The organism is Phaeospirillum tilakii, assembly GCF_042683125.1.
Taxonomy (GTDB): domain Bacteria; phylum Pseudomonadota; class Alphaproteobacteria; order Rhodospirillales; family Magnetospirillaceae; genus Phaeospirillum; species Phaeospirillum tilakii.
Map to the genome: position 1 here is coordinate 57,672 of NZ_JBHUIY010000010.1, position 48,564 is coordinate 106,235.

37 protein-coding genes and 1 pseudogene (1 of these 38 cut by a window edge) are annotated in these 48,564 nt (G+C 67.7%); 21 read left to right on the forward strand and 17 right to left on the reverse strand.

All coding sequences use genetic code 11. The features are described from left to right. Positions 1 to 3,201, forward strand: the 3' portion of a protein-coding gene (locus ACFSNB_RS06930; RefSeq protein ID WP_377315311.1) for a bifunctional diguanylate cyclase/phosphodiesterase. The gene continues 153 nt to the left of window position 1, outside the view; only the last 3,201 of its 3,354 coding nucleotides appear in the window; its start codon lies off the left edge, out of view; the stop codon is at positions 3,199 to 3,201. Between the two features lie 14 nt (positions 3,202 to 3,215). Here the strand turns inward: ACFSNB_RS06930 and ACFSNB_RS06935 are convergent, their stop codons facing one another. The 3 genes from ACFSNB_RS06935 to ACFSNB_RS06945 all read right to left on the reverse strand — a co-directional run bounded on the left by ACFSNB_RS06935 (position 3,216) and on the right by ACFSNB_RS06945 (position 6,317). Further along, entirely contained in the window at positions 3,216 to 4,625 is a 1,410-nt protein-coding gene (locus tag ACFSNB_RS06935; protein ID WP_377315312.1) for an FAD-binding oxidoreductase, read from the reverse strand. A 127-nt stretch (positions 4,626 to 4,752) separates the two neighbouring features. Continuing rightward, positions 4,753 to 5,688, reverse strand: a complete 936-nt coding sequence (locus ACFSNB_RS06940) for an L-threonylcarbamoyladenylate synthase (RefSeq protein ID WP_377315313.1) — start codon at positions 5,686 to 5,688, stop codon at positions 4,753 to 4,755. Positions 5,689 to 5,723: 35 nt separating this feature from the next. Continuing rightward, positions 5,724 to 6,317 carry a GNAT family N-acetyltransferase gene (locus ACFSNB_RS06945; protein ID WP_377315315.1) on the reverse strand — a complete coding sequence of 198 codons (594 nt, stop codon included), beginning with the start codon at positions 6,315 to 6,317 and terminating at the stop codon, positions 5,724 to 5,726. Positions 6,318 to 6,813: 496 nt separating this feature from the next. Between ACFSNB_RS06945 and ACFSNB_RS06950 the strand changes: the two genes are divergently transcribed. From ACFSNB_RS06950 to ACFSNB_RS06960, 3 genes are read left to right on the forward strand one after another with little or no spacing between them, the layout of a single operon-like run. Then, positions 6,814 to 10,116 carry a hypothetical protein gene (locus ACFSNB_RS06950; RefSeq protein ID WP_377315316.1) on the forward strand — a complete coding sequence of 1,101 codons (3,303 nt, stop codon included), beginning with the start codon at positions 6,814 to 6,816 and terminating at the stop codon, positions 10,114 to 10,116. Continuing rightward, entirely contained in the window at positions 10,097 to 10,546 is a 450-nt protein-coding gene (locus ACFSNB_RS06955; RefSeq protein ID WP_377315317.1) for a response regulator, read from the forward strand. Before ACFSNB_RS06950 ends, ACFSNB_RS06955 begins: the two co-directional genes overlap by 20 nt. Before the next feature lie 4 nt (positions 10,547 to 10,550). Beyond that, on the forward strand, positions 10,551 to 12,188 hold the full coding sequence (locus tag ACFSNB_RS06960) for a glycosyltransferase (protein ID WP_377315318.1): 1,638 nt from the start codon (positions 10,551 to 10,553) through the stop codon (positions 12,186 to 12,188). 87 nt (positions 12,189 to 12,275) lie between these two features. On the opposite strand, the pseudogene ACFSNB_RS06965 reads toward ACFSNB_RS06960, so the two are convergent. From ACFSNB_RS06965 to ACFSNB_RS06990, 6 genes and pseudogenes are all read right to left on the reverse strand, one after another. Then, a pseudogene (locus ACFSNB_RS06965) lies at positions 12,276 to 12,707 on the reverse strand (transposase); the annotation flags it as partial. Positions 12,708 to 12,865: 158 nt separating this feature from the next. After that, complete coding sequence (locus ACFSNB_RS06970; protein ID WP_377315320.1) at positions 12,866 to 13,189, reverse strand: ArsR/SmtB family transcription factor; 324 nt, start codon at positions 13,187 to 13,189, stop codon at positions 12,866 to 12,868. Between the two features lie 211 nt (positions 13,190 to 13,400). Continuing rightward, the gene (gene dxs, locus ACFSNB_RS06975; RefSeq protein WP_377315321.1) at positions 13,401 to 15,332 is read right to left on the reverse strand and encodes a 1-deoxy-D-xylulose-5-phosphate synthase; all 1,932 of its coding nucleotides are present in this window, start codon (positions 15,330 to 15,332) and stop codon (positions 13,401 to 13,403) included. Between the two features lie 13 nt (positions 15,333 to 15,345). Further along, on the reverse strand, positions 15,346 to 16,251 hold the full coding sequence (locus ACFSNB_RS06980; protein ID WP_377315323.1) for a polyprenyl synthetase family protein: 906 nt from the start codon (positions 16,249 to 16,251) through the stop codon (positions 15,346 to 15,348). Between the two features lie 19 nt (positions 16,252 to 16,270). After that, complete coding sequence (locus ACFSNB_RS06985; protein WP_377315325.1) at positions 16,271 to 16,516, reverse strand: exodeoxyribonuclease VII small subunit; 246 nt, start codon at positions 16,514 to 16,516, stop codon at positions 16,271 to 16,273. 173 nt (positions 16,517 to 16,689) lie between these two features. After that, entirely contained in the window at positions 16,690 to 17,622 is a 933-nt protein-coding gene (locus tag ACFSNB_RS06990) for a histone deacetylase family protein (protein ID WP_377315327.1), read from the reverse strand. A gap of 198 nt (positions 17,623 to 17,820) precedes the next feature. Here ACFSNB_RS06990 and ACFSNB_RS06995 point away from each other — a divergent pair, with 198 nt between their 5' ends. The 4 genes from ACFSNB_RS06995 to ACFSNB_RS07010 all read left to right on the forward strand — a co-directional run bounded on the left by ACFSNB_RS06995 (position 17,821) and on the right by ACFSNB_RS07010 (position 23,099). Then, positions 17,821 to 18,666 (forward strand): TlyA family RNA methyltransferase, encoded by an 846-nt coding sequence (locus tag ACFSNB_RS06995; RefSeq protein WP_377315328.1) that lies wholly within the window; start codon positions 17,821 to 17,823, stop codon positions 18,664 to 18,666. A gap of 735 nt (positions 18,667 to 19,401) precedes the next feature. Next, positions 19,402 to 20,079 carry a winged helix-turn-helix domain-containing protein gene (locus tag ACFSNB_RS07000; protein WP_377315330.1) on the forward strand — a complete coding sequence of 226 codons (678 nt, stop codon included), beginning with the start codon at positions 19,402 to 19,404 and terminating at the stop codon, positions 20,077 to 20,079. Next, the gene (locus ACFSNB_RS07005) at positions 20,066 to 21,451 is read left to right on the forward strand and encodes a sensor histidine kinase (RefSeq protein ID WP_377315332.1); all 1,386 of its coding nucleotides are present in this window, start codon (positions 20,066 to 20,068) and stop codon (positions 21,449 to 21,451) included. Before ACFSNB_RS07000 ends, ACFSNB_RS07005 begins: the two co-directional genes overlap by 14 nt. A 223-nt stretch (positions 21,452 to 21,674) precedes the next feature. Next, the gene (locus ACFSNB_RS07010) at positions 21,675 to 23,099 is read left to right on the forward strand and encodes a phospholipase D-like domain-containing protein (protein WP_377315334.1); all 1,425 of its coding nucleotides are present in this window, start codon (positions 21,675 to 21,677) and stop codon (positions 23,097 to 23,099) included. 141 nt (positions 23,100 to 23,240) lie between these two features. On the opposite strand, the gene ACFSNB_RS07015 is transcribed toward ACFSNB_RS07010, so the two are convergent. Genes ACFSNB_RS07015 through argC form a run of 3 tightly spaced genes read right to left on the reverse strand, consistent with a single transcriptional unit; the run spans position 23,241 to position 26,671 of the window. Beyond that, a complete protein-coding gene (locus ACFSNB_RS07015; RefSeq protein WP_377315336.1) occupies positions 23,241 to 25,064 on the reverse strand; it encodes a hypothetical protein in 1,824 nt (607 codons plus the stop codon). 31 nt (positions 25,065 to 25,095) lie between these two features. Continuing rightward, on the reverse strand, positions 25,096 to 25,620 hold the full coding sequence (locus ACFSNB_RS07020; RefSeq protein ID WP_377315338.1) for a gamma carbonic anhydrase family protein: 525 nt from the start codon (positions 25,618 to 25,620) through the stop codon (positions 25,096 to 25,098). 7 nt (positions 25,621 to 25,627) lie between these two features. After that, positions 25,628 to 26,671 (reverse strand): N-acetyl-gamma-glutamyl-phosphate reductase, encoded by a 1,044-nt coding sequence (gene argC / locus ACFSNB_RS07025; protein WP_377315340.1) that lies wholly within the window; start codon positions 26,669 to 26,671, stop codon positions 25,628 to 25,630. A gap of 219 nt (positions 26,672 to 26,890) precedes the next feature. Here argC and ACFSNB_RS07030 point away from each other — a divergent pair, with 219 nt between their 5' ends. The 9 genes from ACFSNB_RS07030 (at position 26,891) to ACFSNB_RS07070 (ending at position 37,418) form a co-directional block, all read left to right on the forward strand. Then, a complete protein-coding gene (locus tag ACFSNB_RS07030; protein ID WP_377315342.1) occupies positions 26,891 to 30,793 on the forward strand; it encodes a hypothetical protein in 3,903 nt (1,300 codons plus the stop codon). Positions 30,794 to 30,997: 204 nt separating this feature from the next. Then, positions 30,998 to 32,152 (forward strand): GGDEF domain-containing protein, encoded by a 1,155-nt coding sequence (locus tag ACFSNB_RS07035; RefSeq protein ID WP_377315343.1) that lies wholly within the window; start codon positions 30,998 to 31,000, stop codon positions 32,150 to 32,152. 148 nt (positions 32,153 to 32,300) lie between these two features. Then, entirely contained in the window at positions 32,301 to 33,485 is a 1,185-nt protein-coding gene (locus ACFSNB_RS07040) for a GGDEF domain-containing protein (RefSeq protein WP_377315345.1), read from the forward strand. A gap of 11 nt (positions 33,486 to 33,496) precedes the next feature. Further along, a complete protein-coding gene (locus ACFSNB_RS07045; RefSeq protein WP_377315346.1) occupies positions 33,497 to 34,705 on the forward strand; it encodes a deoxyguanosinetriphosphate triphosphohydrolase in 1,209 nt (402 codons plus the stop codon). 179 nt (positions 34,706 to 34,884) lie between these two features. Beyond that, entirely contained in the window at positions 34,885 to 35,454 is a 570-nt protein-coding gene (locus tag ACFSNB_RS07050) for a hypothetical protein (protein ID WP_377315348.1), read from the forward strand. Next, entirely contained in the window at positions 35,451 to 35,951 is a 501-nt protein-coding gene (locus ACFSNB_RS07055; protein ID WP_377315350.1) for a hypothetical protein, read from the forward strand. The genes ACFSNB_RS07050 and ACFSNB_RS07055 overlap by 4 nt, the downstream gene beginning before the upstream one ends. Next, the gene (locus ACFSNB_RS07060) at positions 35,948 to 36,433 is read left to right on the forward strand and encodes a hypothetical protein (RefSeq protein ID WP_377315352.1); all 486 of its coding nucleotides are present in this window, start codon (positions 35,948 to 35,950) and stop codon (positions 36,431 to 36,433) included. The genes ACFSNB_RS07055 and ACFSNB_RS07060 overlap by 4 nt, the downstream gene beginning before the upstream one ends. A gap of 14 nt (positions 36,434 to 36,447) precedes the next feature. Beyond that, entirely contained in the window at positions 36,448 to 36,996 is a 549-nt protein-coding gene (locus tag ACFSNB_RS07065) for a hypothetical protein (RefSeq protein WP_377315354.1), read from the forward strand. Next, positions 36,993 to 37,418, forward strand: a complete 426-nt coding sequence (locus tag ACFSNB_RS07070) for a hypothetical protein (RefSeq protein ID WP_377315355.1) — start codon at positions 36,993 to 36,995, stop codon at positions 37,416 to 37,418. Before ACFSNB_RS07065 ends, ACFSNB_RS07070 begins: the two co-directional genes overlap by 4 nt. A gap of 153 nt (positions 37,419 to 37,571) precedes the next feature. Here ACFSNB_RS07070 and ACFSNB_RS07075 read toward each other — a convergent pair whose 3' ends face one another. Then, the gene (locus ACFSNB_RS07075; protein ID WP_377315357.1) at positions 37,572 to 38,027 is read right to left on the reverse strand and encodes a MarR family winged helix-turn-helix transcriptional regulator; all 456 of its coding nucleotides are present in this window, start codon (positions 38,025 to 38,027) and stop codon (positions 37,572 to 37,574) included. Between the two features lie 70 nt (positions 38,028 to 38,097). Between ACFSNB_RS07075 and ACFSNB_RS07080 the strand changes: the two genes are divergently transcribed. From ACFSNB_RS07080 to ACFSNB_RS07095, 4 genes are all read left to right on the forward strand, one after another. Beyond that, a complete protein-coding gene (locus ACFSNB_RS07080) occupies positions 38,098 to 38,544 on the forward strand; it encodes a hypothetical protein (RefSeq protein WP_377315358.1) in 447 nt (148 codons plus the stop codon). After that, complete coding sequence (locus tag ACFSNB_RS07085) at positions 38,541 to 38,984, forward strand: cytochrome c (RefSeq protein WP_377315359.1); 444 nt, start codon at positions 38,541 to 38,543, stop codon at positions 38,982 to 38,984. The genes ACFSNB_RS07080 and ACFSNB_RS07085 overlap by 4 nt, the downstream gene beginning before the upstream one ends. Before the next feature lie 127 nt (positions 38,985 to 39,111). Next, the gene (locus tag ACFSNB_RS07090) at positions 39,112 to 39,687 is read left to right on the forward strand and encodes a TetR/AcrR family transcriptional regulator (protein WP_377315360.1); all 576 of its coding nucleotides are present in this window, start codon (positions 39,112 to 39,114) and stop codon (positions 39,685 to 39,687) included. 48 nt (positions 39,688 to 39,735) lie between these two features. After that, positions 39,736 to 42,828 carry an efflux RND transporter permease subunit gene (locus ACFSNB_RS07095; protein ID WP_377315362.1) on the forward strand — a complete coding sequence of 1,031 codons (3,093 nt, stop codon included), beginning with the start codon at positions 39,736 to 39,738 and terminating at the stop codon, positions 42,826 to 42,828. A 260-nt stretch (positions 42,829 to 43,088) separates the two neighbouring features. Here the strand turns inward: ACFSNB_RS07095 and rsmA are convergent, their stop codons facing one another. From rsmA to ACFSNB_RS07115, 4 genes are all read right to left on the reverse strand, one after another. Beyond that, on the reverse strand, positions 43,089 to 43,907 hold the full coding sequence (rsmA, locus tag ACFSNB_RS07100; protein ID WP_377315364.1) for a 16S rRNA (adenine(1518)-N(6)/adenine(1519)-N(6))-dimethyltransferase RsmA: 819 nt from the start codon (positions 43,905 to 43,907) through the stop codon (positions 43,089 to 43,091). Then, on the reverse strand, positions 43,907 to 44,896 hold the full coding sequence (pdxA, locus tag ACFSNB_RS07105; protein WP_377315366.1) for a 4-hydroxythreonine-4-phosphate dehydrogenase PdxA: 990 nt from the start codon (positions 44,894 to 44,896) through the stop codon (positions 43,907 to 43,909). The genes rsmA and pdxA overlap by 1 nt, the downstream gene beginning before the upstream one ends. A gap of 83 nt (positions 44,897 to 44,979) precedes the next feature. Continuing rightward, complete coding sequence (locus tag ACFSNB_RS07110; RefSeq protein ID WP_377315368.1) at positions 44,980 to 46,236, reverse strand: peptidylprolyl isomerase; 1,257 nt, start codon at positions 46,234 to 46,236, stop codon at positions 44,980 to 44,982. A gap of 44 nt (positions 46,237 to 46,280) precedes the next feature. Then, positions 46,281 to 48,564: LPS-assembly protein LptD (locus tag ACFSNB_RS07115; protein ID WP_377315370.1), on the reverse strand; the 2,284-nt coding region annotated here is incomplete at its 5' end.

Here is a 48,564-nt window from a genome sequence, read left to right on the forward strand (position 1 = left end):
CAGCGTGATTATGACAAGACCGTCGCCGCCCTGGACAATCTGTCGCGTTCGATGGATGACACTCTGACCCGACGGGCCGACAAGATCGATCTGACCCTGCGGACCGCCGTTGACGAAGCCGAGCGCGAACTGGCGTCCGGTGGACTCGACCGGGCGACCCTTGACGCCTTCGGCGCCCGTCTTGACGAGCGGGTCCCCGAGGCGCTCGGGCTGGCGGTGTGGGACGCGCGGGGACAGCTCGTTCATGCCTCCCCCAAAGCGCGCGTCAACACCTTCAACGTCTCGAATCGCGAATTCTTCACCCGCCAGCGCGACGAACCGACGCTCGGGCTGTTCATTTCCGCGCCGTTCCAGGGGCGGATGTGGCCCAACCCGATCATCGTCCTGTCGCGTCGCTATCAGGCCCCTGACGGATCTTTCGCCGGGATCGTCAGCCACGCGGTGTCCGTCGATTCCCTGTCCTCGATCCTGTTCTCCGCCGAAGCCCTGGGGCCCGGGACTTCGGTGACGTTATGGGACCGCAAACTGGGGATGGTCAGCCAGTACACCCAGAGCCGGTTTCGTCTTGAAACGGGGACCAGGGCGTCGCCCCAACTGGCGGCGCTGATCGAACGCGATGCCGCGCCAACGGTTTACCATCATGTCCGGGCGGATTTCGGTCATGCGGAGCGGATCGCTTTTTTCCGCAAGGTCGGCAGTTGGCCCTTGTACCTGTCGCTGGGGGTGTTTCGAGACGACGCGCTGGCCAAATGGCGCCGGGAGGCGTTGACCCTGGGCGGCCTCGGCGTCCTGTTTCTGGCCGCGTCGATCTGGGGCCTCGTCCTCTACATGCGGTATCTCAACGCGCTGCGGGCGAGCGAACAGCGTTACAAGGGCCTGTTCGACCACATGCAGGTCGGGCTGTCGTTGCGGGAGGCCGTGTTCGACGAAGGGGGACGGCCGGTCGATTTCCGCTTCCTGGCCGCGAACGACGCCTATCTCCGCCTCTGCAAATTGTCTCAGGAGCAGGTCGTCGGCCGAACCTTGCGGGAGGTCTTCCCGTATCCGGAAGGCCGCCTGCCCGACTGGACCGCGGCATACGACCACGTCGTCATCAGCGGCGAGCCGGCCCATTTCGAGGCCTATGCCGAGCTGTCCGGACAGTGGCTGGATATCGTTGCCTACCGGACCGAACCGGGCCGGATCGCGGTCCTCTCGATCGACATCAGCGATCACAAGGCCGCCGAGGACCGGGCCCGGCGCCTCTCCCGGCTCTACGCCGCGCTCAGTCAATGCAATCAGGCCATCGTCCACAGCGCCAATCAGGAAGACCTGTTTCCGCAGGTGTGTCACGCCGCCGTTGAATTCGGCGGGATGACCGCCGCCTGGATCGGCTGGATCGACCAGGAAGCCCAATGCGTCAAGCCGGCGGCCACCTACGGGATCGGTCCGGCGGATCTGGAACAATTGCAGGTGTCGATCGCCGAATCCGGTCATTTCGGCCAAGGCCCGACCGGTTGCGCCATTCGGTTGGACCGGCCGGTCTGGTCCGACGACATCGTTCGCGACGGCGGCTTCGATCCCCGGTGGTGGGAGTGGCCAACCGGGATGGGGGTCGCGTCGGCGGCCGCTCTTCCCCTGCACCGGAGAGGGAACGTCGTCGGCAACCTGACCCTTTATTGCGATACCCCCAACGCCTTCGATAACGAAGCCAGGAAACTGATGGCGGAAATGGCGTCCGACATCAGTTTCGCCCTGGACAACTTTGCCCGGGAAGCCGAACGCCGACAAAGCGAGGCCCGGATCAACGATTTGGCTTTCTTCGATCAACTGACCGGGCTGGCCAATCGGGCCTTGCTGATCGACCATCTCAAACAGGCGATCGCGGGGTGCCTGCGCAGCGAAACGTTCAATGCCCTGTTCTTCATCGACCTCGACAACTTCAAGACCATCAACGACACCCTCGGCCATGACCGGGGCGATCTGCTGTTGCAGCAGGTCGCCCAGCGTCTGTCCTCGGTCGTCCGGGCGGTCGATACGCTCGCCCGCTTCGGCGGGGATGAATTCGTGCTGCTGGTGCAGGGGCTGTCCCGCGACGAAACCGAGGCGGCCGCCGATGCCGAGACGGTCTGCGGGAAGATTCTGGCCGCGCTCGACCGGCCTCTCCAACTCGACGATGCCTTCTACCGCTGCACCGCGAGCATCGGGGTGACCCTGTTCGGAAATCGGGTTCACTCCGTCGATGACCTGCTGAAGCAAGCCGACATGGCCATGTACAAGGCCAAGGGAGCCGGCCGGAACAACGCCCGCTTCTTCGATCCCGTCATGCAGTCGATCATCCTGAACCGCCTTGCCCTGGAACGGGATCTGGCCGAGGCGATCCGGCTCGAACAATTCACGCTGCATTACCAGCCGCAGATTTTTGGGACCGATCGGGTGGTTGGCGCCGAGGCGCTGATCCGCTGGCCGCATCCCACCCGGGGGATGGTTTCGCCCGCCGACTTCATCCCGCTGGCGGAGGAAAATGGTCAGATCCTGGCGATCGGCGAATGGGTGCTGAAGACGGCGTGCGCGCAACTGATCGCCTGGGCCGGCCGGCCCGAATTTGCCGATCTGTCGATCGCGGTCAATGTCAGCGCCCGCCAGTTCCGCGAACCAAACTTTGTCGAAACCGTCGTAAAAACCGTAAATGAAACGGGCGTCAATCCGAGAATGTTGAAGCTGGAGCTGACGGAAAGCCTGATGGTTGTCAGTGTTCAGGAGGTGATCGAAAAAATGACCCTCCTCAGGGAACGGGGGCTTCGCTTTTCCCTGGATGATTTCGGCACGGGATATTCCTCGATGGCCTATTTGAAGCGTCTGCCCCTGGAGCAGTTGAAGATCGATCAATCCTTCATCCGCGATCTGCTGACCGACCCGAACGACGCGGCCATCGCCCGAGCCATCGTGGATTTGGCGCACAGCCTGGGGCTGGAGGTCATCGCCGAGGGGGTCGAAACCCAGGAACAGCAGGATTTCCTGATCGGGCTCGGCTGCTACATGTTCCAGGGCTATCTGTTCAGCCGCCCGCTGACGGCGGACGCGTTCGAAGCCTTCGTCCTTGGCCGCTTTTTCGCCGGCGTTTCCCCCGGCGGCGAGGACAGCCCCCGGTTCCTGTCGGGCGAAACGACGGACGAGAGGAGAAGTCCCCTGATCGCAGCCATGCGGGATTCTGGGGGGTGAACCCCGGCGGTGTCCTAGCCGAGGTCGAGCACCGCCCCGGGATTCATCCGCCCGTCGGGATCGAGCGCCAGCTTGATCCGCCGCATCAGGTCGAGGTCGAGCGCCGGCTTGACCCGGGCCAGTTCGGCCACTTTCAGCCGGCCGATGCCGTGTTCGGCCGAGATCGAGCCGTCCATCTCCCCCACCACGTCATGGACCACCCGGTTGATCCGTTCCCACTCGGCGAGGAAGGCCTGTTTGTCGGCGCCCTCGGGCTGGGACAGGTTGAAATGGATGTTGCCGTCGCCGATATGGCCGAACGCCACCACCCGCACCCCGGGCAAGGCGGCGGTGACGGCTTCGGTGGCGCGTTCGATCAACTCCGGCACCCGCGAGGTGGCGACCGCGATGTCGTGCTTGATGCTGCCGCCCTCGTGCTTCTGCGCCTCGGGGATGGTTTCGCGCAGGCGCCACAGCGCGGCGCGCTGGGCCTCGCTTTCCGCCAGCACCGCGTCCAGGGCGGTGCCGTCCTCCAGCGCCGCCGCCAGCACCTCCTCCAGCGCCTCGCGCAACCCGCCCGGCCGGGACGAGGACAATTCGAGCAGCACCAGCCAGGGGGTGCGGGTTTCGACCGGCTCGCGCTGGCCGGGGATGTGGCGCAGGGTGAAATCGAGGGCGCGGCGGGAGATCAACTCGCAGGCGGTGACGGCGTCGCCGCTGGCCCGGCGGGCGCGGCCGAGCAGGGTCAGCGCCGCCTGGGGATCGGGGATCGCCACCAGCGCGGTCTGACGCTCGCGCGGCTGGGGGTAGAGCTTCAGCACCGCGGCGGTGATGATCCCGAGCGTTCCTTCCGAGCCGATGAACAACTGGGTCAGGGCGTAACCGGTATTGTCCTTGCGCAGCGCCTTCAGCCCGTTCCACACCCGGCCGTCGGCCAGCACCACTTCGAGCCCCAGCACCAGATCGCGGGTCGAGCCGTAGCGCAGCACGTTGGTGCCGCCGGCATTGGTGGCGATGTTGCCGCCGATCCGGCACGAGCCCTCGGCCGCCAGCGACAGCGGGAACAGGCAGCCCTCGGCCGCCGCCGCCGCCTGGAGGGTCGCCAGCACGCAGCCGGCCTCGACGGTGAGGGTGAAATCGACCGGGTCGAGGGCGCGGATCCGGTCCATCCGCTCGGTGCCGATCACCAGCGCCGGTTCCGGCGTCAGCGGCACCCCGCCGCCGCACAGCCCGGTGCGCCCGCCCTGCGGCACCACCGCGATCCCGGCCGCGCTGGCCGCCGTGACCAGCGCCGCCACCTCGGCGGTCGAGCCCGGCCGGGCCACCGCCAGCGCCCGCCCATGGAACAGCCCGCGCTCCTCGACCAGATAGGGAGCGAGATCCTCATCCCCGGTCAGCAGATGGCGCGCCCCGACGATGGCGGCGAAGGTTTCGAGCACGGACATCGGCATTCTCCCCCAGGGGGGACGCGGGCTCCGCCCGCACCCGCCAGGGGCCGGGGCCCCTGGACCCCGTTGGGGAGGTCCAGGAACCTCAGGTTCCTGGCGGGTGTGGGCGGAGCCCACATCCAGGCTAGCCTCGTGGCGCGGCGGCGCGGCGGAGGCGGTCGTTGATGGCGAGCCCGAGCCCGCTTTCCGGGATCGGCCTGACCGCGATGGCGGTGAACTCGGCCCGGTCGAGCGCGCGCAGCATGGCGAACAGATGGGCGGCGGCCTCGGTGGTGTCGCCGGCGGGCGACAGATTGAGGGTGGCCGGCCCCGGCCCGAACCCCAGCAGCGCCTCGCCCGGCCGGGCCTCTTCCGCGTCGAGCCGCACCGGCAGTCCGGGGGCGTAATGGCTGGCGAGCATGCCGGGGGCGCGCGGCGCGGTGCCGGGCAGCAGCTCCGGCCGCCCGGGTTTGCAGCCCAGCACGGCTTCGAGCGTCTCGACCGCCAGCCCGCCCGGCCGCAGCAGCAGCGGCACCGGTCCGCTGAGATCGAGCACGGTGGATTCGACCCCGACCCGGCACGGCCCGCCATCAAGGATCAGGGCGGCGTCGGGCCCGAGCGACTGGGCGACATGGGCGGCCTCGGTCGGGCTGACCGCGCCCGAGCGGTTGGCCGAGGGGGCGGCGAGCGGCTTGCCGTAGGCGGCGAGCAGGGCCTGGGCGACCGGATGGTCGGGCATCCGCACCGCGACGCTGTCGAGCCCGGCGCTGACCAGCAGCGACAGCGGCGAATCCGGCCGGCGCGGCAGCACCAGGGTCAGCGGTCCCGGCCAGAACCGCTCGGCCAGGGCGCAAGCGCGCTCGTCGAATTCGACCAGCGCGGCGGCGGCGGCGAGGCTGGCGACATGGGCGATCAGCGGGTTGAAGCGGGGACGGCCCTTGGCGGCGAAGATCGCGGCGACGGCGCCGTCGCTGGTGGCGTCGCCGCCCAGGCCGTAGACGGTCTCGGTGGGGAAGGCGACCAGGCCGCCGGCGGCGAGCCGGCGCACCGCCTGGTCGAGCAAGGCGGGGGGAAGGATCATGACGCCCAGGGTATAGCGCGTTCCGGCGGGGAGTCCTACCCCTTCGCGCCGCCGGGAGGGGGGGCCGCGCCTTGGGCGGCGGCGGCGATCAGGCCGTGATAACGCTCGATCAGGCCGGCCCAGTCCTCGAACACCGCGAACAGGCCGGTTGACATCTCCTGGCCGAGGGTCAGGGCGTCGGGCGGGTCGAGTTCGAGCCGGGCCTCGGCCTCGCCGGGATGGAACGCCACCGCCATCCCGGCGCGGCGGGCCAGCGCCACCATCGCGCGGTTGTCGGACAGGCAGAGGGTCATCAACTGGCCGGCGCCGCGATTGCGGGCGAACACCGCCGCCTGCCGCAGCAGGTCGGCGCCGAGCCCGCCGGCGCGCTGGTCCTCGTCGACGCTGAGGCCGACCTCGGCGATGAAACTGGTGGGATCGAGGGCGAGATGGGCGGCGGCGATCACCTCGTCGCCCCGGCAGGCGGCGAGGATCAGGTCGTCCTCGCTCAGCCCGGCGACATGGGCGTCGATCCAGCCATCCTCGATTCCGGCCCGGCCGAAACGGCGGCGGCGGTCCTCCTCGGACAGGCGCTTGAGGTGGCGGGCGTAGCGCGGACGGTCGGGCCGGGGCAGCCGGCGGATCAGCATCGGGGGCCTCGCGGCGGAAAGGGGGGCACCCCACAGATGGGGATCGCCGCGCCTGCGGCAAGGGGGCGCGGGCGGCTCGGGTTTCGTGTGGGCTCCGCCCACCCCCGCCAAGGGCCGCAAGGCCCTTGGAACCCATTGATGGTTGGGCGCGACGTTGTGAGGTCGGGGAACTGAGTGGACCGCCACCCCATTACCCGCCGAAAGGAGGCCATTTCGCTAAGGATGGCCCCGCCAGACCACTATCATTAGTGTCAGCCAGCACAATTTCGACGAGAACCCTCGGCGGCCAATCATAATGAACTTGCGAAATCCTCTGGCCGAACGATAATCAGAGGTTCAAGATTTAACCAAGTGGGAAGAAATGGGGCACGTTAAGAGGAAGGTAGCGCCGCTGAAGGACCATCTAAATCAGTTGCGTGGTAGCAAACAGCCATGGAAGCTCCTTGGTGACCTCAAGCGCCTGATACCGAGAAGTGAGTTAGGAGCCTTTATTTCCATGGCTCGTACCTGCCGCCATGGAGGGCGGCCAATTCTGGCGCCTTGGCGTCAGGACATTAGCTCCATTTGCACAACACCGGTTCCAAGCCCCGTGCCGCTGGCCACAGAGGTCGCCTGGGTGTGTGAGCTGATACGGGCAAATGCACACCTACTGAATAGGTTCTTGGCGGACTCAGCCGCGTTGGAGCGCCTACTCCTGCAAGGTAACTTCAATGAGTGCCTGGACATCATTCGTGAAATAGAGAGCTACTCCGGTGCCAGTATCTGGGCTGTTGAGAATAGGATCGCTATTCTCCAAAGAAGTGGCGGCCTCGAAGCGCAAAAAGAGTATGCCTCGCTTGTGCGAATGAACAGAACGCGTAGCGACGTGTTTGGATTCATGGTTCACAATATAAGTTATCGCGCAGAGGACTCAGTTACGGCATTTAGATTCACCAGCTTTATGAAAGATTATTTAGACAATCAGCCCATACCAAAGGGTCTTAATGAGTATCTTTCTTATCGCCTTGCGTGTTTGTGCCCGAATACGCACGACGGAATTGCCTCAATCCTGAGACACGAGCAGGTTTCGTCGCCAATAGACCTGTACGATACTTTTGTTGATCTTGTTCAATATGCCCTGACGTCAGGTCAACGGGACGTCGCGGACATTTTTCTCAATGAGGTCGTGGCCCTGGTGGGCGAGGTAAATGATCCCAAGCTAAAGCTAGCATTATTTAGCGCGGGAATGCTCGATGGCGATCTTCCCCTTGCTCCGATGAATTGCTCCATCCAGTACTCTTATTACAACAATGATATTGATCTATTAGTTTGCGCGATCGAGGCTGAGCTACCCCGACAGCCAGATAATATCGCTCTTATTTATCACAAGGCGATGGCATTAACGAAAGGTGAAAATCCGCAATGGAACGCCAATTCTCTCACGGAAGAGCTTTGCCAAGCGCTTTATTCTATTGCGAAGAAGGATGAGGGGTTTGGTCGGGCGGTTTCGTTGGCATTTAAATTGCCGCTCATCTTCCGCACACACGGATGGACGGCCTCTGTCTATGCCTACGTTATGCGCGAACTCACCAGTGACCCGTTCCACCCTTCAAACTCTGGGCTCGTTTCCTTTCTGGATGCTAAGTATCTCGACCCACGTCACTGCCTAGCACTTGGTGATCATGGTGCGGCATATCTCGAACAGTGCGAGGCGCAGTACGGCCATAACGAGGTGGTGGACTTCTTCCGTATGCGGCTTCAGGCTCGCCAGTCAACGCTGGAGCCATGCGAGCGAAATTTCTCTGGCTATTGGCGGATGGTTTCTGAGGTGGAAACCGCCATTGGAGGGAAGGAGTACGCGCGGGCTCGGCAGATTGCTGAGGAGGTCGAACAATGTGGCGATGCCCGCGCAAAATGGTGGGCGGCACGCTATATCTGCCATTGCCTGCTCGCCGAAGGGGATGTCGATGGTCTTGTGGGCAAGATTGTCGACGTCTGCCTATCCAACATAAACGCAATCCACATGCTGCCAATTGAGGCGGCGGCAAAGGAAATTTCAAAAGGCAAATGCGCAAGCGGCCTTGATGCTTCGATCCTTATTCATATGTACCTCCAATATTTTGAGGATCGCCAAAGCGAGCCTCTCCTCCGATATGCCTTCGAGGACTATTTAGATGCTTGCGAAGTGTCGCGTCCTAGCGAGCTGAGATCCATCTATAACGCCTCCACCGAAAAGATGGTCTACTTCCTTCGCTACATAGCCAAGCAGGATGTAATGGACCTGCTTCCGTGTTTTGAGACCAGTAGTCAGGTCGATGAAGAGCGCGTCGAAATATGTTCTTGGCTGGTAGCTTTGGACAACAGCTCGAGGGAAGCATATCAAGAGGAAATCAAGGAGATCACTACTTCTTTGATCGTCAGAGCAGGTGTTCGCTTGGTGGACAGGAGCCGAATTTTTGTCGATACATCCGGGCTCCGGCGCTGGGCGGAAAAGACCATTAAAGAAGATTTCAATCGTTATATTTCGTTCCTGCGGGCGGGAATAGGCTTTTCAGATGATGGATTTACGGACGCCATCATCGGCACATTGGAGGGCAAGCCTCTCCCTAGCGAATATCTGACAATTCCCAAGGGTGAGGCGCAAGCGGTCCTGACAGATCTAGTAAAGGCGCTATTGCGTGAGTTCTTACATAACCCAGACCACGGACTGGATTCATATCTCAGCTTGCGCATCAGGCATGGCACGCTCGCTGGGCAGCTACGGGCGCCGCTTGAGGATGAGCATCTCATTACTCAGAAAGAAGGTACCTCGCGGGCATACAAGCCCAATCGATATTGGCTAGACCGTCTGACGCATCTTGACCCTACCAATCTTGCAAAAATTGAGAAAGCTCTTAGCGACTTCTCTAAAGGATACGATTCTGTCATAGACATGCTCCTCACTAAAGAGGTGCACATTAAGACGACTCAGAAGCCAGATGGGCTTTTTCAGTTCCCGCTAACGGCGCTCCATCTGAGGGCAATTTCTTCCGCGATTAAAGAAGACACAGACTTCTCTAAATTTTTTGATGTCTGCATGGATATGTTTTGGACGCAGGCGCAGGTGACCCTTGACCTTGTGCGGGCTCGTATAGATGTCGACATGCGGCGTCTGATATCGGGCCTATTCGAAGCGCTGCAAAAAGCCGTCTCGTCTATCTCTCATTGGGATGTCGTGGAACTAGAATCGGCCACAAAACGAGCTTACACGGCTGCTCAAGAGGGTCTCACCTGCGTCGTCGACTGGTTCCGGGTTGTCGATTCTGCGAGCGCGAATTTTCAGCTAGAGCATGCGATTGCTATCGGGATTGAAGCCGTAAAAAAAATTCATATCGGCTTTAACCCGTGCGTCTGCCTCGATATTCCCGAAGTCTCCGATATCGCGGGAACCGCAGTGACATCCATCGCAGACATTCTGTTTATTATATTCGATAATATCTATGAGCATTCTGGGAATAGGGTAAACCCGCAAGTGGATTTGAGTGTGATCGACTTGGGGAACAGCCTGCGGTTCCGCGTGGTTAGCGAAGTCGCGCCGGGTGTTCGTACCCAGGCGAAAGAGGAGAAACTTGAGCGGATCCGGGAAAAAGTAAGTGGAGATGCCTATAAGGGGGCCGTGTCCGCCGAAGGGGGGACGGGATTTCCTAAACTCCGCAAGCTAGCTGGTCGACACGGCGATGATGGATATCATCTTGAGTTCGGATATCTCTCAGACCAAAAATTCTTGGTGGAGTTGACCCTTAACTTTCTTGAGGTTCCCAATGAACGTGCTGATTGTTGAGGACGACCCGGCAAAGGCCAGTCAACTTAGGGCGTTCGTTCAGACATTGTCTGATGGCGCGCAAATTTCGGAGGCGAGATCTATCCAGACTGCGCTTCGTAGGTTGGCCGAATGCAAACCGGATTTCGTAGTGCTTGATATGTCCCTACCCACATTCGACCCCGGTCCCGACGAGCCTGGAGGGAAACCTCAAGGCTTTGGTGGGAGAGAGGTCCTTAGGCGTATCGAGCGTGCCAAATTAGCGTGCAAAGTTTTCGTGGTGACACAATACGAGACCTTTGGGAAAAAGAGTGACCAGGTAACCTTGCAGGAACTCACGGAAGACCTGCGACGGTGCCATCCGACTGTATTCGTCGGTTCCGTGTACTACAGTTCCGCTACTGATGACTGGAAAGAAGAGTTGGCAGACCTGATATGTCTTGAGAGGTGATGGCGTGCACATTCTCGTCGTTGATGATAATCCCGAAAAACTCAAAAGGGTTTTACAGGCCATCTATGAGACAGGCCTCGTTGATCAGGATGCTGTGCTAACAGCCACTTGTAGCGCAGAAGCACGACGTTTCCTCGCCGAGCACTATTTTGATCTGATGGTCTTGGACATCTCTCTGCCGAGCCGTCCCGATAAGGATCCTGATCCAGCAGGTGGGTTCGAGCTTTTGACCGAGATCGCACGGCGAAAAAAGTACAATACGCCATCTTTCATAGTTGGACTCACGTCATACGTTAACGTCTTGACAGCAGGTCGCAACGAATTCTCCTCTGAGCCATGGTGGCTTATTCAGTATGATGAGACATCTACAGAGTGGAAGGCGTTTATAGCCAAGCGAATCAGCCACATTCATCAATCGCTGCAGGCAGCCGCGTCTGCGCGTAAGCCTTCTTCCCTGCCCGCAGTCGCGCCTTCCAGCTCCCTCCGCATCCTGGCGGTGGCGACGGAATGGAGTTCGGGCCATGGCGGGCTCAGCACGTTTAATCGCCAACTGTGCACCGCCTTGGCGGAAGCGGGGGCGCAGGTGGCGTGCCTGGTTCTGGCGTCCTCGCCGGAGGAGAGGGAGCACGCTCTGCCGGTAGTCGTGGTGGACGCCCCGGTCACGTCCGGTTCGTCGGAGCGGGAGCGGCTGGCGCGCAAGCCCCGATTACCGGAGGGCTTCATCCCCGACATCGTTATCGGCCACGGCCGCATCACCGGCCCGGCAGCGCAGGTGTTGGCCGAGGATCACTTCCCCCAGGCCAGGCGTTGGCACTTCATCCACATGGCGCCGGACGAGATCGAGTGGCATAAGCTCGACCGCGAGGACGACAGCGGCATGCGGGCGGAGGAGCGGACCCGGATCGAGGTCGAACTTGGCCGCAGCGCCAACCGCGCCATCGCGGTCGGTCCGCGGTTGCATGGGCGCTTTGCGCTGGAATTGTCTCCCGCGGACTGCCTGCGCTTCGACCCCGGCTTCGACGCTGCAAACCTGCCCCCGCGCCAGCCGCCGCCGGGGCGGCCATGGCGGGTGCTGATGCTGGGCCGGCTGGAGGACGCCCAACTCAAGGGACTGCACATTGCCGCCAAGGCCATGGGCATCGCCGCCGCCAAGCGCGAGGCCGCTGAAACACGCCTGGAACTGGTAGTACGCGGTACCCCGCCCGACACCTCGGACGAACTCAAGGGCCGGTTAGAAAAATGGGCGGAGAACGACCGCGTCGGGATGCTGCCGCGGCTGTACACCAACGACGCGAACCGGCTGCAGGACGATCTGCTCAAGGCCAGCCTAGTGCTGATGCCGTCGGTTAAGGAGGGCTTCGGCTTAGTTGGGGTGGAAGCCATCGTCGCCGGCGTGCCCGTCTTGGTCAGCAGCGAGAGCGGGCTGGGCGAGATGCTGACCGAATTCCTCGACCCCGATCAGCGACGCCAAGTGGTGGTGTCCATGGAAGGTCGCCCGGAACAGACCTGGGCGGATGCCATCGATCGGGTGCTGGGCGACCGTGACGCGGCCTTTGGCCGCGCCGCCGAGCTGCGCGCCAAGCTGGCTAGCAGCAAGACTTGGCGAGCGGCGATCGCGGCGCTGCTGGCGGAGGAGGCGTGATCGCCCGTCTTCGTGCCGCCGGGGGTGGTGCGCGCTCATTCCATAACCAGGCCGTAGCGTGTGACAGCCCCCAATGTGCCGGCTCTCCTTCAGATCAACCAGCAATTCCCGCCAGCTTTGGGTGCTCTCGCGAACGCCGACCTGGAACCCCATCAGCTCCTTGCAGCCTTCCGGGGTGGCGCCGATCAGCACCAGCATGCGTTCGGCGCTGTCTTCCATGCGGGCCTGAAGATAGACCTCATCGGCCCAGACATACACATAGCGGCGCGCTGACAGCTCACGCTTCCGCCAACACTCGTATTCGCCTGACCACTCCGCCGTCAGCCGCGAAATCACTGCGGGCGACAGGGCGGGGGTCTCCTTGCCGAGCAGAGCCGACAAGACCTCCTGGAAATCGCCGGTCGAAATCCCGCGCAGATACAAGGCCGGCAACAGTGCATCCAGGCTCTTGGTCTGCCGCGCCCACAGCGGCAGGATCGCCGAGGTGAAACGGATCTGCTCCGCGCCGCTGTCGCGGAGCGGCCTGTCAGCTTGGGCGCGGATGTTGGCCGCGCGAAGGACAAGGACAGGGATCCAAGGGCCTTACGGCCCTTGGCGGGTGTGGGCGGAGCCCACATCAAAAATGGCTGATTCGCCCCGCGCGGACTTTGGGGCGCCTGGCTCCCCAGGCAGTCCGCCTATTCGGCGGCGCAGGCGTCGTCCTCGGCGCTGCGGCAATAGAGCCCGTGCAGGGTCTCGATCACCGCGATCGCCTCGCGTCCGGCGAGGGAATAGAAGATGGTCTGGGCCTGACGGCGGGTCTGCACCAGCCGGTCGCGGCGCAGGCGGGCGAGGTGCTGCGACAGCGCCGACTGGCTGAGCCCGACCACCCGTTCCAGCTCGCCCACCGATTTCTCCCCCCCCAGCAACTGGCAGAGGATCATCAGGCGGTGCTCGTTGCTCATCGCCTTCAGCAGGGTGCTGGCGCGCCGGGCGCTGTCCTGAAGTTTCGCGAGGTCCATCTCGGGGAGATCCATACCAGCAACGACGATTCGATAATATAAAATACCACTGAATTGAAAAAGTTCAATCCGGTTAATGCGGGTATTTTGGTGTCATTCCCGTGTATATAACGAGATTTGCCTGTGGTTTCTCGCCCCGGCCGGGGCATAAAAAAAACCGCGCCCTCCCCCGGGAAGGGGAGGGCGCGGCGGGAATGCGGTGCCGCCGGGATCAGGCCGGCAGCTGGTAACGCGGATCGTTGAGGGCGCCGAGCACGGTGGCGACCACGCCCCCGGCATTGAGGCCGGCGGCCTCGTACTGGTTCCACTGGTTGTCATGCTCGATGAAGACGTCGGGCAGGATCATCGGCCGCACCTTCAGCCCCTTGTCGAGCGCGCCGTGCTGGGCCAGCAGGGTCAGCACATGGGCGCCGAAGCCGCCGATGGCGTTTTCCTCGATGGTGACCAGCACCTCGTGCTCGCGGGCGAGGCGAAGCACCAGTTCCTCGTCGAGCGGCTTCATGAAGCGGGCGTCGGCGACGGTGGGGGACAGCCCCATCGCGGCCAGGGTGTCGGCCGCCTTCAGCACCTCGACCATCCGGGTGCCGATCGACAGGATCGCCACCCGCTGGCCCTCGCGCACCAGCCGTCCCTTGCCGATCGGCAGCACGCTGCCGCGGTCGGGCAGCTCGATGCCGACGCCCTCGCCGCGCGGATAGCGGAAGGCGGAGGGGCGGTCGTCGATCGCGGCGGCGGTGGCGACGGCGTGCATCAGCTCGGCCTCGTCGGACGGGCACATGATGACGATGTCGGGCTGGCAGCCGAGCAGGGTCAGGTCATAGGCGCCGGCATGGGTGGCGCCGTCGGCGCCGACCAGACCGGCGCGGTCGATCGCGAAGCGGACCGGCAGATGCTGGAGGGCGACATCGTGCTGAAGCTGGTCGTAGCCGCGCTGGAGGAAGGTCGAATAGATCGCGCAGAACGGCTTCAACCCCTCGCAGGCCAGACCGGCGGCGAAGGTCACCGCGTGCTGCTCGGCGATGCCGACGTCGAAGCAGCGGCCGGGGAAGCGGGCGCCGAAGCGGTCGAGCCCGGTGCCGGCCGGCATCGCGGCGGTGACGGCGACGACGCGGTCATCGGCCTCGGCCTCGGCCAGCAGGGCCTTGGCGAACACCGAGGTGTAGGACGGCGCATTGACCGGCGGCTTGTCGAACTGGCCGGTCACCACGTCGAAGCGGCCGACGCCGTGATAGCGGTCGGCGGCGGCCTCGGCCGGGGCGTAGCCCTTGCCCTTCTTGGTGACGACGTGGATCAGCACCGGGGTGTTGGAATCCGAGTCGCGCACGTTGCGCAGCACCGGCAGCAGGTTCTCGAAGCTGTGGCCATCGACCGGGCCGACATAGAAGAAGCCCAGCTCCTCGAACAGGGTGCCGCCGCCGGTGACCATGCCACGGGCATATTCCTCGGCCCGCTTGGCCGCGCGTTCCAGCGGCGGCGGCAGCAGATGGGCGAGGTCCTTGGCGAGGTGACGGATCGAGTGGTACTTCGGCGACGACATCAGCCGCGACAGATACGAACTCATCGCGCCGACCGGCGGCGCGATCGACATGTCGTTGTCGTTGAGGATGACGATCAGCCGCGAGCCCTGGGCCCCGGCATTGTTCATCGCCTCATAGGCCTGACCGGCGCTCATCGCGCCGTCGCCGATCACGGCGATGACGTTGTTCTTGCCACCCTTGAGGTCGCGCCCGACCGCCATGCCGAGCGCGGCCGAGATCGAGGTCGAGGAATGGCCGGCGCCGAACGGGTCGTATTCGCTTTCGGCGCGGCGGGTGAAGCCGGAGATGCCGCCGCCCTGGCGCAGCCCGAGCATCCGGGTGGCGCGGCCGGTCAGGATCTTGTGCGGATAGGCCTGATGGCCGACATCCCACAGCAGCCGGTCGCGCGGGGTGTCGAACACCGCATGCAGCGCGACGGTCAGCTCGACGACGCCGAGGCCGGAGGCGAGATGGCCCCCGGTCTGGGACACCGAGTGGATCATGGTCTGGCGAACCTCCTCGGCCAGCCGAACCAGATCCTCGATCGAGAAACCGCGGAAGTCCTCGGGGCCGGCGATGCGGTCGAGCAGCGGCGTTTTCGGGAGACGGGGAGGGGTCGAAGTCATGATCGGAACGGCCTCAGGAACGGCGCTGGACGACGAAGCGGGCGACATCCCGCATCAGGTCGGCGGCTTCGCCGAAGGGATCGAGATGGCGGCAGGCCTGTTCGGCCAGCGCCTCGGCCTGGGCCTTGGCCCGGTCGAGGCCAAGCAGCGAGACGAAGGTGGCCTTGCCGGCCTCGGCGTCCTTCTGCACCTGCTTGCCGACCAGGGCGGCGTCACCCTCGACGTCGAGGATGTCGTCGGCGATCTGGAAGGCGAGGCCGAGATCGTGCGAATAGTTGCGCAGGGCGAGACGCAGCTCGGCATGGGCCTTGCCCAGCACCGCGCCGGCCTCGCACGAGAACGAGAACAGCCGGCCGGTCTTCATCTGCTGGAGCCGGGTGATGCCGGCGACGTCGAGGTCGAGATCGTGGGCCTGGAGGTCGATCGACTGGCCGCCGACCATCCCGAGCGCGCCCGAGGCGTGGGCCAGTTCGGCGACCAGATCGCAGCGCACCTGGGGATCGGCATGGGTGGCCGGGCCGGCCAGCACCTCGAAGGCGCGGGTCAGCAGGGCGTCGCCGGCCAGCAGCGCGGTCTGCTCGTCGAACTGGCGATGACAGGTCGGGCGGCCGCGGCGCAGGTCGTCATTGTCCATGCAGGGCAGATCGTCGTGGATCAGCGAGTAGCAATGGATCATCTCGATCGCGCAGGCGACGCGGATCGCGGCGCTCTCGGCGACGTGGAACAGGGAAGCCGACTGCATCACCAGGAACGGGCGCAGCCGCTTGCCGCCATCGAGGGTCGAGTAGCGCATGGCCTCGATCACCCGGTTTTCCGGGCCGTCGCACGGCGCGAGCTGGCGGTCCAGCTCGGCGTTGACGGCCTGGCTGGTGACCGTGAGGGCCTCGGAGAGGCGAGGAGAAATCGATGACTGGCTCAAGGGATCACCCGATTGTGAATCACGCTAGGTCGGCGGGCTCGGCGGCGACGCTGCCGTCCGGCCCCGAAACGATGCGGTCGACCTTGGCCCGCGCCTCCTCCAGCCGCGCCTCGCAGTGGGTCTTCAGCGCGACCCCCCGTGCATAGGCGGCGATCGAATCGTCGAGACGCCCGCGTCCCTCCTCCAACTGGCGCACGATGCGCTCCAGCTCGGCCAGGGCGTCTTCGAAACTGAGGGCGGCGATATCCGGCGGCAGGTCGGCCATGGCTCCATGCGATCGACTGGACCCGGGCGAAGACCCGGGTTGTTCGAGAAAGCGCGGAAGTTTACGGGGGCTTAACGCCGAAGGCAAGCGCGGGCTGCCGCCCGCGCGCTCCGGGCGCGCATGGCGGCGTCGCGCCGCGCGGCGGGGGCGAGGACGGGGGGGCGAAGTCCGGCTCAGTACCCCATCAGGGCGCGGACATGGGCGCGCGCGCTGTCGGCCAGCGCGCGCAGGTCGTAGCCGCCCTCCAGCAGCGAGACGACGCGGCGGCCGGCGAACTGCTCGGCGACCTGGAGCAGCTCGGTGGTGGCCCAGGCGAAATCGGCGGCGGTCAGGCGCAGGTGGGCCAGCGGGTCGGCGGCGTGGGCGTCGAACCCGGCCGAGATGATCAGGAAGTCGGGGGCGAACTTGCGCAGGCGCGGAATCAGGATGTCGCCGAACGCCATGCGGAAATCGGCCGAGCCGGTGCCGGGCGGCAGCGGGATGTTGAGGATCTGCCCCTGGCCGCCGGTCTCGTCGGCGCGGCCGGTGTCGGGATAGGAATGCTCCTGGTGGGTCGAGGCGTAGAAGGTGCCGGGCTGGTCCCATAAAATCTGCTGGGTGCCGTTGCCGTGATGGACGTCGAAATCGACCACCGCCACCCGCTTGAAGCCATGGGCGACCCGGGCGTGCAGGGCGGCGATCGCGGCGTTGTTGAACAGGCAGAATCCCATCGCGGTGGCGATCTCGGCATGGTGGCCGGGCGGCCGCACCGCGCAGAAACAGTTGTGGACCTGGCCCTGGGCCACCGCGTCCACCGCGGCGATGCCGGCCCCGGCGGCGCGCAGCGCGGCCTCGCCCGAGGCGGCGGAGAGGAAGGTGTCGTTGTCGAGCGGCACCAGCCCGGGGCCGTCGGGAACGGATTCCAGCACCAGATCGATATAGTCGAGCGGGTGGGCGCGCATCACCTGCTCCATCGTCGCGCGCGGGGCCTCGTCGCGCAGCAGCAGCGAGAATTCCTCGCTCTCCAGCGCGGCGAGCACCGCCTTGATCCGGTCGGAACATTCCGGGTGGTAATCCCCGGTATCGTGTTCGAGGCACAGCGGATGAGTAAAGAGCAGCGTGGTCATGCCCGCCGGCCCCCTGGCGCAAGAAGAGCGATGAAGGGCTTATTCTCCGGGATGGGGCGGGCAATTTCCATCCCTGATTTCATCCGCCCCGCCGGGGAAAAGCGCCGGCGGTATCGCGCGGGGCTTGCCTTGGCGGTGTCGGGTGCTGTTTTGATGCGCGCCGACGCGAACGGTCGGACGGCGAGGGAAGGACGGGAGATGGTGGAACGGCGGCGGGTGGACCAGTTGCTGGTCGAAAGCGGGCTGGTCGAGAGCCGGGCGCGGGCCCAGGCCCTGGTGCTGGCCGGGCAGGTCTACAGCGGCGACCGGCGGATCGACAAGCCGGGCACCGCGCTCGCGCTCGGTACCCCGCTGCGGCTGAAGGGTCAGGACCATCCCTGGGTGTCGCGCGGCGGGCTGAAGCTGGCCCACGCCCTGGCCAGCTTTCCGCTCGATCCGGCCGGGCGGGTGGCGATCGATGTCGGCGCCTCGACCGGCGGCTTCACCGACGTGCTGCTGACCCACGGCGCCGCGCGGGTCTATGCCGTCGATGTCGGCCACGGCCAGCTCGCCTGGAAGCTGCGCACCGATCCCCGGGTGACGGTGCTGGAACGCACCAACGCCCGCGCCCTCACCGTGGCCGAGATCCCCGAGCCGGCCGATTGGGTGGTGTGCGACGCCAGCTTCATCGGGCTGGAAACCGTGCTGCCGGCGGCGCTGGCGCTGACCCGGCCCGGCGCGGTGCTGGTCGCCCTGATCAAGCCCCAGTTCGAGGTCGGCAAGGGACGGGTCGGCAAGGGCGGGGTGGTGCGCGAGCCGGAACTGCATCAGGAGGTGTGCGAGCGGATCCGCGCCTGGCTGTCCGGCCTGCCCGGCTGGCGGGTCGAAGGGCTGGTCGAAAGCCCGATTCTCGGCCCCGAGGGCAACCGCGAATTCCTGATCATTGGCCGCCGCGACGCCGCCGATGCCGTCCCGCCAGCCGGGTCCCAACCGGACGGGTCGGCGTCGGGTGGGGCGGGGCCGGGTAGGGGCGGGGAGCAAAACCCGATCATTACGGAAGGTTAATCAGCCCGAAAGGGCGTCGTAACCCTTTCTCGGGCATTGTCAACGACATCAAGTGACGGTCACGGAAAATCAGTCTCCAGAATCCCTCGCTTTGTTGACCTTTTTGCTTGAGTAGCCTGAGGTCCTCCGTTCCGGCGCGCCAGTCCCCCCCTGTTCCCCCAGGTCGGCGCGCCCTCGTGAAGCCCGGAATCGTGTCCCCCCACCTCCGGGCAGAGCGCCAAGGCCCCCGCGTCCACTCCCTCCCCCCCCCAGGACGCGGGGGCTCGGCGCTCCTCTCCTCCCCAACATTAAGAAACCGTAATCTTCTCGACACCGCGCGGTAACCCGACGCGGCGTATGGTCTTTCTTACAAGCTTCGAACTTCAAACTGCTCAAACCGACCCGACGGTTTTATTTCTCAGCCTGTGTTTCGCTGGCGGCTCAACCCCTCCGCCAGTCGCGCCCCCCCCAGGGGGCGCAATGTGGAAGTCCGGCACCGCCCGCCAGACGGTGCCTTTGCCCCAGAGCCCCCCGCGCCCGATCCCCCTGGACGCGGGGGTTTCGTTTGTGGCGTCCCGCCTGGACCGGCCGCTCCCCGCATCAGAAGGCGAACTTAACAAAGGTTCATCGCCCGGAAAGCGGGTGGTAAGCCGGCGCGGGCGAGAGTCCAGGCTGGCACGGCCGCTCCGGCGGGGGCTTTCCCCCCGGCGGGGAAGGCGCTAAGGTCGGCCTCCCACCTGCGAACGAAAGGGCGCCATGCGCATTCTGGTGATCGAGGATGATACCGAGGCGGCGGCCTACATGGCCAAGGGCCTGCGCGAGGCCGGCCATGTGGTCGATCTGGCCGCCACCGGCACCGACGGGCTGTTCCTGGCGACCAGCGAGCGCTGGGACGCGATGATCGTCGATCGGATGCTGCCGGGGCTGGACGGGCTGGCGATCATCCAGGCGATCCGCGCCTCGGGCAACACCACCCCGGTGCTGGTGCTGTCGGCGCTGGGCAAGGTCGATGACCGGGTCAAGGGCCTCAAGGCCGGCGGCGACGATTATCTGGTCAAGCCCTATGCCTTCGCCGAATTGCTGGCGCGGATCGAGGCGCTGTCGCGCCGGGTGTCGGCGGCCCAGCCCGAGACCCGCCTCAAGGTCGAGGACCTGGAGATGGACCTGCTCGGCCGCAGCGTCACCCGGGGCGGCCAGCCGATCGAACTCCAGCCGCGCGAATTCCGCCTGCTGGAATATCTGATGCGCCATGCCGGGCAGGTGGTGACCCGCACCATGCTGCTGGAAAATGTCTGGGAATATCATTTCGATCCGCAGACCAACCTGATCGACGTCCACATCAGCCGGCTGCGGCAGAAGGTGGACAAGGATTTCGACCTGCCGCTGATCCATACCGTCCGTGGCGCGGGGTATTCGCTTCGTGCGGCCCGCTAGTCTTCTTCGTACCACCACCTTTCGGCTGGCCCTGTCCTATCTCGGCATCTTCACCGTCTCGGCGGTGGCGCTGCTGGCGCTCGTCTCGTGGAGCACCACGATGTTCATCGAGTGGCAGGTGCAGGAGACGGTCGAGGCCGAGGCCACCGGTCTTTACGAGGTCTATCGCGATCGCGGGCTGGTCGGGCTGGCCGACATCATTTCCCAGCGCACCCGCCAGGACATCGACGGCCGCGCCACCTATGCCCTGCGCGCCGGCGACGGCCATGTCGTGGTCGGCAATCTGCGGGCGTGGCCGGGCGAGGTCGGCTCGCTGCTCGGCTGGGTGCGGTTCAACCTCCAGCCGGCGGTCGAGGGCGGCGCCTCGGTCGAGGTGATGGCCCACGCCTACGAACTGGCCGACGGCCACCGCCTGCTGGTCGGCCGCTCGCTGGCCGACGCCAACCGGGTCAAGTCGGCGATCAACCGCGCGCTGGGCTGGGGCCTCGCCCTGACCATCCAGTTGGGCGTGGTCGGCGGCTATTTCACCAGCCGCCATCTGTTGCAGCGGGTCGAGGAGATGAGCCGGATCGCCCGCCGCATCTTTGGCGGCGACACCAGCCAGCGCATGACCCTGTCCGGCTCGGACGACGAGTTCGACCAGTTGGCGGAAAGCTTCAACGAGATGATGGACGAACTGGAGCGGCTGCTGGAAGGCATCCGCACCGTGTCGGACAACATCGCCCACGATCTGCGCACCCCGCTCAACCGGATCCGCTCGCGGATCGATCTGGTGCTGCTCGGCCCCAACGACGGCGAGACCTACCGCCGCACGCTGGAAGAGACGATGGCCGACGCCGACAATCTGCTGGCCACCTTCAACGCCATCCTGACCATCTCGCAGGCGGAATCCTCGGGCCGGCTGGAACGGTTCGAGCCGGTCGATCCCGGCCAGCTCGCCAGCGACGTGTTCGAGCTGTACGAGCCGCTGGCCGAGGAAAAGAGCCTGACGATGAGCTGCGAGGTCGCCTCCGGCCTGTGCCTGCGCGGCGATCGCCACCTGCTGTTCCAGGCGGTGGTCAATCTGGTCGATAACGCGGTCAAATATACCCCGGCCGGCGGGCGCATCTCGCTGACCGTGGTGCCGGCCGCCGATGGCGGGGTGACCCTGACCGTGGCCGATACTGGCCCCGGCGTGCCGGAAGAGGCGCGCGAAAGCGTGCTCGACCGCTTCGTGCGGCTGGATTCGACCCGCTCGACCCCCGGCAACGGACTCGGCCTGTCGCTGGTCCAGGCGGTGGCGCGGCTGCACGGCGCCAAGCTGACCCTGGGCGACAATGCCCCCGGCCTCGCCGTCCGCCTCGATTTCCCCCCGGTCCCGGCCGAAGGCTAGGCGAAAGGCTCCGCCTCTCGCCGCTCTCCGCGAAGGGCCACGGGCCCTTCGAACCCATTGGGGGGAAGATATACCGGCGAGCCTTTGGTTGGACTTCTTCTGGCGCCAAGCAAAGGACAGCATGCGGGGCAATTCATTGGCTCTCCAATCCTGGGGGGGTTGCGCGATTTACGAAAAAGCTTTAAAATTGATAATTTTTTTTAAATAAAATTAAGTGGTATAGATGAGCTACAAACTTTTCGAAGTACCGGAAGGCTATGAAACTGACGTGGTTCTTGTCATGGCGCCGTATTTTGACCGCGCGTTCGCCAAGAGGATCGCCTCCGACTTGGCGCCAAAGCGAATTCGGTTCCTAGTTGATGATGGGTCCCGGCAAGAAGATCTTGATGCTCTGCGCAAGTCTTTTCCCCGGGACGCGGACGTCAGGATTGCCTTGGGCGCTGCAGCCGGACTGGTCCATCTTAAAGGTTTTTATTTTGAGTTCGTAAAAGTAGATGGGCAAAGGCAAAATCGGAAACGAAAGTTCTTGTTCGGGTCCGCCAACGCGACCGAGCCTGCATTCAGTGGCCGCCGAAATGCCGAGTTGGTTGCCGATGTCGATCTGACCAGGGGCGAAGATAGGGCGTTGTTGGACTACCTCCAGACCGTGGTGGCCGCCATCGAAGAGGAGGAAGGGGGGGCGGTCCCTGAAAGCACGCACAGCCTCAGGAACGCGCCTACTTTGTACCTGCCGAAATTTACGGTTACCCCGATGGGACCGCCGCCCGGCTTCGATGCTTGGCTCCAACGCGGGTTGCTGGTGGCGAAATACAAAGCGGCCCAACAATTCTTGACGGTGGCGGTGCGTTTGAATGCGGCTCTTCCGGCCGACATGATTTCCACGACCTTCGCGGGTCGGCGACTTTTGGAACCAGGCGAGCGCAGTGTTGTCCGCTACCCGTATGTGGGGAACCTTGAGCCCGAGGAGGCGGACGAACAGGCTGCTCACCAATGGAACGCCAGACTGGGGATGTGGACTCACCTCGGCAATTGGGTTTCTGAGTCTTGCTACCGTGCCCACCGAAAAACTATGAAATCAAAGACATCGTCGGAACGGCAGGCCAGAATAGAAATGCTACGGGATAATGGCGATGATCCCAAGTGGCGCGCTGATCGCCAAAAAGAGTTTCTGTTGGCTCTTAGTGGGGTATGGCGTGATCTCAAGGAGCAGGACATCAACCCTGGAGATTTCCTTGACGGAGATCGACGTGGGGTTGATCGAGCCCAATACGCAAAACGGTTTGATAAGAAATTCGAGTCAGATCTTCTGATGGCCAAAGACGAAGACTTTTACGAGCGCTATGTAACCGGCTACGAGTTCCCAGCGGTACCTCATTTCAGGCAGGATCAACGCGCCTGGGAGTCGTTTTCACTTTCATGGTGTACTACGGTGGCGGTGGAAGCTTCCAGGCCGAACACCAGTTCTTTGCTGACTAGGTGCATCCGGGACGCGTTTGAGGCCAGGGGCGAGGTGCTCGCTGACATCCCTGACAAGGGCATCTTGAAATGGCTTCGGGCCGAGTGGGGCAACAATATTACCATCGATGAGAACGAAACCACCGTCGGCGAGCACATCTCCGGCTACTGGATGAGTCCCTCGGTGGGGTAACCGAATCCATTTCAGTCCGTTTTGATTTCAAGCCTAAACCAGGGCCGGGCCTCCGCAATGGCGGCTGAATACCGATGAACAAATTGAATCAAAGGGAGGGGTTCGGGGAGCTTTACTCCCCGAGCGGGGCGGCAGCCCCGCCTACTTTCCGGCGAAGCTGGTGAAGCGGTCGCGGGGGGCGGGCAGGGTTCGATCCGGGGCGGGGAAGTCGCGCATCAGACCGGGGCCGTTGACGTAGGCGAAGCCGCCCAGCACCGCCGCCACCACCCCGGCGCGGCGGCGCAGGCCCCAGGCGTAGCAGCCGAGGCCGGCCGCCGCCGCGCGGTCGCGCAGGTCGGCCAGCAGGCTGGCCAGCAGATCGGGGCGTTCCTGCCAGCCCGGGCCGAGCTGGTCGAGGTCGAGGCCGATCGCGTCGGCGCCGCAATCGGCGGCACGGGGGGCGCGGGGGCGGTCGGGCGGCACCCGCAGCAGCACCGCCCCGGCCAGCGGCCGCAGCGCCTGGATCACCACCCCGAGATCGTGGCGGCTGACATCATCGGGGACCCCGAACAGGTCGAAGGCGAGGGCGGTGCGGCGGGCCTCGCCCAGGCCGCCGAGCGGGGCGAGCAGGGTCAGCCGGCGCGCGTCGGCGACCGAGGCCCAATGCAGCGGCAGGATCAGCCGCGCCGTCGGCGCCGTCGTCGCCCCCAGCAGCCGGCCGACCGCCCCGATCAGGGCGCGGTCGAGGCGGAAGGCGGTTTCGCCGCCCTCCTCGGGATAAGCGAGGCTGCCGTCGCGGACGGTGGCCGGGGGCGGGTCGCGGCGGTTGATGCGGGCGAGGTAGGCGCCGATGCTTTCCTCCGGCCGGGCGATCCAGGTCGGCCGCCAGCGCAGCCCGACCTGGGCCCCGGGCGGCAGGTCGGGGGCGGGGGCGGGCGGGGTGACGTCGAGCCCGGGGGCGAGGTTGAGCCAGGCCGGCTCGTCGGCCGGGCGGCGCGGCCCGCCGGCCAGCGCGCCCCAATCGGGGTCGGCCCCGGCGCGCTCGGCCGCCCGCTCGGGCAGGTCGCGCCATTTCGGCTCGTCGCCCTCGGCCGGGGCGGGGCGGGACAGGTCGCGCCATTTCGGTTCGTCGGCGCCGGCCTCGGTGGGGCGGGGCTGCTCGCGCCAGGTCGCCGGTCCGGCGCCGTCGCCCTGGTCGGGCAGGTCGCCCCATTTCGGCTCGATCCGGCCGGCGGCGCCGTCGGTGCCGTTCTTCTTCCAGTCGGTGGCGCCGCTGGCGGCGGCGATGCCGCTCATCCCCTCCGGCACCAGCCGGTCCTCGATCCGGCGGTCGGCGGCGCTGACCATCCGGCCCTCGGCCCGCTTGGCCGGGGCGGCGGCCTCGATCCGGGCCCGCTCCTCCGCCACCGAGCGGTCGAGCGCCTCGGGATTGATGCCGCCGCTGGAATCCAGCGCCTCGGCCACGCTGATCTCGGCCGCCAGCGCCAGCGGCTCGTCGCCGGCGACGAACTGGTCGCCCAGCAGCCGCGCCCCCAGCTCGCGGACGATCAGATGGGCGCGGCGGCGGCCTTCCTCGGGCGGCACGGCGCGGAACAGCAGCACGAAGAAATCCTGGCCCATCCGGCCGCTGGCATTGCCGGGGCCGAGATGCTGGGCGATCACCCCCTCGGCGATCAGCATCGCCTTTTCCGACAGCCGCTTCCATTTGTCGCCGACCGCCTCGCGGAACTGCACCAGCGAGATGATGTGCAGCTTGAGCTGGAACGCCCCGGCATCCTCGGCCAGCATCTGGTCGAGGGTCAGGCTGAAATCCTCGGCCACCACGTTGTCGTCGAACGCCTCGGCCGGGGGGGCGTCGGCGGCGGCGGCCAGCGCCTGTTCCAGCCCGGCGGCGATCTCGTCGTCGGTGCTGGGGCGCCGGCCCAGCGCGGTCAGCGGCCGGGTCAGGCGGGTGAGGAGGCTTTTGGCGCTGCGGGATGGGCTCATCGGTTCGGTCCGGGGCTGGGACCGGGCGGGATCAGCCCGGCTGTTCCCGGTAGGAACGGGCCAGCTCGACATAATTGGCGGCGGAAACGGCGAAATGGGCGATTTCTTCCTCCCGCAGCGGCCGCAGCAGCCGGGCCGGGTTGCCGCCCCACAGCTCGCCGCGCCGCACCCGCTTGCCCGGCGTCACCACCGCCCCGGCGGCGACCATCGCCCCGCTTTCGATCACCGCGCCGTCCAGCACCACCGCGCCCATCCCGACGAAGCAATCATCCTCCAGCACGCAGCCATGCAGCACCGCGCCATGGCCGATGGTGATGCCGTCGCCGATCAGGGTCGGGTGGGTCTCGCGGGTGACGTGGATGATGGTGCCGTCCTGGATGTTGGTGCGGGCGCCGATGCGGATGTGATTGACGTCGCCGCGCAGGATGCAGCCGAACCAGATGCCGCTGTCGGCGCCGATCACCACGTCGCCGGTGATGGTGGCGTTGACGGCGACGAAGGCGGTGGGGTCGATCTGGGGGTGGTGCCCCTGCCAGGGCAGGATCAGGCCGCTCATCAATGCCTCACGGGAACAGCGGGGCCTGGGCCAGTCCCAGACCCTCGGGTTGACCGAACATCAGGTTCATGTTCTGCAACGCCTGACCCGAGGCGCCCTTGACCAGATTGTCGATCGCCGACACCAGGGTGGCGCGGCCGGGGGCGCGGTCGGGGAACACCCCGATCAGGCACAGGTTGGAACCGCGCACATGCCGGGTGGCCGGCACGACGCCTTCGCCCAGCACCCGCACGAACGCCTCGTCGCGATAGGCCTCGGCCAGGGCGGCGCGCAGCTCGGCCGGCCCGACGCCGGCGGCGGGGCGGACATGGATGGTGGACAGCATGCCCCGGTTCATCGGCATCAGATGGGGGGTGAAGCTGACCCGCACCGCCCGGCCGGCGGCGGCCGACAGGCCCTGCTCGATCTCGGGCAGATGGCGGTGGCCGCCCAGGCCGTAGGGATGCACCCCCTCGGCCACCTCGGTGTAGAGGTTGGCCTCCTTGGCGGCGCGGCCGGCGCCGGACACCCCGGACAGGGCGTCGATGACGATGTCGTCGGCCTCGATCAGCCCGGCCTTCAGCAGCGGGATCAGCGGCAGTTGCGAACAGGTGGGGTAGCAGCCGGGATTGGCCACCAGCCGCGCCGCCCGCACCGCCTCGCGCGCCAACTCGGTCAGGCCGTAGACGGCGGTCTTCTGCAATTCCGGCGCCTGATGGGGATGGCCGTACCATTCGGCGTAGGATTCGATGTCGGCGAGACGGAAATCGGCCGACAGGTCGCAGACCTTGACCCGGTCGGGCAGGCCGGCGATCACGCTCTGGGTGGTGCCGTGGGGCAGACAGCAGAACACCGCGTCGATCCGGTCGAAATCGACCTGATCGATGGTGACGAGGGTCGGCAGATCGAGCCCGGCGAGATGGGGGAACACCGCGTCCATGGTCTGGCCGGCCTTGCGGTCGGCGGTCAGCGCGCTGACGCGGAAGCCGGGATGCCCGGCCAGCAGCCGCAGCAATTCGGCCCCGGTATAGCCGCTCGCGCCGAGAATGGCGGTGTTGATCTGCTCCATCATCCTATCCTTGATCGTCCCGGCCCCGCCCGACGCGCGGCCGAACGGCGACGATAGCAGTCACGGCGCGTGGCGACAACCAGGGGGGCGGTTCGGCGGGCTCCCGCCCGCGCCCGGCCGGGGCGATGCCCCGGACCCCCTTTGTTTTTACCCGTCGGCGATTGCAGCCTGGGGTGGTGTATCGTAGCATTTCAATGTCGCTTGGGTGAGGGGTGGCGGGGTTTGGAGCAGGATGCAACGCGGTCCGCGGTCGAAAAATCGCAAAAAGACGCGATCACGCGGTATGCCGCCCTCGCGGGGGCCTTGCTGTTGGGCGGGCTGTCGGCCTTCCTGCCGGGGGAAGAACTGGCGGCGCGGGTATGGGCGATCATTTTATATTTCAGGCTTAACAATTTGCTGACGTCGGTTTTTGGCGAGCCTCAGGCCAGGGCGTTTGTCTCCGATTATTTCTATTTATTTTTTGGTCTGCTCGGGGCGGTGCTCGGGGCGGCGGCCTGTCGGCGGGGCTTCCGGCTGATCGCGGCGCTGGGCGAGCCGCGACCGGCGGAGATCTTGCGTCCGGTCTGTCAGGTCGGCTCCTATGACCCGTTATGGGCACCGGCGACCGAGCGGGATCTGCCGGTGTTGCCGATCGATTGGGTTCCGCCCTCGCCGGGGGGGAGCGCCGCCCGCTACCGGCTCTGGACCGAACTGGTCAGGTTTCTCAACACGGACGTTGGCGACGGGCGTCTTGACTGGCTGATGCGGCCCCGTCGCAAGGTGGTCCGGTTCCGGGTGGCGCTGCTGACCGGGCCATCCGGAGCCGGCAAAACCAGAATGGCCACCGAACTGGCCCGCGCCCGGGCGCGGCGGGAGGTGTTGGGAGCGGATCCGGCCGAGGCCGATCCTGACCTGCTGAAGGCGCGTTTCCGCGCCAGGGCCCGGCTGATCCTGGGCGAATTTCTGAGGCGGCGTATTTTTCTGCTCGCCCGGCGCGAGCCATCCTATTCCTTGGGCGGCGCCGATCCGGAGGCGGGGTGGAAAGCGGCCGCTCCGGCCACGGTGCAATTCCCCTGGACCGGCTGCGACCCCTGGGATGCGTGGTGGCTGGTGTCGCCTCCCGGCGAGGATCCCGTCAGTCACGACGGGCGGCAGGCGTTCGATGGCGGCCTGATCGCGCAGTTGAGCTGCTGGCGGCCACGGCGGCCGACCTTGTTGCTGCTTGACGACCCGCGTGACGGCGACGCCGCCCAGATCGTCGCCGCCTTGCAGAAAAGCGAGACTCAGTTCCGTCATCCGGTCCGGCTGATCGTGATGCAGCAGACCCCGCCGATCGCTCTCGACCTGATCAACGCCGAAGGAAAATTCGAGTCGAAGATCCGCGGGGTCGATCAGTATTTCGTCCTCGACGAAGGGATGGGGCCGGCCGAGGTGCGCGGGCTGGCCGGCACCCTGTACGCCGCGCTTGAGGCGATGCGGCGGCAGGATCCCACCCGTCCGCGCCCGGTAGTACATTGGCAGGCCGACGACCGTTCGGTTGACGAGGTGATCCGGCGCACCGCCGGCAATCCGCTGTTGATTGTCCTGGATCTGCACCGCCGCTTCCTCAACCCGGCCGACGGGGACCAGAGTCTCCGCCATGTGCTGGCGCGACGGGCCAAACGTATTCATGAAGCGCTGCGGGATGAACAGATCGGTGACGACAGAATCCGCGCGGTTGCCTTGGCCACCCTGGTCGGGGACGTATCGATTCCGCCGGCGGTGCGCGCCGGGATCCCCTTGCTGCAAGGCGGGTTTCCCCCGAAGCTGCTGGGCGCCGTGCCCAACCTGAGGCGGGGCGAGGGCGGGCCGCCCCGGGTGCATCCGGAACGCATCGGCGACGCCTTTGTGGCCTACCTGCTCGATGCGGTGTGGGCGGAGACGGAGCGGGACGAGGTGATCCGTCTGGCGTGGCAGATCGCGCCCGAGGCGATGCCGCACGCCAGTTGGCGCCTGTCGCTGGCGAGCGAGGCCGTGGCGGCCAACCTGTGGCGGGAGATGGGGGCGGCGTCCGAGCGTGACCCGCTGGGCACCACGCTGGCCTTCCTGCGCTGGGCCTGCCTGATCCCCCGCCTGGAATGGGATCTGGGCGACGTGCCCGGCCCGGCGCCGTTTCCCCGGCTCGAACCGAACGGCCTGGAAGGTTTGCCGGATCCAGAGACGGCGGCGCGCCATCGCGCGCTCAATCAGCGTGCCGATCATGCGCGGCGCGAGGTCCTTGCCCGGATCGGGGCGCTGCCGCCGGCGCTGGCCGCGCAGGCGTGGGAGCAGATGGCCACGCTTCTGACGATCGACCGGACAATCGCGGTGGTTCATGGCAGGACGGCGTGGCGTTGCCTGATGGTTCTGACGAAACGGGTCCTCGGCGACAGCTCGGTCTGGAGCACGGCCGAGGATGCCGCCCGCGCCACGGAAATTCTGTCGTCGCTGCTGCTGGCGTTCGGAACATGGGGCGGGATGCCCGGCCCGGCCGGCAGCGGCGATGACATCGAGATCCTTCGCTCCCTCTTGCGGCGCCTCACCAGCTATCCGCAGGCGGTCGCGGTGCTGGAGCGGGATTTCGATCAACTTACCGACATCTTTTCCAACAATCCGATCCGGCCATACATCGAGACGGTTTTCCAGGTCGTTGCGGCGGCTGTTTTGGACGATTTGGGAGAAAACTTTACCGGGGAGGGTGACGACGGCGATGGCGCGCGGGCGCGGGCATGGCGTATCCGTGGCTGGGCGCTGCGAGCGGACCGGCCGGCCTGCGAGGCCGTCGCCCGGCGGATCGAGCAATGGGCCGCGGCGTTTCCCTCCGAGGCCAGCATTCAGCGCGAGCGGGCGGAAGCCTGGCTTTATGCCAGCCAAGCCTGTGGAGGGTCCGAAGAGATCGCCCGGCGGATCGACCAGATCGCCGCTCCCTTCGCCGGAGACGACCGGATCGCCTGGGTACGCGCTCGGGCGTGGCGTGCTGTCGGCGAGGTCAGTGCAGACGAGCCGAGGGCGTGCGAGGTGGCGGCGCGGCGGGTGGACGAGATCTGTGCCCCCTTCGCCGGGGAGGCCCGGTTCGAAGTGGAGCGCGCCCAGGCTTGGCGTCATGTCTGCTGTGCCTTTCGTGACGACCGTGGGGCGTGCGAGGAGGCGGCGCGGCGGGTGGACGAGATCTGTGCCCCCTTCGCCGGGGAGGCCCGGTTCGAAGAGGAGCGTGCCCAGGCTTGGCGTACTGTCTGCTATGCCTTTTGTGACGACCGTGGGGCGTGTGAGGCGCTGGCGCGGCGGGTGGACGAGATCTGCGCTCCGTTCGCCGGGGAGTCCTCGTTCGAAGAGGAGCGCGCCCAGGCTTGGCGTACTGTCTGCTATGCCTTTTGTGACGACCTTGGGGCGTGTGAGGCGCTGGCGCGGCGGGTGGACGGGATTTGCGCTCCGTTCGCCGGGGAGTCCTCGTTCGAAGAGGAGCGCGCCCTGGCTTGGCGTACTGTCTGCCATGCCTTTCGTGACGACCGTGGGGCGTGTGAGGCGATGGCGCGGCGGGTGGAGGAGATCTGCGCTCCGTTCGCCGGGGCGGCCCGGTTCGAAGTGGAGCGTGCCCAGGCTTGGCGTACTGTCTGCCATGCCTTTCGTGACGACCGTGGGGCGTGTGAGGCGCTGGCGCGGCGGGTGGACGAGATCTGCGCTCCGTTCGCCGGGGAGTCCTCGTTCGAAGAGGAGCGCGCCCAGGCTTGGCGTACTGTCTGCCATGCCTTTCGTGACGACCGTGGGGCGTGTGAGGCGCTGGCGCGGCGGGTGGACGAGATCTGCGCTCCGTTCGCCGGGGAGGCTCGGTTCGAAGTGGAGCGTGCCCAGGCTTGGCGTAATGTCTGCTATGCCTTTCGTGACGACCGTGGGGCGTGTGAGGCGATGGCGCGGCGGGTGGAGGAGATCTGCGCTCCGTTCGCCGGGGAGGCCTCGTTCGAAGTGGAGCGCGCCCAGGCTTGGCGTAATGCCTGCTATGCCTGCCGCGAGGACCGGGAAGCTTATGAGGCGATGGTGCGCCAAGTGGACGAGATCTGCGTTCCTTTCGCTGGGGATCCTAAATTCGAACGCGAGCGCGCCGAAGTGCGGCGCTATGCCTCCTGGCGGTGATCGGGAGCCGCCGCCTTTTTTCGAAAAAGAAGGGGGTCCGGGGCATCGCCCCGGCCGGGTGCGGGCGGGAGCCCGCGCTTTCGGCGTCGGCCCCCGTCCGTCCGGCCGGGTGCGGGCGGGAGCCCGCGCTTTCGGCGTTGGTTCCCGTCCCTCCGGCCGGGGGCTGGTGCGGGCGGGGAGGGCGTGGCACACTCGAACACGGTGGTGGCAACGCGTAGCGGGATGATGCTGGATTCGCGGACCGTCTTTTTTCTCGTCGCGGTATCGGCGGTTCTGGCTTCGGCGGCGCTCGCTTTGGTCAATCGGCGTGGCCTGCCGGTGCCCGGAGTGCGGCTGTGGACCGTCGGCAACGCCATCGGCGCGGTCGGGCTGATGCTGTCGGTGGCGCGGGCGGCGCTGCCCGAGCTGTTCGGCATCGTTCTCGCCAACATCCTGCTGGTGCTGGCGATGAGCTGCCAGATCGCCGGCTGCCGCCAGTTCGTCGGCCGGCCCGGCCGGCTCGGTTTCGGGCTGGTTCTCACCGCCGCGATCGCGGTCGAGGCGGCGTGGTTCACCTTCGTTCAGCCCTCGATCGCCACCCGGGTGGTGGCGATCTCGCTGCTGTTCGCGTTGCTGAGCGGGGCCGGGGCCTGGGCGCTGCTGCGGCCGGGGCTGAAGCCGGCGCTGCCGCTGCGCTGCTATGGCGGGCTGTATCTCGTCCTCGCCCTGTTCTTCGTGGTCCGCGCCGGGATGGCGTGGGACGTCGTCCTTCCCGATTATTTCGCCTCGGGGCCGATCGCGCTGTCGGCCCATCTCGCCGGCTTCGTCCAGCTGGTGCTGGGCACCTTCCTGCAACTGGTGCTGATCGCCGAATGGCTGGTGGCCGACATCGCCCGCCAGGCCAGCCTCGACCCGCTGACCGGGCTGCTCAACCGCCGCGCCTTCGCCGCCATCGCCGGCAAGCTGCTGGCGGCGGCGACCCGCTCGGGCCGGCCGGTGGCGCTGCTGATGCTCGACCTCGACCATTTCAAGCGCGCCAACGATTCGCGCGGCCATGCCTTCGGCGACCAATTGCTGTGCCGCTTCGCCCGTGTCGCCGAGCGCGAATTGCGCGCGGGCGACGTGATCTGCCGCCATGGCGGCGAGGAATTCGCCGCCCTGCTGCCCGACGCCGATCCCGATCAGGCCCTGCTGGTGGCCGACCGGCTGCGCCGCGCCTTCGCCGCCGATCCCTGCTCCGCCGAGGTCCGCGCCACCGTCAGCGTCGGCATCGCCGCCTGCGATCTCGGCGACGGGCTCGACGGCCTGCTGCGCCGCGCCGACCGCGCCCTCTACCGCGCCAAGAACGAGGGCCGCGACCGCTGCGTGCTGGGCGGATAGGGCCGGGCGCGGGGTGGGGCTGTCGCGCCGGGCGTTGTGTTCCGGCCCGGAGCGGGATAAGCTGCCGCCCCGCTGGCGGGCGTCCGAGGGCGCCGAGGGGGGCTATTCCGCCCGCTGTTTCCGCCGGCGCGACAGGAAGCCGCCCCCGATGCTCGACATCCGGACCGTGATGGTCCTGCTGATTCTGGCGACCGCGATCGCCGCCTGCGGACTGGCGCTGGTGCGGCATTATTATCTGCGGGTGCCCGGGGTCGGCCATTGGGTGATCGGCAACGCCCTGGTGGCGCTGGCCCAGGGGCTGGCGCTGGCCCGCGACGTGCTGCCGGCGCTGGTCAGCATCGTTCTCGGCCACGGTTTGACCATCGTCGCGGTGGTGGTGATGCTGGCCGGGTTCCAGCGGTTCACCGAAACCCGGATGACGGTGCTGACCCCGGGGCTGGTGGTGGCCGGCGGCGTCACCCTGCTGCTGGCCTGGTTCACCTTCGTCGTGCCCGCCCCGAGCGGCCGGGCGGTGACCATCGCCGCCACCCTGGCCGGCTTCAACCTGCTGGTCGGGCTGGTGCTGTGGCCCGGGCGCGGCGCGGCCGAGCCGGCGCGGCGGGTCTGCGCCGTGGTCTATTTCCTCAGCGTGCTGTTCTTCCTGCGCTGCGCCTGGGTGTGGTTCGACCAGCCGCCGGTCGGGCCGTTCCAGGGCGGCAATCTGGTGGCGCTGGTCTATCTGTTCGCCTTCGTCAAGACCCTGCTCAACAGCTTCCTCCAGCTGATCCTGGTGTCGGAGCGGCTCAATGCCGAACTGCGCCGGCAGGCCGAATGCGACCCGCTGACCGGGGCGCTCAACCGCCGCGCCTTCACCCTGGTCGCCGCCAAGGCGATGGCCCTGGCCGAGCGCACCGGCCAGCCGCTGACCCTGCTGATGCTCGACCTCGACCATTTCAAGCGCGCCAACGATTCGCGCGGCCACGCCTTCGGCGACGCCCTGCTGTGCGACTTCGTCCGGCTGGCGGGCGAGACGCTGCGGGCCCAGGACGCCTTCTGCCGCCATGGCGGCGAGGAATTCCTCGCCCTGCTGCCCGACACCGACGCGGCCCAGGCCCTGGCGGTGGCGGAACGGCTGCGCCGCGCCTATGCCGCGCTGGCCCCGGCCCGGGCGGTGGCGGGGACGGTCAGCATCGGGCTGGCCGGGCTGCGGCCGGGCGACGATCTCGACGGGCTGATCCGCCGCGCCGATCAGGCGCTGTATCAGGCCAAGACCGCCGGGCGCGACCGCACCGTGATCGCGGCGGCGGGCGGGCGGGCCGGGCTCGGCCTTGCCATGCCGGCGCGGGCCGGCTAGGCTTTCCGCCGATGACCGAGTCCCGCCCCCCGTCCGCCGCGCCGTCCGGCCGGGCGCCGTTCGCCACCCGGCCCGATCTGTCGCGCGGCCGCCTCCATCCCGAGGCCGCCAGCGCGACCCGCACCCCGTTCCAGCGCGACCGCGACCGCATCATCCATTCCGCCGCCTTCCGCCGGCTGCAATACAAGACCCAGGTGTTCGTCTGCCACGAGGGCGAGAATTTCCGCACCCGGCTGACCCACTCGCTGGAGGTGGCGCAGATCGCCCGCGCCGTCAGCCGCCAGCTCGGCCTCGACGAGGATCTGGCCGAGGCGCTGGCGCTGGCCCACGATCTCGGCCACACCCCGTTCGGCCATGCCGGCGAGGACGCGCTCGACGAGATGCTGCGCGAGGTCGGCGGCTTCGACCACAACGCCCAGTCGCTCAGGATCGTCACCCGGCTGGAGCGGCGTTACATCGCCTTCGACGGCCTCAACCTGACCTGGGAGACGCTGGAGGGCCTGATCAAGCACAACGGCCCGCTGACCGGGCCGCGGGCGGTGGCGCGCGAACGGCCGTTGCCGCGCGCGATCGCCGAATATGCCGCGATCCACGATCTCGACCTCGACAGCTTCGCCGGGCCGGAAGCCCAGGTGGCGGCGCTGGCCGACGACATCGCCTACAACAACCACGACCTCGATGATGGGCTGCGCGCCGGGCTGTTCGCGATCGAGGATCTGGCCGAGGTGCCGCTGGTCGGGCCGCTGTTCGCCCAGGTCGCGGCCGAGCATCCCGGCGCCGATGCCTCGCTCCGGATCCACGAGGTGGTGCGGCGGATGATCGGGCTGATGATCGCCGATCTGGTCGAGGAAACCCGCCGCCGCGCCGCCCGGCTGCGCCCGGCCAGCGCCGCCGAGGTCCGCGCCCTGGGCCAGCCGTTGGTGGCCTTTTCCGACGAGATGCGGGCCAACGATGCCGGGCTGCGCGCCTTCCTGTTCCCGCACATGTACCGCCACTACACCGTCAACCGGATGACCAGCAAGGGGCGGCGGGTGGTCAAGGATCTGTTCCGCCTGCTGTGGGCCGAGCCCAATTGCCTGCCGCCCGAATGGTACCGCCTGACCGATGGCGGCGGCACGCCGCGCACCGCCCGGGTGGTGGGCGACTACATCGCCGGCCTGTCCGACCACGCCGCGCTGGAAGAACACCGCAAGCTGTTCGACCCCCAGCAGAAATCCTAGCGCCGCGCCGAGCGGCCCCGGGGCGGAACCGGCCTTCCCATCCGTATAATCCCTTAGAGGTTTTTCTTCCTCCGATCGGGTATCAAACCGCGTCCCGGGTGTCATGACCGCGCCTGTTGGAATGGGCGGTGGCGGTCGGCGGCACCCAGGAGTAACCTTGAGGGCGTGGGGGAAACGGTTTGAACGGTTCAGCGAGAAAACGGGGCGCGGTGGCGGCGGCGGTGGGGCTGGCCCTGCTGACCGGCCTGGGCGGCTGCCAGACCGCCAATGACGTGGCGATGAAGGTCGGCGCCCCGCCCGAGGGCGCGGTCAAGCTGCGGGCGCTGGAGACCCGGCGCTTCGACACCACCGACGAAAAGGCGATGCTGACCGCCGCGTCGCAGACCTTGCAGGATCTCGGCTTCACCCTGACCGAATCGGCGGTCGATCTCGGCGTGCTGGTCGCCTCCAAGCAGCGCGACGCCGAGGAAGCGGGCGAGGTGGCCGGGCGGGTGGCGCTCAGCCTCGCCTTGGCCCTGCTCGGCTCCTACCAGCCCCCCGACTGGGACAAGGACCAGACGATCATCGTGATGGTGGTGACCAATCCGGCCGGCAGCGGCGGCCAGCTCGACGTGCGGGTCAGCTTCGACCGCACCATCCGCACCCACCAGGGCCTGACCCGCACCGAACGGCTCGACGATCCCGCGATCTATCAGGGCTTCTTCGCCAAGCTGTCGGGCGGGGTGTTCCTTGAGGGGCACGCGCTGTGAGCCGGCTGTCCCGCGCGGGGGCCGCGCTCGCCCTCGGCCTCGCTTTGGCCGCCTGCCAGACCGCGCCCGAGCATCCGCTGGTGATGAGCACCAAATCGCCGGTGGCGCTGCGGGCGATGCAGAGCCGGGTGTTCGACACCCCCGACCGCACCCGGATGCTGCGGGCGGTGGTTGCCACCCTCCAGGATCTCGATTACGTGGTGGACAAGGTCGAGCCCCAGGCCGGCACCGTCACCGCCACCCGTTCCGCGATGCTGCGGCTGACCGCCACCGTCTATCCGCGCGGGGCCGGTCAGATGACGGTGCGCGCCAATGCGGTGATCGATCTCGGTCCCAAGAGCAACCAGATCGACGCGCCGGAATTCTATCAGAAACTGTTCTTCGAGCCGCTGTCGAAGGCGGTGTTCCTCCAGGCGGTGCAAGTCGAGGATCCCGGCGAACCGCCGGCGGCGCCTCCGGCCCCGGCGCCGGACGGCAACCAAGGGAGCCAGAAATGAGACAAGCGCCAGAAAACAAGCGGGTGATGGCCGGACTGGCGGCGCTGGCCGCGCTCGGCCTGACGGCGGGCTGCCAGAGCGCGGCCGACCACGCCGCCGACGTGCGCAAGGCCCAGGCGGCGGGCGACCGCCTCACCGTCGGCACCGTCCAGCGCGAGATCCGCGTCGGCATGAGCGGCGCCGACGTGGTCGGGGTGCTGGGCGCCCCCAACATGGTCACCACCGACGAGAAGCGGCGCGAGACCTGGGTCTATGACCGCATCGCCACCGAGACCGCCTATTCCGGCAGCTCGGGCGGGGTCAACGCCCTGTTCCTCGGCGGCGGGCTGGTCGGGGCGGCGCTGCTGGGCGGCGCCGGCGGCGCCGGGGTGCAGGGCTCGGCCGGGGCGTCGAGCACCAGCCAGCGCACCCTGACCATCATCATCAAATATGACGAGGCGGGGCTGGTGCGCGATTTCGCCTACCGCTCCAGCAGCTTCTGAGCGTGGGGCGGGGGATGGCGCGGCTGCGCCCGCTGGCGGCGCTGGCGCTGCTGGCGCTGGCCGGCTGCCAGACCGACGTCGAACGCCAGACCGCCGCGCTGACGCTCGGCCAGGACAATCTGGCCCAGCGCCAGATGCAGAGCCGCCGCTTCGACACCAAGGACGAGGCGGCGGTGCTGTCGGCCACGGCGGCGGTGTTGCAGGATCTCGGCTTCGGCATCGACGAGGTCGCCGCCGGTTCCGGGCTGGTGGTCGGCTCGAAGGACCGCGACGCGATCGAAAGCCAGGAAATGGCCGGGCAGATGTTCCTTGCCGCCCTGGTCGCTGCGGCCGGCGGCAAGGCCGATCCGCAGTTCGACCGCCTCCAGAAGATCCGGGTCTCGATCGTCACCCGCCCCAGCGCCGACCGCGCCGCCACCCTGGTCCGCGTCACCTTCCAGCGGGTGGTGTGGAACAACAAGGGGCAGGTGTCGCGGGTCGAAACCATCGATGATCCGGTGATCCACCAGAAATTCTTCGACAAACTGTCCCAGGCGGTGTTCCTGGAGGCCCACCAATTATGACCCGGATCGCCGCCGCCGCCCTGCTGCTGCCGTGCCTCGCCGCTCTGGCCGCCTGCCAGACCGATTCCCGCCAGCAGGTGCTGCTGACCGACCGCAGCCAGGTCGAACTGCGCGCGGTCCAGACCCGCGCCTTCGATACCGCCGACAAGGCGCTGACCCTGCGCAACGTCATCGCCACCCTCCAGGATCTCGGCTTCGTCATCGACAAGGTCGATGAAACCCTCGGCATGGTCAGCGCCACCAAACTGTCCGGCTACGCCCTGCGGATGAGCGTCAGCATCCGCCCGCGCGGCCCCAGCCAGATCGCCGTCCGCGCCAGCGCCCAGTACAACCTCGCCGCCGTGTCCGATCCCGCCCCCTATCAGCAATTCTTCGCCGCCCTCGAAAAGGCGATGTTCCTCACCGCCAATCAGGTGGACTAAGCCGGCAGGCGTGATACCGTGATGTTGCGCGGGCTCCCGCCCGCGGGCCCGGCCGGGGCGATGCCCCGGACCCCCTTTTTTTCTTCGACAAAACAAGACTCTGCCGTCATGCGCGGACTTGATCCGCGCCTCCAGCGCGGGGCGTCCGCCAGCTTACGGTCCGCGTTTGCGTCGGGCGGTGTCCTGCTCCAGTGCCGCCACCACCCGGCCGAGCTGATCGAGGAAGGTGGCGCGTTCATCCTCGTGGAGGTCGGCCAGGGCCAAAGCGTTGACCGCCTCGGTTGCCTGCCGCACCGCGTCGAGTTTGTCCCGCGCCGCCGGGGTCAGCGACACCAGCGAACTGCGCCGGTCGGCCGGATCGGGGCTGCGCGCGATCAGGCCATCCCGCTCCATCCGGTTCAGCGTCGCCGCCATCGTCGGCTGCTCGACCGCCGCCGCCGCCGCCAGCGCCTTTTGCGACAGCGCCGCCCCCTCCGCCAGCGCGAACAGCACCGGCAGGTGGGCGGTGGCCAGACCATGTGGCTTCAGCCGCTGCTCGATCGCCAGCGCGAACAGGCGCGCCGCCCAGTTGGTCATGTAGCCGGCGGAGCGGAGTCGATCCAGGGACATGTATAGCTTGCTATCCAAATGGTCGGGGTGATAGATAGCATCCTATGTAACATTCCCGAGGTGAGATGTCATGTCCTCTCGTTCTCTGCCGCGCCGCCTGCACCCGATTGCCGGGGGGCTGGCGCTGGGGCTGATCGCCCTGTTCCTGACCGCGACCGTGCTGGTCGAGCTGGCCGGCGACGCCCCCGCCATCGCCACGGTCAAGAGCGCGATCCTGTGGGCGATTCCGCTGCTGGTGGTGGCGATGGCCACCGCCGGGGCAACCGGGCGGGCCCTGGCCCGGCCCAACCCCGCCGCCAGTGCCGCCAAGCTGGCCCGGATGAAGCTGATCGGGGCCAACGGCCTGCTGGTGCTGATCCCGGCGGCGTGGTTCCTCGCCGGCAAGGCCCAGGCCGGCCAATTCGACACCGCCTTCGCCTTGGTCCAGACGCTCGAACTGGCCACCGGCGGGATCAATCTGCTGCTGCTGTCCCGCAATCTGCGCGCGGGCCTGATCCGGTCGGAGTCCCGGGCATGAGGGCCGCCGCCGCGCTGCTGCCGCTGCTGTTGCTGCTGGTGGCCGGGCCGGGGCGGGCAGGGGAGGCGCCGGACGATCCGATCGCCGCCCGCATCGCCGGGTTCAAGGCGGTCAAGGCGGCGGTGGGGCGGATCGACGATGCCCTCGATGCCGGCGCCCTGCCGGCGGCGGCGGAAGAGGCCGGCCGGATCGCCACCTTCGCCGCCATCGTGCCGACGCTGTTCCCGCCCGGCAGCGAGCAGGGCGGCGATACCAGCGCCAGCGCCGCCTTGTGGCGTGATTTCGCCGGCTTCACCGCCCGGGCCGAGGAATTGCGCCACCTTGCCGCCGATCTGGCCACTGCCGCCACGGCCGGCGACCGCGCCACCGCCACCGCCCGGTTGCGGGATCTGCGCGGCACCTGCCGGGGCTGCCACCGCCGCTACCAGGACCTGTGGTGACTTGGGTTCGCAGGGCCTTGTGGCCCTGCGCGGAGAGCGCCGAGAGGCGGAGCCTTTCGGCCTGACCGCCTTGGGCGGTCAGATCGCGCTTGAAACATACCGACCGGTCGGTATGTAATATCACCCGATGAGCCGTGCCCACACCCGCCCCAAACAGCCCGACCTGCTGCGACGGCAGTTGCTCGACTGCGCGTTGCGGCTGGTGACCGAACAGGGGCTGGGCGCGGTGACGGTGCAGGCGGTGGCCGAGGCCGCCGGGGTGACCAAGGGCGGCCTGTTCCACCATTTCCCGTCGAAGCGGGCGCTGATCGAGGCGGTGTTCACCGAACTGCTCGATCTGTTCGAGGCCGGGATCGAGGCCGAGATGGCCCGCGATCCCGAGCCGCGCGGCCGCTTCACCCGGGCCTATGTCGTCGCCACCTTCGCCGATCACGGCCTTGGCCTCGGCAATCCGGTGTTCGCCAAGACGCTGTCGCTGTTCGACGATCCCGCTCTGGTTCAAACCTGGTCGGACTGGCTGGGCGAGCGCACCCGCCGCCATGCCGCCACCGATGGCGGCGACTGGTTCGAGACCATCCGCCTCGCCGCCGACGGCGCCTGGATCGCCCGGGTCTGCCGGGTCGAGGGCGTCGCCGCCGATCCGGCCACGCTGTGTCGCCATCTGCTCGCCCTGACCCGGGTCGCCGATCCCGCCGGGACCTGACCCGCCGTTCCAGTTTCCCCGTCCGCACCCGCCTGTTCCGGAGGCCAGATGTCCCGCTTCTTCATCGATCGCCCGGTGTTCGCCTGGGTTCTGGCGCTGGTGGTGATGCTGGCCGGGGTGCTGGCGATCATCGGCCTGCCGGTCGAGCAATATCCCCGCATCGCCCCGCCCGGGGTCCAGGTCGCCGCGATCTATCCCGGGGCCTCGGCCCAGACCGTCGCCGACACCGTGACCCAGGTGATCGAGCAGAAGATGAAGGGGATCGACAATCTCCGCTACATGGCCTCGACCAGCGATTCGGCCGGCAACGCCACCATCAAGCTGACCTTCGAGCCCGAGGCCGACCCCGACATCGCCCAGGTCCAGGTCCAGAACAAGCTTCAGCTCGCCTTGCCGCTGCTGCCGCAGGCGGTGCAGGCCCAGGGGGTCAGCGTCACCAAATCCTCGGACAATTTCCTGCTGGTGGCCGGGCTGGTCTCGACCGACGGGGCGCTGTCCGACGCCGAGCTGTCCGATTACATGGTGTCGCGCCTGCAGGACGAGATCGCCCGCGTCCCCGGCGTCGGCGACGTCCAGGTGTTCGGCGCCCAGCACGCGATGCGGGTCTGGCTCGACCCCGACCGGATGATCAGCCACCGCGTCACCGTGTCGGACATCACCAGCGCGATCCAGACCCAGAACGCCGAGGTCTCGGCCGGCCGGGTCGGCCGCCCGCCGGCGGTGGCGGGGCAGATGCTCAGCATCACCCTGCTGGCGCAAAGCCGGTTGCAGACCCCGGCCCAGTTCGGCGCGATTCTGCTCAAGGTCAACACCGACGGCTCGCAGGTGCGGCTGCGCGACGTCGCCCGGATCGAGATCGGCTCGGAAAGCTACGATTACGTCAGCCGCTTCAACGGCAAGCCGGCGGTCGGCCTCGCCATCAAGGCCAGCACCGGCGCCAACGCGCTGAAGACCGCCGACGCGGTGCGGGCCCGCTTCGCCGATCTGGCCCCGTTCCTGCCCCACGGTGTCGAGGTGATCTATCCCTACGACACCACCCCGTTCGTCCGCATCTCGATCCGCGAGGTGATCCAGACCCTGGTCGAGGCGATCGTGCTGGTGGTGCTGGTGATGCTGCTGTTTTTGCAGAACTGGCGCGCCACCCTGATCCCGGCGATCGCGGTGCCGGTGGTGCTGCTCGGCACCTTCGGCATCCTGTCGCTGTGCGGCTTCACCATCAACACCCTGACGATGTTCGCGATGGTGCTGGCGATCGGCCTGCTGGTCGATGACGCCATCGTGGTGGTCGAGAATGTCGAGCGGCTGATGCGCGAGGAGGGGCTGCCGCCCAAGGAAGCCACCCGCAAATCGATGGACCAGATCACCGGCGCCCTGATCGGCATCGCCCTGGTGCTGTCGGCGGTGTTCGTGCCGATGGCGTTCTTTTCCGGCTCGACCGGAGCGATCTACCGCCAGTTCTCGCTGACCCTGGTGTCGGCGATGGCGCTGTCGGTGCTGGTGGCGCTGATCCTGACCCCGCCCTTGTGCGCCACCCTGCTGAAGCCGGCGGCGCCGGGGCACGCGCATGGCGGGCGCGGCTTCGGCTGGTTCAATCGCGGCTTCGACCGGGGGCGCGACGCCGCCTGCCGGGGGGTCGAAGGCGTGCTGCGGCGGCCGCGCCGTTTCCTCGGGCTGTACGGGCTGCTGGTGGCGGCGCTGGTGCCGCTGTTCGTGCTGCTGCCGACCGCCTTCCTGCCCGACGAGGACCAGGGCATCCTGATGGTGGCGGTGTCCGGCCCGGCCGGCTCCAGCCAGCAGCGCACCATCGACAGCCTGCACGCGGTCGAGCGGGCGTTGCTGGAGGGCGAGAAGGACAGCGTCGAGAGCGTGTTCTCGGTCGCCGGCTACAGCGTCGCCGGCAGCGGCGACAATTCCGGCTTCGCCTTCGTCGAACTGAAGCCGTGGGAGCAGCGCACCCGCCCCGACCAGTCGGCCGAGGCGATCGCCAACCGGCTGATGGGGCGGATGGCGGCGCTGAAGGACGCCCAGGTGTTCGCCTTCACCCCGCCGGCGGTGATCGAACTCGGCAATGCCGGCGGCTTCGATTTCCACCTCCAGGACCGGGGCGGGCTGGGCCACGAGGCGCTGATGGCGGCGCGCGACACCCTGCTGGCGGCGGCGGCCAGCGATCCCGGGCTGGTGGCGGTGCGGCCCAACGGGCTGGAGGACACCCCGCAGATCCAGCTCGACATCGACCAGGAGAAGGCGGCGGCGCTCGGCCTGTCGCTGGCCGAGGTCAACAACACCCTGACCTCGGCCTGGGGTTCGGCCTACGTCAATGATTTCATCGACCAGGGCCGGGTCAAGAAAGTCTATCTCCAGGCCGACGCCCCGTTCCGGATGCAGGTCGAGGATCTCGGACGCTGGCAGGTGCGCAACGCCACCGGCGAGATGGTGTCGTTCGCCACCTTCTCGCGGCCGCGCTGGAGCTACGGCTCGCCGCAGATCGAACGCTACAACGGGATGGAATCGCGCGAGATCATGGGCGCTCCGGCCCCCGGGCTCAGCTCGGGGCAGGCGATGGCGGCGATCGAGCGGATCGCCGCCACCCTGCCGGGCGGGATCGGCCTGACCTGGACCGGGCTTTCCTACGAGGAACGCCTCGCCGGCTCGCAGGCGCCGGCCTTGTTCGCCCTGTCGATCCTGGTGGTGTTCCTCTGCCTCGCCGCGCTCTATGAAAGCTGGTCGATCCCGTTCGCGGTGATCCTGGCGGTGCCGCTCGGGATCCTCGGCGCGGTGACGGCGGTGACGCTGGCCGGGCTCGCCAACGACGTCTATTTCCAGGTCGGGCTGCTGACCACCATCGGCCTGTCGGCCAAGAACGCCATCCTGATCGTCGAATTCGCCAAGGCGATGCACGAGGAGGATGGGATGAGCAAGGTCGAGGCGGCCTTGACCGCCGCCCGCCAGCGCCTGCGCCCGATCCTGATGACCTCGATGGCCTTCCTGCTCGGCGTCGCCCCGCTGGCCTTGGCCAACGGAGCGGGGTCGGGAGCCCAGAACGCGATCGGCTTCGGCGTGCTCGGCGGCATGGCCAGCGCCACCCTGTTCACCCTGGTGTTCGTGCCGCTGTTCTTCGTCGTCGTGCCCCGGCGGCGCTGACGCCTGCGTGTGTCATCGGCGCTGACCGCGCCGGGCCGAAAGGCTCCGCCTCTCGGCGCTCTCCGCGAAGGGCCAAAGGCCCTTCGAACCCAAGGTTCATCCCGGATGAGCGGGGATGTTCCGTCATGCGCGGACTTGATCCGCGCATCCATCGGAGCCGTTTGGTGCCTTGCCCTGAGCTCACACGTGGATGGCCGGGGCAAGCCCGGCCATGACCTCAAAAACCAAGGGGGCGGCAGCCCAATAGAGCAGGCGGTGGATCAGGAATCGAGTGCGCAAGCGAGGGCGCAGAAGCCTTCGACCGGGACGGTTTCGGCCCGCTGGGTCGGGTCGAGCCCGGCGGCGGCGATCAGGGCCTCGGCATCGCCCAGCGGCTTCAGGCTGGAGCGCAGCATCTTGCGGCGCTGGCCGAAGGCGGCGGCGGTGACCCGTTCCAGCGTCTCGAACCGGGCCGGGGCCAGCGGCGTCGGGCGGGGGATGATTTCAACCACGGTCGAGGCCACCGCCGGCGGCGGGGTGAAGGCGCGGCGATCGACCCCGAACAGCGGGCGCACAGTGCACAGCCACTGGGTGATGACCGACAGGCGGCCGTAGGCGGAATCGCCGGGCGGGGCGGCGAGGCGGTCCACCACTTCCTTCTGGAACATCAGCACCATCCGCTCGAAGGCGTCGGCGCGGCGCAGCCAGGCCAGCAGCAGCGCGGTCGAGATGTTGTAGGGCAGGTTGGCAACGATCCGGCGCGGCGCCTCGCCCAGGGTGGCGAGGTCGATGGTCAGGGCGTCGGCGGCGATGATCTCCAGCCGGCCGGGCCAGGCGGCGGCGATCTCCTGCTGGATGGCGATGGCGCGGTCGTCGCGCTCGATCGCGATCAGCCGGGTGGCGCCGGCCTCCAGCAGGGCGCGGGTCAGCCCGCCCGGGCCGGGGCCGATCTCGATCACCGTGCCGACGGAAAGGTCGCCGGCGGCGCGGGCGATCCGCCCGGTCAGGTTGAGGTCGAACAGGAAATGCTGCCCCAACGCCTTGCGGGCGTCGAGGCCGTGGCGCGCGATCACCTCGCGCAGCGGCGGCAAGTCAGGCATCAGTGGGTCCGGTCAAAAGCGGCGCGGGCGGCGGCGATCGCCGCGGCGGTGTCGAGGGCGGCCAGCAGGCTGCCGGGATCGGCCCGCCCGCTGCCGGCGAGGGCGAAGGCGGTGCCGTGGTCGGGCGAGGTCCGCACCACCGGCAGGCCAAGGGTGACGTTGACCCCCCGGTCGAAGCCCAGCGTCTTCAGCGGAATCAGCGCCTGATCGTGATACATGCACAGCGCCAGATCATAGCTGGCGCGGGCGGCGGCATGGAACATCGTGTCGGACGGCAGCGGCCCGACCGCGTCGATCCCGCGCGCCCGCAATGCGGCCACCGCCGGGGCGACGATCTCGATGTCCTCGCGCCCCATCGCCCCGTCCTCGCCGGCATGGGGATTGAGGCCGGCCACCGCGAGACGCGGCGCCGCGATGCCGAAATCCCGCCGCAAGGCATCGGCCGCCACGGTGCCGGCGGTGACGATCGCCGCGCTGGTCAGCCCGGCGATGGCGTCCCTGAGGGCAACATGAATGGTGACCGGCACCACCCGCAACTCGGCGCAGGCCAGCAGCATCACCTCGCGCCCGGCCGGGGTGCCGGTGAGGGCGGCGAGATATTCGGTATGGCCGGGAAAGGCGAAGCCGCCCTGCTGCATCACCGCCTTGTGGATCGGGTTGGTGACCAGCCCGGCCACGGCGCCCTGCTGGGCCAGCCGCACCGCCCGCTCGATCGCCCCGGCCACCACTGGGGCATTGGCCGGATCGGGCCGCCCCGGCTCGACCGCCACCGCCAAGGGCTGGGCCAGCACCGGCAGCGCGGACTCGAACACCCCCACCGCCTCACCGGGCGTGCCGACTTCCCGGATCGGCACCGCCCAGCCGAGCCTGCCGGCCAACCGTTCCAACCGCTCGGGATCATCGATCATCACGAAACGCGGGCTGGTCGATGTGCGCCTTCTCCACGCCTCCAACGCGATTTCCCCACCGATTCCGGCCGGCTCCCCCATGGTGAGCGCGAACAGAAGGGGGTCCGGGGCATCGCCCCGGGCGGGTGCGGGCGGCAGCCCGCCGACAGCGCCGGGGTTTTCCCTCACAGCCGGAAATCGACGAAAGCGGCGCGGCGCAGGTCGCGGATGTGGCGCCGGGCCAACAGCTCGGTGCGCTCTTCCTCGATCTGCTGGCGGATCTGCCCCCGGCTGGGCAGCCCGGCATTGCCGCCCCCGGAGCAGACCATGTAGACCGAGATGCCGTCCGGCCCGGGCACCGGGGCGCTGGCCTTGCCGATGGCGAGGCCATCGACCGCGCGGGCGACCTCGGGCGGCAGGGCCTGGGGCCGGACATTGTCGATCCGCTGCGATTTGGGGGAATTGAGTTCGCCGCCGATATCCTCCATCGCGTCGCAATCCTTGGCGGCGGCGGTCATGTCGCGGGCCTTGGCGATCAACTGCTCCTGCGGCGGCGGCTTGCCGGTGGGGGTCGGGAACACCAGCCGGTAGAGGCTCATCGCGTCGGGTTCGCCGCTGACGCCGGCGATGCGCTGATTGACCAGGGTCAGGATGGTGTAGCCCGAGCCGGTGCGAATCAGCGGGCTGACCTGGCCCTTTTGCAGCGCGGCGACCGGCTCGCGCCAGTCCTCGTCGAGATTGATTTCGCTGATCCAGCCGAGCATGCCTCCGTTGGAGGCCGAGCCGCTCTGGGAGAACTGGCGGGCCAGCGCCTGGAACGGGGCGCCGGACTTCAACTGGTCGAGCAGGCGCTCGCCGAGATGGCGGGCCTCCTGCTCCTGGGCCGGGGTGTCGAACGGCAGTTCGATCTCGGCCAGCAGGTATTCCGGCCGGCCGATCTGCTGGCGCAGGGTTTCGAGCCGGTCGGTGATCTCCTCCTCGCCGACGCGGACGGTGGGCTGAAGCAGGCGGCCGATCACCCGCAGCCAGGCGATGTCGGCGCGGACCTGATCGCGCACCGCCGAGGGATCGACCCCGGCGCGGGCGAGCTGGGCCAGCAGGCCGCCGGGCGGCATGCGGTTCTGCTTCTCGATGGTGGCGATGGCGCGGTTGATGTCCTCGGCGCCGACCTGGAGCTTGACCCGGCGGGCTTCCTGCATCTGGAGATGCTCGTCGATCAGCTTGCGCATCACCTGGGGCAGCAGGCGGCGGCGGTTCTCGACGGTGTCGGGCAGGTTGGACACCGCCAGCGCCAGCTTGATCCGCCCTTCGAGGTCGCGCAGCGAGATGATGTCGTCATTGACCACCGCGGCGATGCGGTCCATCTCCTGGGCCCGGCCCGGGCTGGGCAGCGCGGCCAGCGCCACGGCGAGGAACAGGACGGCCATAGGCGCAAACTTCATTCCCGCGATCCCTTTCGTCCTGGTCGGTTGTCGGTGCGCGTCCATCAGAACAGCCCGGTCGAACCCTGGCCCAGGGTCTTCAGCACCACTGTCAGGCTGGCGTCGAAGCCGGAATTGAGCCCGTATTGGTTGGTGAAATAACGCTGAAGGGTCAGGGCCAGGGCGAAACATTCGTCGTCGTAGGAGGTCCGCGACCGCACGCTCAGGATGCCGCCATTGTCCTCGAGGTCCTGGTTGACGCTGGCCTCGGTGCGGACATATTGGCTGATCGCGCTGGTCAGGCCGTAGGTGGCGTACTGGCGCCGTCCATAGAGGCTGCCGCTTTCGAGCGTCGAGGGCGAGAGGTAGCCGTAGCTGACCGAACCGCGCAGCGATTCGGGACCGACGGCGAGGGTGGCCTCGTGGCGGTTGAGGCTGAGGCTGTCCTTGTCGAGGCGGAACCGATCGCTCAGCGAGAAATTGCCGTTGGGGCTGATCTCGACCCGGCCGAGATAATCGGAGAAATTGTCGGTGAAGCCGCTGCCCTCGCGGAAGGTGTCGTCGAGGTGGCGGCGCCAGCCCTGGGCGAGCTGGATGCCGACCTTGCCGCCGCGATCGGGATAGGCGGCCCAGCGCAGGCCGTAGCCGCCGCGCAGGCCGCCCTCGACCCGGTCGAGCCCGACCAGCCGGTTGGGGCGCAGGACGTTGGTCTCGTCGAGTTCGAAATCGATCGAGTCCTCGTTGGGGATCTTGTAGCTGTTGCCGCCGATCGGGCTGACCGCCAGCATGCCGAGCGGCTCGATCACCTGGGTCAGGCCGTCGCCGCGCCGGCTGAAGGGGTAGCTCCATTGCAGCGAGGCGTCGGGCAGGGCGCGGCCGGTGGTGGCGGAATCACGCAGCGCGTCGTCGTTGCTCTGGGTCAGATGTTCGGAATCGTAGCCGTCGAGCCGCAGCCCAGTCGAGAAGGTAAACAGCTGGCCGTCCGAGGTCACCAGTGGCAGGGTCCAGCCGGTGCGGCTCGACAGGCGGCGGGATTCGGCGCCCCGGCTGCGGCCATAGACCAGCAGGTCGGCGTCGTTGGTCCAATAGCTGCCCTGCCAGCCGGGGGCGCTGACGCGGGAATCGACCAGATGCGGCACCACCACGGTGGCCTTGCTGCCGTCGCTGACCACCTGCTGGCCCTGGAACGACAGCGTTTCCGCCATGCTGTAGCCGCGCCGGCCGAAGCCCTCGACATAGGGGCGGGTCAGCAGCCAGTTGCGGTCATTGTCCATCCGCACCTTGTAAAGGTTGCGGTAGGTCTGGTCCGACTGGTACTGCACCTGCCAGCCGGCGCGCCAGGTCTCGTCGAGATCGACCAGCCCCTTGGAATCGATGTGGCCGCGCGGCTCGCCGGTTTCGCGGTCGGCGACGATGCTGGCCCGGGTCAGCGCCTGACCGGTGCCGCCGCGCCAGCGATGTTCGGCCGACCATTGGATGCGGCGGAAGACGAAGGCCGAGGCCTCCTCGTCGAAATTGGGGTCGCCCGACATCGCGGCGCCGCGCTCGAGCATGAAGCGCGGGGTGACGGTGACGTCCTCCTGGTCGGACAGCACGACGTAATAGGGCGTGCTCATCGAGGCGCCGAGGGTGCTGTTGCTGCCGAAGCTCGGGGTGAGGAAGCCGCTCTTGCGCCGCACCGTCGGATCGGGATGGGACAGGTAGGGGGTGTAGAACACCGGCACCCCGCCCAGTTCAAGCCAGGCGTTGCGGTATTCCATCTCCGCCTCGGCCTGGTTGTGGGTGACGGTGTCGGCGTTGACCTGCCACAGCGGGGTGCGCTCGGGATGGTCGCGGCAGGGCTCGCAGGCGGTGTAGCTGGCCTCCTTGAGATCGGTGCGGTCGCCGCCGCGCCGTTCGGCGGTGGCGGCGGCGAGGCGGGAATCGTCGGCCAGGATCATCCGGATCCGCCGCGCCACCCCTTCTTTCATGTCGCCGGTCAGTTCGAGATAATCGGCCTTGGTGATCTCGCCCGACGGCTCGGTCAGCACGACGTTGCCCGACGCCCCCATCAGGTCCTGCTTGAGGTTGTAGGTCAGGGTGTCGGCCGAGATGGTGCGCAGGGTCTGGCTCAGCACCACCTTGCCGCGCGCGGTGACGATGTCGAACTCGCGGTCGTAGGTGACCTGATCGGCCTCGAGATGGACCGGCGGATTGGGGCCGGCGTCGCGGCTGGCGAGGCCCTGTAGCGGCCGGGGCACGAAACGCGGGCCGCGGCCGGGCGGCGGCGCCTCGGTCGAAGCGGCAGGGCGGGGCGCGGTGGGGGCGATGGCGGCGACCCGTTCCGGCGCGGCGGCGGGGCGCTCGTCG

Bases quoted from the DNA above. Each gene is read 5' to 3' on its own strand.
- ACFSNB_RS07085 (WP_377315359.1), top strand. From the start codon at position 38,541: ATGAGGGCCGCCGCCGCGCTGCTGCCGCTGCTGTTGCTGCTGGTGGCC.
- ACFSNB_RS07000 (WP_377315330.1), top strand. From the start codon at position 19,402: ATGCGCATTCTGGTGATCGAGGATGATACCGAGGCGGCGGCCTACATG.
- ACFSNB_RS07015 (WP_377315336.1), bottom strand. From the start codon at position 25,064: ATGAGCCCATCCCGCAGCGCCAAAAGCCTCCTCACCCGCCTGACCCGG.
- ACFSNB_RS07070 (WP_377315355.1), top strand. From the start codon at position 36,993: ATGACCCGGATCGCCGCCGCCGCCCTGCTGCTGCCGTGCCTCGCCGCT.
- ACFSNB_RS06935 (WP_377315312.1), bottom strand. From the start codon at position 4,625: ATGTCCGTGCTCGAAACCTTCGCCGCCATCGTCGGGGCGCGCCATCTG.
- ACFSNB_RS06950 (WP_377315316.1), top strand. From the start codon at position 6,814: ATGGCTCGTACCTGCCGCCATGGAGGGCGGCCAATTCTGGCGCCTTGG.
- ACFSNB_RS07010 (WP_377315334.1), top strand. From the start codon at position 21,675: ATGAGCTACAAACTTTTCGAAGTACCGGAAGGCTATGAAACTGACGTG.
- ACFSNB_RS06985 (WP_377315325.1), bottom strand. From the start codon at position 16,516: ATGGCCGACCTGCCGCCGGATATCGCCGCCCTCAGTTTCGAAGACGCC.
- dxs (WP_377315321.1), bottom strand. From the start codon at position 15,332: ATGACTTCGACCCCTCCCCGTCTCCCGAAAACGCCGCTGCTCGACCGC.
- rsmA (WP_377315364.1), bottom strand. From the start codon at position 43,907: ATGCCTGACTTGCCGCCGCTGCGCGAGGTGATCGCGCGCCACGGCCTC.
- ACFSNB_RS07095 (WP_377315362.1), top strand. From the start codon at position 39,736: ATGTCCCGCTTCTTCATCGATCGCCCGGTGTTCGCCTGGGTTCTGGCG.
- ACFSNB_RS07060 (WP_377315352.1), top strand. From the start codon at position 35,948: ATGAGACAAGCGCCAGAAAACAAGCGGGTGATGGCCGGACTGGCGGCG.
- ACFSNB_RS06940 (WP_377315313.1), bottom strand. From the start codon at position 5,688: ATGATCCTTCCCCCCGCCTTGCTCGACCAGGCGGTGCGCCGGCTCGCC.
- ACFSNB_RS07080 (WP_377315358.1), top strand. From the start codon at position 38,098: ATGTCCTCTCGTTCTCTGCCGCGCCGCCTGCACCCGATTGCCGGGGGG.
- ACFSNB_RS06955 (WP_377315317.1), top strand. From the start codon at position 10,097: ATGAACGTGCTGATTGTTGAGGACGACCCGGCAAAGGCCAGTCAACTT.
- ACFSNB_RS06945 (WP_377315315.1), bottom strand. From the start codon at position 6,317: ATGCTGATCCGCCGGCTGCCCCGGCCCGACCGTCCGCGCTACGCCCGC.
- ACFSNB_RS07045 (WP_377315346.1), top strand. From the start codon at position 33,497: ATGACCGAGTCCCGCCCCCCGTCCGCCGCGCCGTCCGGCCGGGCGCCG.
- pdxA (WP_377315366.1), bottom strand. From the start codon at position 44,896: ATGGGGGAGCCGGCCGGAATCGGTGGGGAAATCGCGTTGGAGGCGTGG.
- ACFSNB_RS06995 (WP_377315328.1), top strand. From the start codon at position 17,821: ATGGTGGAACGGCGGCGGGTGGACCAGTTGCTGGTCGAAAGCGGGCTG.
- ACFSNB_RS07065 (WP_377315354.1), top strand. From the start codon at position 36,448: ATGGCGCGGCTGCGCCCGCTGGCGGCGCTGGCGCTGCTGGCGCTGGCC.
- ACFSNB_RS07090 (WP_377315360.1), top strand. From the start codon at position 39,112: ATGAGCCGTGCCCACACCCGCCCCAAACAGCCCGACCTGCTGCGACGG.
- ACFSNB_RS06970 (WP_377315320.1), bottom strand. From the start codon at position 13,189: ATGGACCTCGCGAAACTTCAGGACAGCGCCCGGCGCGCCAGCACCCTG.
- ACFSNB_RS07040 (WP_377315345.1), top strand. From the start codon at position 32,301: ATGCTCGACATCCGGACCGTGATGGTCCTGCTGATTCTGGCGACCGCG.
- argC (WP_377315340.1), bottom strand. From the start codon at position 26,671: ATGATGGAGCAGATCAACACCGCCATTCTCGGCGCGAGCGGCTATACC.
- ACFSNB_RS07075 (WP_377315357.1), bottom strand. From the start codon at position 38,027: ATGTCCCTGGATCGACTCCGCTCCGCCGGCTACATGACCAACTGGGCG.
- ACFSNB_RS06990 (WP_377315327.1), bottom strand. From the start codon at position 17,622: ATGACCACGCTGCTCTTTACTCATCCGCTGTGCCTCGAACACGATACC.
- ACFSNB_RS07020 (WP_377315338.1), bottom strand. From the start codon at position 25,620: ATGAGCGGCCTGATCCTGCCCTGGCAGGGGCACCACCCCCAGATCGAC.
- ACFSNB_RS07110 (WP_377315368.1), bottom strand. From the start codon at position 46,236: ATGAAGTTTGCGCCTATGGCCGTCCTGTTCCTCGCCGTGGCGCTGGCC.